This is a genomic window from Pseudomonas sp. RGM 3321 (assembly GCF_022836805.1).
GTDB lineage: Bacteria > Pseudomonadota > Gammaproteobacteria > Pseudomonadales > Pseudomonadaceae > Aquipseudomonas.
This window is the reverse complement of record NZ_JALHBH010000104.1, coordinates 1-57,671: the sequence shown is the minus strand read 5'-3', so window position 1 is coordinate 57,671 and position 57,671 is coordinate 1. Positions and strand designations below refer to the sequence as shown.

46 protein-coding genes (1 of these 46 running past the window's edge) are annotated in these 57,671 nt (G+C 58.8%); 9 read left to right on the top strand and 37 right to left on the bottom strand.

The window, feature by feature from the left end; translation table 11 throughout:
- The 6 genes from RGM3321_RS10465 to ppc all read right to left on the bottom strand — a co-directional run.
- A protein-coding gene (locus RGM3321_RS10465) for an extensin family protein (RefSeq protein ID WP_244392990.1) crosses the window boundary here: on the bottom strand, nucleotides 1-135 show its 5' end (the start). Its footprint begins 555 nt before the window's first position; 135 of the gene's 690 nt are visible here — the first part of the coding sequence; its start codon is at nucleotides 133-135; the stop codon falls past the left edge of the window.
- Nucleotides 136-268: 133 nt separating this feature from the next.
- Nucleotides 269-1,132 (bottom strand): DUF72 domain-containing protein, encoded by an 864-nt coding sequence (locus RGM3321_RS10460; RefSeq protein ID WP_244393040.1) that lies wholly within the window; start codon nucleotides 1,130-1,132, stop codon nucleotides 269-271.
- 2 nt (nucleotides 1,133-1,134) lie between these two features.
- Nucleotides 1,135-1,446: a hypothetical protein gene (locus RGM3321_RS10455; protein WP_002554750.1), complete on the bottom strand. Its 312-nt coding sequence runs from the start codon at nucleotides 1,444-1,446 to the stop codon at nucleotides 1,135-1,137.
- Nucleotides 1,447-1,683: 237 nt separating this feature from the next.
- The gene (gene tsaB, locus RGM3321_RS10450) at nucleotides 1,684-2,358 is read right to left on the bottom strand and encodes a tRNA (adenosine(37)-N6)-threonylcarbamoyltransferase complex dimerization subunit type 1 TsaB (RefSeq protein ID WP_244392989.1); all 675 of its coding nucleotides are present in this window, start codon (nucleotides 2,356-2,358) and stop codon (nucleotides 1,684-1,686) included.
- A 92-nt stretch (nucleotides 2,359-2,450) separates the two neighbouring features.
- On the bottom strand, nucleotides 2,451-3,098 hold the full coding sequence (gene adk / locus RGM3321_RS10445) for an adenylate kinase (protein WP_002554752.1): 648 nt from the start codon (nucleotides 3,096-3,098) through the stop codon (nucleotides 2,451-2,453).
- 279 nt (nucleotides 3,099-3,377) lie between these two features.
- Entirely contained in the window at nucleotides 3,378-6,014 is a 2,637-nt protein-coding gene (gene ppc / locus RGM3321_RS10440) for a phosphoenolpyruvate carboxylase (protein ID WP_244392988.1), read from the bottom strand.
- Nucleotides 6,015-6,394: 380 nt separating this feature from the next.
- Between ppc and RGM3321_RS10435 the strand changes: the two genes are divergently transcribed.
- Together RGM3321_RS10435 and RGM3321_RS10430 are read left to right on the top strand one after the other, a co-directional pair.
- Nucleotides 6,395-6,808 (top strand): DUF4398 domain-containing protein, encoded by a 414-nt coding sequence (locus RGM3321_RS10435; protein WP_004657980.1) that lies wholly within the window; start codon nucleotides 6,395-6,397, stop codon nucleotides 6,806-6,808.
- A 58-nt stretch (nucleotides 6,809-6,866) separates the two neighbouring features.
- Nucleotides 6,867-7,649 (top strand): OmpA family protein, encoded by a 783-nt coding sequence (locus RGM3321_RS10430; RefSeq protein WP_244392987.1) that lies wholly within the window; start codon nucleotides 6,867-6,869, stop codon nucleotides 7,647-7,649.
- Between the two features lie 80 nt (nucleotides 7,650-7,729).
- Here RGM3321_RS10430 and RGM3321_RS10425 read toward each other — a convergent pair whose 3' ends face one another.
- From RGM3321_RS10425 to RGM3321_RS10365, 13 genes are all read right to left on the bottom strand, one after another.
- Complete coding sequence (locus RGM3321_RS10425; RefSeq protein ID WP_244392986.1) at nucleotides 7,730-8,047, bottom strand: hypothetical protein; 318 nt, start codon at nucleotides 8,045-8,047, stop codon at nucleotides 7,730-7,732.
- The gene (locus RGM3321_RS10420; protein ID WP_058399636.1) at nucleotides 8,044-8,940 is read right to left on the bottom strand and encodes an alpha/beta hydrolase; all 897 of its coding nucleotides are present in this window, start codon (nucleotides 8,938-8,940) and stop codon (nucleotides 8,044-8,046) included. Before RGM3321_RS10420 ends, RGM3321_RS10425 begins: the two co-directional genes overlap by 4 nt.
- Before the next feature lie 203 nt (nucleotides 8,941-9,143).
- Nucleotides 9,144-10,463, bottom strand: coding sequence for a flavohemoglobin expression-modulating QEGLA motif protein (locus RGM3321_RS10415; protein WP_177342336.1), 1,320 nt, complete (start codon nucleotides 10,461-10,463; stop codon nucleotides 9,144-9,146).
- A gap of 90 nt (nucleotides 10,464-10,553) precedes the next feature.
- The gene (locus tag RGM3321_RS10410) at nucleotides 10,554-11,279 is read right to left on the bottom strand and encodes a TetR family transcriptional regulator (protein ID WP_005778392.1); all 726 of its coding nucleotides are present in this window, start codon (nucleotides 11,277-11,279) and stop codon (nucleotides 10,554-10,556) included.
- A 77-nt stretch (nucleotides 11,280-11,356) separates the two neighbouring features.
- Nucleotides 11,357-12,859, bottom strand: coding sequence for a lysine--tRNA ligase (gene lysS, locus RGM3321_RS10405; RefSeq protein ID WP_005732488.1), 1,503 nt, complete (start codon nucleotides 12,857-12,859; stop codon nucleotides 11,357-11,359).
- Between the two features lie 69 nt (nucleotides 12,860-12,928).
- Nucleotides 12,929-14,024, bottom strand: a protein-coding gene (prfB, locus tag RGM3321_RS10400; protein ID WP_099259081.1) for a peptide chain release factor 2 whose coding sequence is annotated in 2 segments (ribosomal slippage) — nucleotides 12,929-13,951 and nucleotides 13,953-14,024 — 1,095 coding nt in all. Because the reading frame shifts where the segments join, the coding sequence is not laid out codon by codon here.
- Between the two features lie 117 nt (nucleotides 14,025-14,141).
- The gene (locus RGM3321_RS10395; RefSeq protein ID WP_244392985.1) at nucleotides 14,142-15,146 is read right to left on the bottom strand and encodes a PleD family two-component system response regulator; all 1,005 of its coding nucleotides are present in this window, start codon (nucleotides 15,144-15,146) and stop codon (nucleotides 14,142-14,144) included.
- 45 nt (nucleotides 15,147-15,191) lie between these two features.
- Nucleotides 15,192-16,202 carry a chemotaxis response regulator protein-glutamate methylesterase gene (locus tag RGM3321_RS10390; protein ID WP_244392984.1) on the bottom strand — a complete coding sequence of 337 codons (1,011 nt, stop codon included), beginning with the start codon at nucleotides 16,200-16,202 and terminating at the stop codon, nucleotides 15,192-15,194.
- A complete protein-coding gene (locus RGM3321_RS10385) occupies nucleotides 16,199-18,574 on the bottom strand; it encodes a hybrid sensor histidine kinase/response regulator (protein ID WP_244392983.1) in 2,376 nt (791 codons plus the stop codon). The genes RGM3321_RS10390 and RGM3321_RS10385 overlap by 4 nt, the downstream gene beginning before the upstream one ends.
- Nucleotides 18,571-19,260 (bottom strand): chemotaxis protein CheW, encoded by a 690-nt coding sequence (locus tag RGM3321_RS10380; protein ID WP_244392982.1) that lies wholly within the window; start codon nucleotides 19,258-19,260, stop codon nucleotides 18,571-18,573. The genes RGM3321_RS10385 and RGM3321_RS10380 overlap by 4 nt, the downstream gene beginning before the upstream one ends.
- The gene (locus tag RGM3321_RS10375; protein WP_244392981.1) at nucleotides 19,260-20,540 is read right to left on the bottom strand and encodes a protein-glutamate O-methyltransferase CheR; all 1,281 of its coding nucleotides are present in this window, start codon (nucleotides 20,538-20,540) and stop codon (nucleotides 19,260-19,262) included. Before RGM3321_RS10375 ends, RGM3321_RS10380 begins: the two co-directional genes overlap by 1 nt.
- The gene (locus RGM3321_RS10370; protein WP_244392980.1) at nucleotides 20,537-21,073 is read right to left on the bottom strand and encodes a chemotaxis protein CheW; all 537 of its coding nucleotides are present in this window, start codon (nucleotides 21,071-21,073) and stop codon (nucleotides 20,537-20,539) included. Before RGM3321_RS10370 ends, RGM3321_RS10375 begins: the two co-directional genes overlap by 4 nt.
- Nucleotides 21,074-21,081: 8 nt before the next feature.
- On the bottom strand, nucleotides 21,082-22,704 hold the full coding sequence (locus RGM3321_RS10365) for a methyl-accepting chemotaxis protein (RefSeq protein ID WP_244392979.1): 1,623 nt from the start codon (nucleotides 22,702-22,704) through the stop codon (nucleotides 21,082-21,084).
- A gap of 290 nt (nucleotides 22,705-22,994) precedes the next feature.
- On the opposite strand from RGM3321_RS10365, the gene RGM3321_RS10360 reads away from it, so the two are divergent.
- Nucleotides 22,995-28,964, top strand: coding sequence for an NEL-type E3 ubiquitin ligase domain-containing protein (locus RGM3321_RS10360; RefSeq protein ID WP_244392978.1), 5,970 nt, complete (start codon nucleotides 22,995-22,997; stop codon nucleotides 28,962-28,964).
- Nucleotides 28,965-29,021: 57 nt separating this feature from the next.
- Here the strand turns inward: RGM3321_RS10360 and RGM3321_RS10355 are convergent, their stop codons facing one another.
- Complete coding sequence (locus tag RGM3321_RS10355; RefSeq protein ID WP_244392977.1) at nucleotides 29,022-29,768, bottom strand: tellurite resistance TerB family protein; 747 nt, start codon at nucleotides 29,766-29,768, stop codon at nucleotides 29,022-29,024.
- Nucleotides 29,769-30,056: 288 nt separating this feature from the next.
- Here RGM3321_RS10355 and RGM3321_RS10350 point away from each other — a divergent pair, with 288 nt between their 5' ends.
- Nucleotides 30,057-32,144, top strand: coding sequence for a PAS domain-containing sensor histidine kinase (locus RGM3321_RS10350; RefSeq protein ID WP_244392976.1), 2,088 nt, complete (start codon nucleotides 30,057-30,059; stop codon nucleotides 32,142-32,144).
- Between the two features lie 59 nt (nucleotides 32,145-32,203).
- Here RGM3321_RS10350 and RGM3321_RS10345 read toward each other — a convergent pair whose 3' ends face one another.
- From RGM3321_RS10345 to RGM3321_RS10335, 3 genes are all read right to left on the bottom strand, one after another.
- The gene (locus RGM3321_RS10345; RefSeq protein WP_244392975.1) at nucleotides 32,204-33,310 is read right to left on the bottom strand and encodes an NADH:flavin oxidoreductase/NADH oxidase; all 1,107 of its coding nucleotides are present in this window, start codon (nucleotides 33,308-33,310) and stop codon (nucleotides 32,204-32,206) included.
- A gap of 113 nt (nucleotides 33,311-33,423) precedes the next feature.
- The gene (gene recJ / locus RGM3321_RS10340; RefSeq protein WP_244392974.1) at nucleotides 33,424-35,139 is read right to left on the bottom strand and encodes a single-stranded-DNA-specific exonuclease RecJ; all 1,716 of its coding nucleotides are present in this window, start codon (nucleotides 35,137-35,139) and stop codon (nucleotides 33,424-33,426) included.
- Nucleotides 35,140-35,201: 62 nt separating this feature from the next.
- Nucleotides 35,202-35,744 carry a YaeQ family protein gene (locus tag RGM3321_RS10335; protein WP_002554774.1) on the bottom strand — a complete coding sequence of 181 codons (543 nt, stop codon included), beginning with the start codon at nucleotides 35,742-35,744 and terminating at the stop codon, nucleotides 35,202-35,204.
- Between the two features lie 333 nt (nucleotides 35,745-36,077).
- Here RGM3321_RS10335 and RGM3321_RS10330 point away from each other — a divergent pair, with 333 nt between their 5' ends.
- Nucleotides 36,078-36,917, top strand: coding sequence for a TIGR02285 family protein (locus RGM3321_RS10330; RefSeq protein WP_244393039.1), 840 nt, complete (start codon nucleotides 36,078-36,080; stop codon nucleotides 36,915-36,917).
- A gap of 181 nt (nucleotides 36,918-37,098) precedes the next feature.
- Here RGM3321_RS10330 and RGM3321_RS10325 read toward each other — a convergent pair whose 3' ends face one another.
- Entirely contained in the window at nucleotides 37,099-37,395 is a 297-nt protein-coding gene (locus tag RGM3321_RS10325) for a DUF3509 domain-containing protein (protein WP_005743386.1), read from the bottom strand.
- Between the two features lie 287 nt (nucleotides 37,396-37,682).
- Here RGM3321_RS10325 and RGM3321_RS10320 point away from each other — a divergent pair, with 287 nt between their 5' ends.
- Complete coding sequence (locus RGM3321_RS10320; protein ID WP_244392973.1) at nucleotides 37,683-38,345, top strand: response regulator transcription factor; 663 nt, start codon at nucleotides 37,683-37,685, stop codon at nucleotides 38,343-38,345.
- On the opposite strand, the gene RGM3321_RS10315 is transcribed toward RGM3321_RS10320, so the two are convergent.
- The 11 genes from RGM3321_RS10315 to ffh form a co-directional block, all read right to left on the bottom strand.
- Nucleotides 38,318-39,601 carry an EAL domain-containing response regulator gene (locus tag RGM3321_RS10315; RefSeq protein ID WP_244393038.1) on the bottom strand — a complete coding sequence of 428 codons (1,284 nt, stop codon included), beginning with the start codon at nucleotides 39,599-39,601 and terminating at the stop codon, nucleotides 38,318-38,320. The two genes, RGM3321_RS10320 and RGM3321_RS10315, sit on opposite strands and share 28 nt — an antisense overlap.
- A gap of 116 nt (nucleotides 39,602-39,717) precedes the next feature.
- Nucleotides 39,718-43,284 (bottom strand): transporter substrate-binding domain-containing protein, encoded by a 3,567-nt coding sequence (locus RGM3321_RS10310; protein WP_244393037.1) that lies wholly within the window; start codon nucleotides 43,282-43,284, stop codon nucleotides 39,718-39,720.
- A 182-nt stretch (nucleotides 43,285-43,466) separates the two neighbouring features.
- Entirely contained in the window at nucleotides 43,467-44,876 is a 1,410-nt protein-coding gene (thrC, locus tag RGM3321_RS10305) for a threonine synthase (protein WP_244392972.1), read from the bottom strand.
- A gap of 98 nt (nucleotides 44,877-44,974) precedes the next feature.
- Nucleotides 44,975-46,279, bottom strand: coding sequence for a homoserine dehydrogenase (locus RGM3321_RS10300; RefSeq protein ID WP_244392971.1), 1,305 nt, complete (start codon nucleotides 46,277-46,279; stop codon nucleotides 44,975-44,977).
- A gap of 135 nt (nucleotides 46,280-46,414) precedes the next feature.
- Entirely contained in the window at nucleotides 46,415-47,155 is a 741-nt protein-coding gene (dsbC, locus tag RGM3321_RS10295) for a bifunctional protein-disulfide isomerase/oxidoreductase DsbC (RefSeq protein WP_244392970.1), read from the bottom strand.
- Nucleotides 47,156-47,300: 145 nt separating this feature from the next.
- Nucleotides 47,301-48,197 carry a site-specific tyrosine recombinase XerD gene (gene xerD / locus RGM3321_RS10290; RefSeq protein ID WP_244392969.1) on the bottom strand — a complete coding sequence of 299 codons (897 nt, stop codon included), beginning with the start codon at nucleotides 48,195-48,197 and terminating at the stop codon, nucleotides 47,301-47,303.
- Nucleotides 48,198-48,299: 102 nt separating this feature from the next.
- A complete protein-coding gene (gene rplS, locus RGM3321_RS10285; RefSeq protein ID WP_002552524.1) occupies nucleotides 48,300-48,650 on the bottom strand; it encodes a 50S ribosomal protein L19 in 351 nt (116 codons plus the stop codon).
- A 44-nt stretch (nucleotides 48,651-48,694) separates the two neighbouring features.
- On the bottom strand, nucleotides 48,695-49,447 hold the full coding sequence (gene trmD, locus RGM3321_RS10280; RefSeq protein WP_002552523.1) for a tRNA (guanosine(37)-N1)-methyltransferase TrmD: 753 nt from the start codon (nucleotides 49,445-49,447) through the stop codon (nucleotides 48,695-48,697).
- A 5-nt stretch (nucleotides 49,448-49,452) separates the two neighbouring features.
- Complete coding sequence (gene rimM / locus RGM3321_RS10275) at nucleotides 49,453-49,992, bottom strand: ribosome maturation factor RimM (protein WP_002552522.1); 540 nt, start codon at nucleotides 49,990-49,992, stop codon at nucleotides 49,453-49,455.
- A gap of 5 nt (nucleotides 49,993-49,997) precedes the next feature.
- The gene (gene rpsP, locus RGM3321_RS10270; RefSeq protein WP_002552521.1) at nucleotides 49,998-50,255 is read right to left on the bottom strand and encodes a 30S ribosomal protein S16; all 258 of its coding nucleotides are present in this window, start codon (nucleotides 50,253-50,255) and stop codon (nucleotides 49,998-50,000) included.
- A 247-nt stretch (nucleotides 50,256-50,502) separates the two neighbouring features.
- The gene (gene ffh / locus RGM3321_RS10265; protein ID WP_005732467.1) at nucleotides 50,503-51,879 is read right to left on the bottom strand and encodes a signal recognition particle protein; all 1,377 of its coding nucleotides are present in this window, start codon (nucleotides 51,877-51,879) and stop codon (nucleotides 50,503-50,505) included.
- A 213-nt stretch (nucleotides 51,880-52,092) separates the two neighbouring features.
- Between ffh and ccsA the strand changes: the two genes are divergently transcribed.
- The 3 genes from ccsA to RGM3321_RS10250 all read left to right on the top strand — a co-directional run bounded on the left by ccsA (nucleotide 52,093) and on the right by RGM3321_RS10250 (nucleotide 55,625).
- Entirely contained in the window at nucleotides 52,093-52,905 is an 813-nt protein-coding gene (gene ccsA, locus RGM3321_RS10260; RefSeq protein WP_244392968.1) for a cytochrome c biogenesis protein CcsA, read from the top strand.
- A 12-nt stretch (nucleotides 52,906-52,917) separates the two neighbouring features.
- Nucleotides 52,918-54,165, top strand: coding sequence for a CNNM domain-containing protein (locus RGM3321_RS10255; RefSeq protein WP_244392967.1), 1,248 nt, complete (start codon nucleotides 52,918-52,920; stop codon nucleotides 54,163-54,165).
- A 149-nt stretch (nucleotides 54,166-54,314) separates the two neighbouring features.
- Nucleotides 54,315-55,625, top strand: a complete 1,311-nt coding sequence (locus RGM3321_RS10250) for an MFS transporter (protein WP_244392966.1) — start codon at nucleotides 54,315-54,317, stop codon at nucleotides 55,623-55,625.
- Nucleotides 55,626-55,674: 49 nt separating this feature from the next.
- Here RGM3321_RS10250 and purT read toward each other — a convergent pair whose 3' ends face one another.
- Together purT and RGM3321_RS10240 are read right to left on the bottom strand one after the other, a co-directional pair.
- Nucleotides 55,675-56,856 carry a formate-dependent phosphoribosylglycinamide formyltransferase gene (purT, locus tag RGM3321_RS10245; RefSeq protein WP_244392965.1) on the bottom strand — a complete coding sequence of 394 codons (1,182 nt, stop codon included), beginning with the start codon at nucleotides 56,854-56,856 and terminating at the stop codon, nucleotides 55,675-55,677.
- 103 nt (nucleotides 56,857-56,959) lie between these two features.
- Nucleotides 56,960-57,427, bottom strand: a complete 468-nt coding sequence (locus RGM3321_RS10240) for a preQ0 transporter (protein ID WP_004666056.1) — start codon at nucleotides 57,425-57,427, stop codon at nucleotides 56,960-56,962.
- Nucleotides 57,428-57,671 lie beyond the last annotated feature (244 nt).

Sequence of the window (57,671 nt, the reverse complement as noted above, 5' to 3'; positions counted from 1 at the left end):
CGTCAGGAAGTTGGGTGCGGCCCGCACATCCAGCGGCGCCCAGGGGTTCCAGCGCGCAGGCACATCGATCCAGCCGCGCCAGACTGCGAACGTCCCCATTGCACAGATCAGCAGGAATACCAGCAGCACACGCATGCTCAGCCGATGCCCCAGACAACAGGGGTGAATTTGACGAAGGGTTTGTAAATGGCAAGCAAAAAGCGCAGTTGCGAATCCATAAGCGGGCTCTCCACAAGGTCGGGCTCTGTCAGCCCACACCTGGAAGACCTCAGAGCAAGCCCAACTGTTCCACCTGAGGCCCGCGATCCAGCTCGAACAATGCCGGCAAGCCAGGCAATCGCGCCATCAGTTGCTGGTGAAAGCGCATGGCCTGCTCGGCAGCCCTGATGTTGTCAGGGGTGTGCAGGAAGACATAAGGCGTGCGCCCCTCTTCGATCCACACGGCGACCTTTTCCACCCACTGCACCAAAAACTGATCATTGGCCTCCAGGTCCGGGCCGCCGATGAAACGGACCTGGGGAAACAGCGTCAGCGCAGCCGGACGAGGCGGCACCTTGGGCTTTTTCGATTGGGCGTGCAGGACTGCGGGCTCGCTCGAGACACAGCTGAACAATGCCCGGGAGTCGAGACAGATGCGCTCGACGCCTCGATCCAGCAGCAGGCGATTGAGCATGCGCTCTTCATCACCCTTCATGAAAAACGCCATGTTGCGCACTTCTACGGCGAGCGGCACATTGAGTTCATCAAGAAAACCGGCCAGCTCGGCCAGACGCTGCGGTGTAAAGCTGGCTGGCAACTGCAGCCAGAACGGCGCAATACGCCTGCCCAGAGGCGCAAGCAGACGGATGAATTCCTCAGCGGCGCTCACCTGCTCACGGAGGTCGCCGTTATGACTGATGTCTTTATGGAATTTGGCGGTGAAACGAAAATCGTCGGGCATCGTTTCTGCCCAGCGCTGCACTGTAGTGGCGGCGGGACGGGCGTAAAATGTGGTGTTGCCTTCGACAGCGTTGAATACCTGAGTGTAGAGATTCAGGAAATCATTCGAACGGGCATCTTCGGGATACAGCGAATTGCGCCAGGCGTTTTCACTCCATGACGGACAACCGAGGTAGTAAGGCAGGCGAGACACAGTCAAACGTGAAGGTCGAGCCCCGATACTTCAAGGTCCCAATCGACAAAGCTGGCGGTGGTCAGGTAACTGGCCAGCGCGTGAGCGACACGAGAGCTCATGGAGCGCGGGAAAATGATGTCTTGCGGACGCGCAGGCACGTTGGCAGTGCTGCCAATCGGTGAATCACCCGCATCGCGACGAGCCTGCGCCGGAGGCGGCGGCAACTCGGCGTCAACTACGACTTCCTCGAAAGAGCCTTCAACGGTCGAAGGCGTTTTCTGCGGCTTTCGTTTGATGGGGTAAGAGCGTGATGAGGTTCCGTCTATGCGCATCGATTATATACTCGGCGTCGATAGTGGCAATTTAGCGTTACTGCCTTGTAGTTCGCAAATTGCTTAACGATAACTAGACCACACATATTGCAAATTGTTTTCGCCAAATGAGATTAAAGACCATTCAGACGATAAACGGTAGATGGCGAACTGATATTTTTCCAGCTATAGACGGAATAGCATGACGTGGACAGGCATGACAGCAGAACACTGTGGCGTGCCTTGAAGCCAATAACATCAACGCGCTTTGGGCGTTGCAACCTTGTCGCGCAGGTAGACCGGCTGGGCGTCGTCGGCCGGCAGGGCTTCGCCACGCGCCCAGGCGAAGGACGCCAGCGTCAGCAGGTCCTGCGCATGGGGGAGCATGCCTGCGTCATGACCGGCCAGACTGACCGAAATACGCTCGGCATAGCCCCAGCCAGTACCGGCACCAAACCATTGTCCACTGGCGTGCGCAGGAAGCGTCGCCAATTCGGGCGCCATGACCGCCTCGTTGCCGAGCAGACGCATCTCCCCGGCGGTCTCGTGATAGCAACCCCAATACACCTCATCCATGCGCGCATCAATGGCCGATGCCACCTGGGACACGCCATGCTCACGAAAGGCACGCTGGGCCAGCACGGCAAGATTGGAAACAGGCAATACCGGGCGCTCCAGCGCGAACGCCAGGCCTTGCACGACGCCAATGGCAATGCGCACGCCGGTGAAAGCGCCAGGGCCGCGTCCAAACGCGATGGCATCCAGCGCCGACATCGCAATGCCCGCCTCGGCCAGCAGGTTCTTGATCATCGGCAGCAGCCGCTGGGCATGCAGGCGCGGGATCACCTCGTAGTGGCTCAGCACTTTGCCGTCGTGCAGCAAGGCGACCGAGCAGGCTTCAGTGGCGGTATCCAGGGCCAGCAAGGTGGTCATCGGTGTTTCCGTCATGGTCAGGGTGAAAAAGTGCAGCAGTATAAATGACAAATGGCCCGCAAGCGGGCCATTTATTGTCCAGACTGAAAGTCTTACTTCAGGGCTTCCAGTACTTTTGCGGTGATCTCTTCAACCGAGCCGACGCCAGGAATATGGCTGCACTTGGGCTTGCCATCCTTCGCCTCCAGCTTGCTGTAGAACTCGACCAGCGGCTTGGTCTGGGCATGGTAGACCGACAGGCGATGGCGCACGGTCTCTTCGACGTCGTCCTTGCGCTGCAGCAGCGGCTCGCCAGTCACATCATCGATACCCTCGACTTTCGGCGGGTTGAAGATGGTGTGATAGATGCGACCAGACCCTTCGTGAACCCGGCGGCCCGACATGCGCTTGACGATTTCTTCGTCATCAACGGCGATTTCCAGCACGTGGTCGATTTCCAGACCTGCTTTCAACAGGGCTTCGGCCTGAGGAATGGTGCGCGGGAAGCCGTCGAACAGAACGCCGTTCGCACAATCCGGCTGGGCCAGACGATCCTTGATCAGACCAATGATCAGGTCATCGGAAACCAGACCACCCGAGTCCATGACGCTCTTGGCCTTCAGGCCAAGCTCGGTTTCAGCCTTGACTGCAGCGCGCAGCATGTCGCCTGTCGAAACCTGCGGGATGCCGAACTTTTCAGTGATGAATTTTGCCTGAGTACCTTTACCGGCCCCGGGAGCTCCTAGCAGAATCACGCGCATCGTCATGCTCCTCAAAATTTTTATAGTGAAATCAACGGATTCGCCTCGGGGGCCAATCTAAAAATAATCAGGCCAACAGGCCGAAAGGCTGATCAAGATACACAGCCGACCGAGGCCGCACAAGCCGCCAAAAGTCGCATTAACCGCGTGCGCACCGGCTTGCGCGCCCCGATTGTCGAGCGGCGTGATCTGTATCAACGTTTCCGGCAGGCCAGCCTGCAAACCCGGTCTTGCCAATGCCGGGCCAAAACGGCCCGGCAATTAAAGTAATGCGCCTGTTCAACCGGTGTTACGCAGACCGGCAGCGATCCCCGCTACAGACACCAGCAGCGCCAGTTCCAGAGGGCTGTCCAGACTGGCTTCACGATTACGCGAGCGCGACAGCAGCTCTGCCTGAAGCAAATGCAACGGGTCAAGGTAGGTGTTGCGCAGACTGATGAATTCCAGCGTTTCAGGACTGTGCGCCAGCAGTTGCGTCTGCCCGGTCAACCCCAGAACCACATTGCACGCCTGCGACAATAGGTCGCGTAAATGTGCGCCCAAATGTTGCAGCTCAGCACTGACCAGACGCTCGTCATAGAGTCGGGCAATGTCCGAATCGGCTTTGGCGAGGACCATTTCCAGCATGTCGATGCGGGTTCTGAAGAACGGCCACTGTTCGCGCATCTGAGCCAGCACCTCGCCTTCGCCGCGCTCCAGGGCCTTGCTCAATGCAGCTTCCCAACCCAGCCAGGCGGGCAGCATCAGACGCGTCTGCGTCCAGGCGAAGATCCACGGAATGGCACGCAGGCTTTCCACGCCACCTTCGCGGCGCTTGGCCGGGCGACTGCCGAGGGGTAAGCGCCCCAGTTCCTGCTCGGGCGTTGCCTGACGGAAATACTCGACGAACTCAGGGTTCTCGCGCACTACCGCGCGATAGGCACTGACCCCGTCAGCGGCCATCTGGTCCATCATTGTCCGCCACGCCGGTTGCGGAGGCGGTGGCGGTAGCAGGGTCGCTTCCAGCACCGCTGCCAGATAGAGATTGAGGTTCTGTTCGGCGATGTCCGGCAGGCCGAATTTGAAACGAATCATTTCCCCTTGCTCGGTGGTCCGGAAGCGCCCGGCTACCGAACCTGGCGGCTGCGACAGAATCGCCGCATGCGCGGGGCCGCCACCACGACCAACCGTACCGCCGCGACCGTGGAACAGCAGCAATTCGACCTGTTGCTCGCGACAGATCTCCACCAGCTTTTCCTGCGCGCGGTACTGGGCCCAGGCCGCCGCCGTAGTACCCGCGTCCTTGGCCGAGTCGGAATAACCGATCATGACTTCCTGCGGGCCGTGCAGACGCGAACGATAGCCTGGCAAGCCGAGCAGCGTCTCGATCACCGGCCCGGCGTTATCCAGGTCAGCCAGGGTCTCGAACAACGGCACCACACGCATCGGCCGTTGCAGCCCGGACTCCTTGAGCAGCAACTGCACGGCCAGCACGTCGGATGCCGAACCTGCCATCGAAATGACGTAAGAGCCCAGCGAAGCTGCCGGAGCTGCCGCCACTACCCTGCAGGTTGCCAGCACTTCTGCGGTGTCGGCTGCCGGTTTGAAGTAGCTTGGCAGCAACGGTCTGCGGTTGTTCAGTTCGCGCAACAGAAAGTCGATGCGGGTCTGCTCGTCCCACTCCTCGTAGCGACCCAACCCCAGATAATCGGTAATTTCAGTCATCGCCGCACAGTGGCGACTGGAGTCCTGGCGGACATCAAGGCGCACCAGAAACAGGCCGAACGTGACGGCACGGCGCAGGCAATCCAGAAGCGGCCCGTCGGCAATCACGCCCATGCCGCACTCATGCAGCGACTGGAAGCACAGCAGCAGCGGGTCCAGCAGCTCGCGGTTGTCTCGCAGCACCGCTTCAGGCGCAGGCAAGGTCTCGCTCAATGAGGCATTGGCCCAATTGCGCGTCGCGCGCAGGCGCTCGCGCAGACGCTTGAGTTCTGCCCGATAAGGCTCGGCACTGTCACCGACGCTGGCCCGCAAGGCGTCGCTGGCCTGTTGCATCGACAGCTCTGCGGCCAGGTTGTCCACATCACGCAAATACAGGTCAGCCGCCATCCAGCGCGCCAGCAACAACACTTCACGGGTAACCGCAGCCGTAACATTCGGGTTGCCGTCACGGTCTCCGCCCATCCACGAGGCAAAGCGGATCGGCGCGGCTTCCAGAGGCAAATGCAGGCCGGTCGCTGTGTGCAATGCATGGTCAGCCTTGCGCAGGTAATTCGGAATGGCGTGCCAGAGCGAGTGCTCAATGACCGCAAAACCCCATTTGGCCTCATCAACCGGCGTGGGCCGGATACGCCGGATCTCTTCGGTATGCCACGCCTCGGCGATCAGACGCTGCAAGCGCGAGGTAATCTGTGCGCGCTCAGTGCTGTTGAGGTCGCGATGATCGAGCGCGGCCAACTGCGCAGCGATGGCGTCGTATTTCTGAATGAGCGTGCGGCGTGCCACTTCGGTGGGGTGAGCCGTCAGCACCAGTTCGATTTCCAGCTTGCTCAACTGGCGCGCCAGGGCATCAGGCGTGTGACCCTCCGTTTTCAGGCGGTCAAGCAGCTCGGGCAGCACCCGCGACTCAAACGGCAGAGGCTGGGTATCGTCACGACGGTGCATGAGCTGATACTGCTCGGCAATATTGGCCAAGTTGAGAAACTGATTGAAAGCACGGGCCACCGGCAGGAGTTCATCATCGCCCAGCCCGTCGACACTGGCGCTGAGTTGCTCGGCACCTTCTGCAGAACCGCGCCTGCCCGCCTTGGCACCCTTGCGAATACGTTCGATCTTGTCGAGGAATTCAGCGCCTCGCTGCTCACGAATCGTGTTACCCAACAGCTCACCCAGCAGGTGAACGTCTTCGCGCAGACGCGCATCGATATCGGCCATCGTTCCTCTCCCGGTTTTTGTCTGGGCTCAGTTGCGTACCCGCAAAACAGCGCGGGCGTACGTGAATTCAAATCCGCATTGCCAACAGTGCACCAAAAGCCTGCAATTGGACAAATGGTTCAACAAAAAGCCGCACCTCAACGCCTGATTAATCCTGCTGCGACGTCCGCTCACATGTCGATGAACATACTAACCGCTTCCTGAAGCCCCCTGAAAATTCCTGACCACTCAGTAGATATTTATCTGAACTATTCAAAAACCGCGCAGGTCGGAGCCTTTAACCATTACAGGAAAGCCCGAAAGGCAGCAGGCGGTTGTACGACCTCATGCCCGGACTTGATGCAACAACTGTCATGGATAACCACGTTCGGAGTCAGACAATGGAGTTGATCACCATGAACACCTTAACTGCCAAAACCAAGTTCAAAGGCCTGCGCGGTCTCAAGCTGGCTGCGCTGGCGCTCGGTAGTACCTTTATCCTCGCCGGTTGCGCAGGTAACCCGCCATCCGAGCAATATGCGGTTTCGCAATCGGCCGTCAACAGTGCTGTCAGCGCTGGCGGTACCGAATTCGCAGCGGTGGAAATGAAGTCGGCTCAGGACAAGCTCAAAGAAGCTGATCTGGCCATGCAGGATCACAAGTACGACGAAGCTCGCCGTCTGGCTGAACAAGCCGAGTGGGACGCTCGTGTAGCAGAACGCAAATCTCAGGCCGCCAAGGCTGCCAAGGCTGTGCAGGATGCTCGTCAGGGCGTCAACGAACTCCGTGAAGAAGGTCTGCGTCAGGTGCAGTGATTGCCCTGAACCCTTTCTGTTTTCATGAATTCGTAACTGATTAAAGGACGACAATATTATGCGTAAACAATTGATGATCCCTGCTCTGCTGGCCATGAGTGTTGCCCTGGCAGCCTGTGCAACCAAGCCAAACCCTAATCTGGAACAGGCTCGCAGCAACTTCACCGCGCTGCAAACCAACCCGGAAGCCACTAAAGTCGCGGCGCTTGAAACCAAGGACGCCAGCGAATGGCTGGCCAAGGCAGAACAGGCTTTCCGTAACGATGATGACGTCAAGAAAGTTGACCAACTGTCTTACCTGACCAACCAGCGCGTAGAACTGGCCAAGCAGACCATTGCCCTGCGCACCTCCGAAGCTGCTTTGCAGAACGCTTCTGCCGATCGCGCCAAGGCACGCCTGGAAGCTCGTGACGCTCAGATCGCTGCGCTGAAAAACAGCCTGAACGCCAAGCAGACCGAACGCGGTACGTTGGTGACTTTCGGTGACGTGCTGTTTGACTACAACAAGGCCGATCTGAAGCCGACCGCTCAAGGCGACATCGGCAAGCTGGCGGCTTTCCTTCAGGAAAACTCTGATCGCAAAGTGATCGTTGAAGGCTACACCGACAGCACAGGTTCTGCTTCCTACAACCAGTCGCTGTCCGAGCGCCGCGCCAATTCGGTTCGCATGGCACTGGTACGCATGGGTGTAGATCCAGCGCGCGTTGTGACCATGGGCTACGGCAAGGAATATCCGGTTGCTGACAATACCAGCAACTCGGGCCGTGCCATGAACCGTCGTGTGGAAGTTACTATCTCCAACGACAACCAGCCTGTTGCACCGCGCTCGTCGATGAAATAAGCGACCGAGCCGCTGCACTGAAGCCCCGCCTGCGCATACAGGCGGGGCTTTTTAATGCCGAAAATTTTATCGCTGTTTTATTACTGTGGCGTCTGCTGGCCGACGCACCGAACCGCTTGCCTGCGGTCATCGATCAACACGCCCGACAAGCCCTTTCGCGACGTGTCGAACAGCACCAGCACGCCATCAACGCATTGCGCCACCTCGACCGCTGGCGTCGCGGCGATCTTGTAGTCCTCGCCAGGCACGGTCTTGAGCAGGGTGAACTCACTGAGCAATAGCGCATCTTCAGGCTTCGCAAAATGCAGATAGCCGTAAAACCACAGGCAGCCGACGGTGCCGATGACTGCACCGACAGCGCTGAGGATCATGCCGTTGACGTTACGCTCGCGACTCATGGCGCTGGCGGTGTAGCAGGTGTCGGATAGTTGGGCACTTGCGCAAGGCGACGCAGGCCGTTGAAATGCGTCGGGTCGTCCAGATAGCGCAGCATCACCTGACGCCAGAGAGGGTCTGCGAACGTCTGTACGTGCTCGCCACGGGTCAATTGCAATACCCGCGGTGGAGGCGCGGCCTTGTACAGCTCGATACCGTTGGCGAGCGGCACCAGTGTGTCGTCCATGCTGTGAAAGATCAGCATCGGTGTGCCGGCCAATCGTGGCAGGCCGTTGACGGCACTGTCCGCTTCCGGGATCAGCCAGGACAAGGGTGTCTTCAACGGCCAGGTCAGCCACGACTTGCTCAGCGAGTTTCGCGCGACGCTGCGGTAGCTGGCCGGCACGCTGTCCAGCACCAACGCCTTGAGCCGCGAGCGCTCCTGCGGGTGTTCTGACAGGTAATGCACCGCCAGCGCTCCACCAATGCTTTGCCCCAGAACCACAAGGGGTTTGCCTTGCACTTGCGGTGCAGTGTTCAACCAGTCGAAAGCGGCCTGAACATCCTGATAGACCGCCGGCAGGCTCGGCTCGCCCTGCGACTCGCCATAACCGCGGTAATCCACCATCAGCACCTGATAACCCTGCTCGGGCAACCACCAGACGCCGCCAAGATGCCAGGACAGGTTGCCGCCGTTGCCATGCAGATGCAGCACCGTACCCTTGACCGGTACACCTTCTTTCGCGGGCAGCCACCAGCCATGCAAGCGCGTACCATCGGCGGCGGTGAGGTTCACATCCTGATACTGCAGGCGCGCCTTGTCGGGTGTGAACGGAACACCTTGCTCGGGGTAGAACAGCATCGAACTGCAACCGGTGAGTGCGAGGAACAGGGTGAAGATGCCGAGCAGTTTCAAATGAGGGTTCCTTGTTGTTTTCATCGCCACATCACTGCCGTGCTGGCGCGAGACTCAGATTCTCGTTCCCATGTTCCGCGAGCATTGGCCGATAGGCATAATCATGAGCTTTCGGAGAATGTACCTCTCCTTCGCGAACAAGTTCGCTCCTACGGCCTTCGGCCAGAGTCAAAAACAGGCTGGCGTACAGCGACGGTCGATGCCTACAAAATATTCGAGTAGTCCGCTTCGATACGGTCCAGGCTCAGGTGGTTGAGGAAGTTGGAGAAGCACATCCAGGCCGATAGCGCGTTCATGTCACGGAACTGCTCAGGCAGGTATTTGGGTGCCACCACCAGCCCTTCATCAACCAGTTGGCGCAGGCTGCGCATGTCTTCCAGCGTGGTCTTGCCGCAGAACAGCAGCGGCACCTGTTCGAGCTTGCCCTTGCGCACGGCCAGCTGAATGTAGTTGTAGACCATGATGAAGCCTTTCAGATAGGACAGGTCTTTAGTGAACGGCAAGCCGTTGGGCACCGAGCCGCGGAATACGCGACTGGCGTTGCCGTAGCTCTCCGACATGCCGAAGCCCTGCTCGCGGTAGAACTCGAACACCTGCAGAAAATCAGCACCCTGCTCGGCCATGTGAATGGCACGGGTACGATTGGTCAGCTTGCGCAAACGGCTGGGGTAGGAGGCAAAGGCGATGACTTCCATGAGAATCGCCAGGCCTTCCTGAGTCACCGTCGATGAAGGCGGACCTTTGGACAGGAACGTACAGATCGGCTGGTTTTGTCCGTTCAACGTGGTGCCGACGTGTACCAGCCCCTCGTGAACCTCCAGTGCCCGTACATCCCGCTCGTTGAACATTGCGTCGGTACGGATCTTGATGTAGTCGGCACCGGCAGCCGCGTCGGCGACGATACCGTCGGACTCGAACACCCGGATGGTTTCCTCGGCCTCACCGAAAACACGGTTCAAACGCGATTGCAGCAGCGAAACAGCATCCTTGGCCGTGAGGGTTTTCGGCTCGTCCTTAAGATCACCACGCCCGGCGATGTTGTTCAGGTAATCCGAGAGCATCAGGCCCAGATCGGCCAGCGTCGGGTCACCGGCGTGAAAGGCATCGGACGCAGCGCCATACAGTTCCTGCGAGATCAGTCCGAAGTCAGGGGTGCCACGCGCTTCAAGCATACGCACCACCATGCGGTACTCACGGCACATGCGGCGCATGATCTGCCCGACCGGGTTGAACTGCCCCAGTTGACGCGTGACATCCCGCTCGATGTTCTGAAACTCTTGCTTCAAGGCAACCGAATCGAAGCCCAGCGGGCGGTTTTCGTAATAGGCACGGTCCACGGCAGGAAGCGCCTTGCCCTTGGCGGCCAGAAACTCCTTGCGGACTGTCTCATCCCATTTAACTGCATCCAGAATGCGAATCGGCGTCTGTGCAACGACGATCCGATCCGATAACGCACGAATAGTCTGTTGATACTCGTCCACCGGTACTCCTTGGCTGGCTGTTTCGCTACTGCTCGGCGGCATGAAAACACGCCACCGCTGGAAAATATCGAAATTGGCAGGGTCGTCAAGCCGTCTGAACCGCCGACCCAGAGCACGTCGAACGAAGTATAGTCACCCTCGAACCGGCTGCGGCGTCCCCAGAACCAGACGCATCTGCCGGGTCAGAATACAGAGCATTTCTTCGTCCGCCTGACGCTGTGGGCCATGCAGCAGGCCTTGATACTCAATGCGCCGGATAAGACCCGTCAACACCTGAGCGTCCTGATAGGGCTGCAACGAACCAATCACCTGAAAGAACTGACAACTGCCCTGTAGCAGAATTTCCTGATGGGCCATCACCAGAGGGGTCAGACGCGGGTTGATCAGCGCTTCGTGGTAGAACGCCTGTTCAGCAATCAGGTAGTCGCGCCGGGTCAGCAATTGATGCCGGATATGCTCCATCACCATACGCGCAATATCGTCAGCCAGCCGAAATCGATCGGTCGGGCTACCCGAACTACGGCTCATCATCTCACGCAGAATACCTTCGGTGTTCTGCCAAAGCCGCGCCAGATAATCGGCACTGCGCTGTACATACTGGGCGAAGGCATCGGTCAGCAGGTCATCGATGTCCTTGAAGTAATAGGTGGTTGCCGACAACGGTACGCTGGCCTCAGCGGCCACTGCGCGATGACGTACAGCGCGCACGCCGTCGCGCACCACGATACGCATGGCCGCATCGAGAATGACCTGCCTGCGTTGTTCACTGCCTTCGCGGGCCGCCTTGCGGCCTTGATACTTGACACTTTTGGCCACCGCGCTCGCTACTCCGGCGGCCCCTTCTCTGGCAATCGTCACGACAGCTTCCTTTTTACATCGTCCTGAAAAACACCTAAAAAAAAGCCGCCCATTGAAGGCGGCTGTTTTTTCATTGATTACGCTTGCGGGCGCATGTGCGGGAACAGAATGACGTCGCGGATCGAAGGCGAGTCGGTGAGCAGCATCACCAACCGGTCGATGCCGATCCCCTCGCCCGCAGTGGGCGGCATGCCGTATTCCAGCGCACGCACAAAGTCGGCGTCGTAGTGCATGGCTTCGTCGTCACCGGCATCCTTGTCGGCCACCTGAGCCTGGAAGCGTTCGGCCTGATCCTCGGCGTCGTTGAGCTCGGAATAGGCGTTGGCGATTTCACGGCCGCCGATGAACAACTCGAAACGGTCGGTTACGCTCGGGTTTTCGTCGTTGCGACGAGCCAGCGGAGACACTTCGAACGGGTACTGAGTGATGAAGTGCGGCTGTTCCAGCTTGTGCTCGACCAGCTCTTCGAAAATCATTACCTGCAATTTGCCCAGGCCTTCGAAGCCGAGCACCTTGGCACCGGCCTTTTTGGCGATGGCACGTGCCTTGTCGACGTCCTGCAGATCGGCAGCGGTCAGATCCGGGTTGTACTTGAGGATCGAGTCGAACACCGACAGGCGCACAAACGGTTCGCCGAAGTGGAACACCTTGTCGCCGTAAGGCACGTCGGTGGTGCCCAGAACCAGTTGAGCCAGTTCGCGGAACAGCTCCTCGGTCAGGTCCATGTTGTCTTCGTAATCAGCGTAGGCCTGGTAGAACTCGAGCATGGTGAACTCGGGGTTGTGCCGGGTCGAAACGCCCTCGTTACGGAAGTTGCGGTTGATCTCGAAGACTTTCTCGAAACCACCGACCACCAGACGCTTGAGGTACAGCTCCGGCGCAATGCGCAGGAACATTTCCATGTCCAGCGCGTTGTGGTGGGTTTCGAACGGCTTGGCTGCCGCACCGCCGGGAATGGTCTGCAACATCGGCGTTTCGACTTCAAGGAAGTCGCGCTTCATCAGGAAGCTGCGGATGTGCGCGATAACCTGCGAGCGCACACGGAAGGTTTCGCGCACGTCTTCGTTGACGATCAGGTCGACGTAACGCTGGCGATAGCGCTGTTCGGTGTCGGTCAGGCCATGGTGCTTGTCGGGCAGCGGACGCAGCGACTTGGTCAGCAGGCGAACGGTGGTCATCTCGACGTACAGGTCGCCCTTGCCGGAGCGTGCCAGGGTGCCTTCGGCAGCAATGATGTCGCCCAGGTCCCAGGTTTTCACTTCAGCCAGGGTTTCTTCAGGCAGGGTCTTGCGGTTGACATAGACCTGGATGCGCCCGGTCATGTCCTGGATCACCATGAACGAGCCACGGTTGAGCATGATGCGACCGGCAACCTTGACCGGAATCGCTGCCTCTGCCAGTTCTTCCTTGGTTTTGTCGACGTACTGTTTCTGCAGGTCGTTGCAGTAGCTGTCGCGGCGGAAGTCGTTGGGGAAGGCCTGACCTTTGGCACGGCCTGCAGCAAGCTTTTCCTTGCGCAGGGCGATCAGGGTGTTTTCTTCCTGTTGCAGGGCTTGCGGGTCGAGTTGTTGGTCGCTCATGTCTTTAAATATTCCATCACAGGTTCGCCCTCGTCTTGCGACGAGGGGCTTGAGGTGTCGGCTGACGGTTTACAGCCCTTGCTTGAGGCTCGCGATCAGGTATTCGTCGATATCGCCATCAAGCACCTTGTCGCAGTCGCTGCGTTCGATGTTGGTCCGCAGGTCCTTGATACGCGAGGCGTCCAGTACATAGGAACGAATCTGATGACCCCAGCCGATATCGGACTTGGTGTCTTCGAGCGCCTGGGACGCTGCGTTGCGCTTCTGCACTTCCTGCTCATACAAACGGGCCCGCAGCATTTTCATGGCGGTGTCCTTGTTCGCATGCTGGGAACGTTCGTTCTGGCAGCTGACCACGGTATTGGTCGGGACGTGGGTGATACGTACCGCCGAGTCTGTGGTGTTTACGTGCTGACCACCGGCACCGGAGGAGCGGTAGGTATCGATGCGCAGGTCCGACGGGTTGATGTCGATTTCGATGTTGTCATCGATTTCCGGCGAAACGAACACGGCCGAGAACGAGGTGTGGCGACGGTTGCCGGAGTCAAACGGGCTTTTGCGCACCAGACGGTGAACGCCGATCTCGGTACGCAGCCAACCAAAGGCGTATTCACCCTTGATGTGCACGGTAGCGCCCTTGATACCAGCGACTTCACCGGCAGACAGCTCCATGATGGTGGCGTCGAAACCGCGCTTGTCAGCCCAGCGCAGGTACATGCGCAGCAGGATGTTGGCCCAGTCCTGCGCTTCAGTGCCGCCGGAACCGGCCTGGATGTCCAGGTAAGCGTTGTTAGGGTCCATCTCGCCACTGAACATGCGGCGGAACTCGAGCTTTTCCAGCGATTCGCGCAGGCGCTCGACTTCGGCAGCGACGTCATCGACGGCGGCCTGGTCTTCTTCTTCGGCAGACATCAGCAACAGGTCTTTGGCATCGGCCAGACCCGAGGACATTTCGTCCAGGGTTTCTACGATCTGCGCCAGCAGAGAGCGCTCACGCCCCAGTTCCTGGGCGTAGGTCGGGTTGTTCCAGACGTTTGGATCTTCGAGCTCGCGGTTGACTTCGGTCAGACGATCATGTTTGTGATCGTAGTCAAAGATACCCCCGAATGGTTTCGGAGCGCTCGGACAAATCCTTGATGCTGTTTAGGATCGGGTTGATTTCCATGGTAGGCAGCACTCGCAGGCGAAATTTTCAAAGCCGACGAGTATACCCCAGGCAAGGCCACGAAAGCAGCCCGTCGAACAGGCGTTGTGAGGCCTATTTTACCGGTCACTGGCGGCGTCAGCCTGCCGCGACCTGATTGCGTCCGTTATTCTTGGCCAGATAAAGCCCCTTGTCGGCATCCAGAATCAGCTGGCGACTGTGCATCCCGACCTGCGGCGTCACGGTAGCGACACCAATACTTACGGTCAGGCTGGACCCGGGGGTTGGAGCGATATGTGGGATATTCATGCCTGACACGCTCTGACGCAGTTTTTCAGCCAGCAGACGCGCCCCGCCTGGAGAAGTATTGGGCAGGACCATGGCAAACTCCTCGCCGCCGTAGCGCGCCGGCAAGTCCGACGGGCGACTGCAACTGTTGCGGATGGCTTTCGCCACCTGACGCAGGGCCTCGTCGCCCTCCAGGTGCCCGAAATTGTCGTTGTAAGCCTTGAAGTAGTCGACATCGATCATCAGCAGCGACAACTGCGACTGATCGCGAGTGGCACGCCGCCACTCCAGCTCCAGGTACTCATCGAAATGGCGGCGGTTGGACAGTCCCGTCAGGCCATCGGAGTTCATCAGGCGTTGCAGCACCAGATTGGTGTCGAGCAACTGCTGCTGGCTGACTCGCAGGGCACGATAGGCCTCGTCACGCTGCAGCAGCGTCATGTAGGAGCGTGAGTGATAGCGAATGCGCGCCACCAGCTCGATGTTGTCCGGCAGTTTGACCAGATAATCGTTGGCCCCGGCCGAAAACGCGGCGCTCTTTATCAGCGGGTCTTCCTTGGTGGACAACACGATGATCGGGATATCGCGGGTCAACGGGTTGCTGCGGTACTCGCGAACCAGCGTCAGACCGTCCAGACCCGGCATGACCAGATCCTGAAGAATCACCGTCGGCTTGATCTGCACGGCCTGGGCAATTGCCTGATGCGGGTCGGCGCAAAAGTGGAAGTCGATCGATTCGTGGCCAGCCAGGCCACGCCGGACAGCCTCGCCAATCATGGCCTGATCATCAACCAGAAGCACCATGGCGGTGTTTTCATCCGGTGCCTTGATCTCGTCCGTCTGCAGGTCATGCATGATGTTTCTCCTGATCGCCGACCACGGGTGAATGCACCTGAACAGTCATTGAGTAAATACCTCGACCAATCGAGGGGCAATGGCGGACAGCGGACGGATCTCAACAGCAGCATCAATGGCTGCAGCCGCTTTGGGCATGCCATACACAGCAGAACTGGCCTGATCCTGGGCGATGGTCAGAAAACCTCGCTCCCGCATTGCCTTGAGTCCCTGCGCACCATCGCGTCCCATGCCGGTCAGTAGAACGCCGCATGCCTCACCACTCCAATAACGGGTTACGCTCTCGAAAAACACATCGATCGAAGGCCTGTAAACTTCATTCACCGGCTCTGCGGTATACGCCAGCGTACCGTCCTTGAGCAAACGAATATGATGATTGGTTCCGGCCAGCAGCACCACCCCAGGCTGTGGCGTTTCGCCTTCCTTTGCCAACCGTACGGGCAGGCCGGAGGCGGAACTCAACCACTCTGCCATACCGGCCGCGAATACCTGATCAACATGCTGCACAAGGACGATGGCTGCCGGAAAGCTCGCTGGAAGCCCCTTCAGGAGGATCTCCAGCGCCGCAGGCCCGCCAGCCGAGGAGCCGATGGCAACGAGCCTGTCGCGCCTCGCGGGCTCCGATCTCGGCGCAGCTACCACGCGCTCGCGGCCGACACGCTGACCGATCAGCCAGTCGATATTGAGTATCTTGCGCAGCAGCGGTGCCGCCGCCTCTTTGGGGTTCGGGCCGCCGATGGCAGGCGTGTCCACCACATCCAGTGCACCGTGCCCCATCGCTTCGAATACGCGGCGCATATTCTGCTCGCGGTCAACGGTCACGATGACGATAGCGCAAGGTGTTTCGGCCATGATCCGGCGGGTGGCCTCTACGCCATCCATCACCGGCATGATCAGGTCCATCAGGATCAGGTCCGGGGTCTGCTCGACGCAGCGCTGCACGGCGTCGGCACCATTGGACGCCACCCATATGATCTGGTGCGCGGGCTCGAAGGCCAGCGCGCGACGCAGGGCTTCGATGGCCATGGGCATGTCGTTAACGATGGCAATCTTCATCCTTGCGCGTCTCCTATCAATTCGACAACAGCGTCGAGCAAGGCATCATCGTGAAAACTCGCTTTGGCCAGGTAATAATCTGCTCCGGCGTCCAGGCCGCGGCGTCGGTCTTCTTCGCGATCCTTGTAGGAAACGACCATGACCGGTAATGACTGCAAGCGGGTATCACGGCGCAGCAGCGTCACCAGTTCTATACCATCCATACGGGGCATGTCGATGTCGGTGATGAGCAGATCGAAGTCCCCGGCACGCAGGACGTTCCAGCCGTCCATCCCGTCCACGGCAACCGATACTTCGTAACCGCGACCGGCCAGTAGCTTGCGTTCCAGTTCACGAACAGTCAAAGAGTCATCAACCACGAGAACCCGCTTGCGCGACACATGGTCGACCTGACGGTTGCGCCGGTCAATGCGTTCCAGGCGCCCGGTATTCAGAAGTTTTTCCACCGAGCGCAGCATGTCCTCTACATCAACGATCAACACCACCGAACCGTCATCGAGCAAGGCCCCTGCCGAAACGTCCTGAACCTTGCCAAGGCGCGCGTCGAGTGGCATCACTACTAGCGTACGCTCACCAATGAAGCGTTCGACGGCTACCCCATAAACTGCATCACGCTCACGAATAACCACTACCTTGAGGGCTTCGCCGGCATTCTGGGCGAGCGGCCGATTCAATAACTGACTGGCCGAAACCAGACCGACATGGCGCTCTTCATCCCAGAAGTGCTGACGCCCTTCCAGTTGCAAAATATCATCCGGCTGCAAATCGCGCATACGCTCGATATGGGCCAGAGGAAAGGCATAGGCTTCTCCGCCCACTTCCACCACCAGGCTGCGCACCACTGAAAGCGTCAGCGGCATTTCAATCCTGAAGCGACTGCCCTCGCCCGTCCATTGCTGCAGCTCGACACTGCCATGCATCTGGCGAACCATATGCTGCACAGCATCAAGACCGACACCACGACCGGAAATCTGAGTGACCTTGTCGCGCATGCTGAACCCCGGCAGAAACAGAAAACTCAGCAGTTCCTCCTCACTCAACTGCGCGGCGGTTTCTGCCGGCGAAAGCTTGCGTTCAACAATGCTCTGGCGCAAACGCTCAAGGTCTACACCGCCACCGTCATCGCTCAACTCGACCACCAGCAAACCGGCCTGATGCGAAGCCTGGAGCCGAATCAGGCCTTCAGGATCCTTGCCGGACGCGATGCGTTTCTCGGGGGATTCGATACCGTGGTCTACCGCATTGCGCAACAGATGGGTCAACGGCGCGTCAAGCTTTTCCAGTACATCGCGGTCGACCTGGGTCTTCTCCCCTTCGATCTGCAGACGCACCTGTTTACCCAGCTCACGCCCCAGATCGCGGACCATGCGCGCCTGACCGTTCAGCACATCGGCGAAGGGCCGCATGCGGCAGGCCAGTGCGGTGTCATACAGCAGCTGCGCGCGCTGCGCAGACTGCCAGCCGAACTCATCCAGCTCGGCGGTTTGGTGGACCAGCACCTGTTGCGCCTGGGACAACAGATTGCGCGCATCTTCCAGGGCTTTTTGCACATCAGCAGGGGGGCCTTCTTCGCCAAAGCTCGCACCCAACACTTCAAGCGCGCGATCGCTGCTGCTTTGCAGGCGCTTGAGGCGCTGCATACCGGCCAGCAGCGGCTTGAGTCGCTGGGTCTCGACCAGCGATTTGCTGGACATGTCCAGCAGCCCGTTCAAACGTTCGGCGGTGACCCGCAGCACACGCTCACCGCCCTCGGCCACTCGACGTTCACGCAAGGGAGTAAAAGGTGCTTCCGGTTCCGGAGCCGACGTGGCGGCGGGCCTGGATGGCGGACGCGACTCTGCTGTCAGCGGATCAGGGACAGAGTTGATTACTGGCTCAGCCCCTTGGACGGAAGACTCAAGCTGCTGCATCGCGCTGGCCAGCAATGCATCCGAGGCCGGGTCCAGCAGCGGCATGTTGACCGTGCGCGCTGCGCCTGCACCGGACGCCAGCAGCGCGTTGAGCCGTTCAACATAACTGTCGATATCGGGCTGACCGACGCTGTTACCGCCAGGCGTAGCGATACGCATCAACAGGTCAGTGCCGGACAGCAGAGCATCAATGTGCTCGGCCTGCAGCAATAGACGGCCTTCCTGGGCGCTGACCAGACAGTCTTCCATCACATGCGCGACGCTCACACCAAAATCGACGCCGACAATGCGCGCCGCGCCCTTGAGCGAATGTGCCGCCCGCATGCAGGCTTCCAGCTGATCCGCCTGGGTTGGGTTACGCTCAAGCGCCAGCAGGCCCGCACTCAATACCTGGGTCTGCGCATCGGCTTCCAGCGTAAACAGTTCAAACAGCGAGGCGTCACGCATTTGATCTGGCGTCATGTAAGGCTCCGGTGCACCGCCGACAACAACTCTTTTTCGTCCAGCCAACGCAGGCTGCGGCCTTTCCATTGCAGAACGCCGCGAGTAAAACGGGCGTTGGCATGAGTACCGGAAGCAGAAGCGGCCTCCAGCTCACGCTCGTCAATGGCGTGAATGCCGTCGACCTCGTCCACCGGCACCACGACCGGGCCGCCTTCAGCGGCAACGATCAACATGCGCGGCACCACCCGTGCCGACTGGGTACTCGCTGCATTGCTGTCGAGCCCTAGCAGCTCGACCAGCGATATGCACGCTACCAGAGCACCCCGTACGTTGGCGACACCCAGCATCGCACGCGAGCGCTGGTGCGGCAGCGAATGGATGGTCTGATTGGGGGCGACCTCCGAGAGACAGCGGGAGGCCAGCCCCAGCCATTCTTCACCAAGACGGAATACCAGAATGGAGCGGGTCTTGATGTCGCGCAGCAACACAGAGCCCTGAAACTGCTCATGCGACTCCTGGGCCAGCGCGTAGCGGTCCAGCAGACGGGTGGCCGCCGCGGAATAAACCGCGCAGTTGCGGCAGTGGATGTGCTCTTCAAGCAACGGGCAGGAACGATCACCGTGAATACCGATACGGTTCCAGCAGTCATCGATATCCAGGGCTTGGTCATGGGTAAGACTGGAAAAACCGGACACGCCCGTCATCAATGGTTTCCTTGTTTATTCGCGCCACGTGCAGCGCGGTCCTGCAAGCGCCGGGCCCCGGTACTGTCACCCTGGGCGGCCAGCAACGCCGCCAGTTGGGCCAGCGATTCGGAATGCTGCGGTTGCAGGTACAACGCCTTGCGATAGAAACCCTGAGCCTGCGCCACGTTGCCTTCTACTTCGCTGAGCAGGCCCAGCCAGTAAAATACCTGTGCAACCGGCTCATACTGTTGCAGATAGCGCTCGCAGGCAGCCCGCGCCTCGGCACTTTTGCCTTCGTTGGCCAGGCCGGCAATCCTGTCGAGCAGCGCCGAAACCTCGCCATTGCCAGTGACAGCAGCAGGCTTGACGATGGGCGCAAATGCTGCTGACGTTCGTGCGGCAGGTCGTGGCGCAGGCGTTCTGGCTGGTGCATCGAGGACCGGGCGCGGTGCAACCGGCGCGGCTAAAGGCGCCGAAATCTGAGCCGGAGCTGTCGGCTCGACTGACGCGTGCCGAAAGGCAAATGATTGCGCAATACCGATCGAACGCATGCCGATACCTGCCAGCAGGTTGCCCTCCGCCGGTCCGATGAACAGCAGGCCGTCTTCGCGGGTCAGCTGCTTGAGGACCTTGAACACATGTTGCTGGGTCTGCCGATCAAAATAGATCACCAGGTTGCGGCAGAAAACGATGTCATACGCGACCTGCGAAGCCAGTTTCGGATCGAGCAGGTTGCCAGCCTGAAAACTCACACAAGCGCGCACACTGTCGGCAATTTCAAACCCGTCAGCGACCGGGTTGAAATACCGCTCGCGAAAACTGGTGTCACTGCCCCGGAACGAGTTCTTGCCATAGATGCCGTGCTCGGCCTTGGCAATCGAGACAGGACTGATATCAATGGCACCGACCTTGAACTGCCTGGCATCCACCCCCGCATCGAATAACGCCATGGCAATCGAATAGGGTTCCTCGCCGGTCGAGCACGGCAGGCTGAGAATGCGCAACGGGCGCGCACCGGCAAGACTGGCTATACGTTCACGGGCCAGCATGCCCAGTGTGACGAACGATTCCGGGTAGCGAAAAAACCAGGTTTCGGGAACGATCACCGCCTCGATCAGCGCCTGCTGTTCTTGAGGCGACGACACCAGAAGGTGCCAATACGCATCACTGTCGGGGCAATGGGCGGCCGTCGCACGCTGACGCAAGGCACGCTCGATGATCGCCTCGCCGACCGAGGTCACATCCAGCCCGATACGCTCCTTGAGGAAGCTGAAGAAGCGTGAATCGTCGACCTTCATGGCGCGTCCTCAAGCAGTTCGAGGTCGATTGGCGGCACCGGGTACAACAACTCGCGAACCGGCTCGCTCAACAGCTCCTGAACGTGAATCCATTGCAGCAGCCCCTGCTCATCCTCCCGAACCGGCCCCAGGTAAGGTGACAGGCGATTGTCCAGCCCGTACGCCTTGAACTGTGACACCGGGCAACGCAGCGTTTCGGTGGCCTGCTCCAGAATCAGCCCGAGCAACTGCGCTGGGTGCGTGTCGTCGTGCCGATAATGCACCAGAACCATTCGCGTGCTGGTGCGCAAGCGCGCTGATTGACCGGAGTTCAGCGCACTGATGTCAATCACCGGCACGATCTCGCCGCGATGGGCAAAGATCCCCGCCACCCAGTGAGGAGCCTGGGCAATTGCCTTGAGTTTCACCCGAGGCAGGATTTCAGCGATCTCTTTCGCGTCCAGCGCATAGCGGTCTTCGCCGATGCAAAACAGCAGAAAGAGTTTACTGGTGGTCAGTGGCGTGCCGTTGCGCCTCGGCGATTGATCCGTCATTGGAGTGTTCAGACCTTGAATCGCGAAACGCCACCGCGCAGCCCGACCGCGACCTGACTCAACTCGTCGATGGCGAAACTGGCTTGACGCAGAGACTCGACGGTCTGGCTGCTGGCATCCGCCAACTGCACCAGTGCCTGATTGATCTGCTCGGCACCGGTAGCCTGAGCCTGCATACCTTCATTGACCATCAACACACGGGGCGCCAACGCCTGTACTTGCTGAATGATTTGCGACAACTGCTCGCCGACCTGAGTGACCTCGAACATGCCGCGGCGCACCTCCTCGGAAAACTTGTCCATGCCCATCACACCAGCAGACACCGCCGACTGGATTTCGCGCACCATCTGCTCGATGTCATAAGTGGCAACGGCAGTCTGGTCAGCCAGGCGACGCACCTCGGTGGCCACTACTGCGAACCCGCGACCGTACTCACCGGCCTTCTCGGCCTCGATGGCGGCATTGAGCGACAGCAGGTTGGTCTGGTCGGCGACCTTGACGATGGTGACGACGACCTGATTGATGTTGCCGGCCTTCTCGTTGAGGATCGCCAGCTTGGCGTTGACCAGATTGGCAGCGCCCATCACCTGATGCATGGTGTCTTCCATGCGTGCCAGGCCCTGCTGACCGGAGCCGGCGAGCACCGACGCCTGGTCTGCCGCCGAGGTGACTTCGGTCATGGTCCGCACCAGGTCCCGCGAAGTGGCGGCGATTTCCCGCGACGTGGCACCGATCTCGGTGGTGGTTGCCGCGGTCTCGGTGGCGGTAGCCTGCTGCTGGCGGGACGTTGCAGCGATTTCGGTGACCGAGGTCGTGACCTGTACCGAAGAGCGCTGCGCCTGCGCCACCAGCGCGGTGAGCTCGGAGACCATGTCGTTGAAGCCGGTCTCGACCGCATTGAACTCGTCCTTGCGCGACAGGTTCAGCCGGGTACTCAAATCGCCCTTGCGCATGACGTCCAGAATACTCACGATCATCTGCATCGGAGAGGTGATCGAGCGCATCAGCAGCAGCCCGCAGGCAGCCGCCGCCATGACCGCGATCAGCAGAGAGAGCACCATGCTGATCTTGGCGCCCAGCACAGCGTTGACGATATTGGTGGTGGACTGGTCAGCCAGTTGCTTGTTGGCAACGATCAGGTCTCTGAGCTGCAGGCGGCCCTCACTCCAGACCGGATTGAGCTCGTTGTAAAACTCATCGCGAGCGCCCGCATAATCACCGCGTTCGTACTTGGCGTGAACATCGGCAAGCATGCGCGAATAGACCTCGCGGCGCTTTTCGAATACCGCGAAGCTGGCCCTGTCCGTGTCATCGAAGATGGATTTCTTGTAGCCGTCCATCTGCGACTGAAGGGCGTCTTCAAACCCCTTGAACTGATCCTTTTCCTGCTTGGTCAGCGGCCGCCCCTGCCCTTCGGCAATCAGCTCCAGCGTGCGGATGTAACTCTCGCCCCAGGCACTGCGCACCAGCGTGCTGTAGTAGACACCGGGTAACGCATCAAGACGGACATCTTCCTCGCTGGACTCGATGGACAACAGTCGTGAATAAGATACAACGACCATCAGCAGCATGATTGCGATGATGACGGCGAAACTCGCCAGAATCCGTTGGCGCAAGGTCCAGTTCTTCACAGTCAGCCCTCAAGAGTTCAACGACGGCATCGGGCCGTGTTCAAGAAGCGGACCGACGAGCGGTCCAAGCGGCGTGAGTATAGCCCAGCCGTCAACGGGTACACGGGGAATGAAAAACCAAATCACGGCCCCTGCTCATTAACCCGCTTTCCTGCCTTCTTGTCGGCCCTTGTCACCACTACTTGAGCACAAGACCTCAGGAACCTGTGCAGCCGATAAATAGTTAGCACTTGCTGGCCTGACCTCAAACGTAAGCTTTGTCGCCTGCTCACTCACGACAAGGCACTTCAATGCTGGATCAAACTTCGCCGGGCAAGGCATCTGCCGCCCCGCATGTGCAACTTATAAAAGATAAATCACCCGGGTGGCTGCTTGACGCAGAATCGGCAACCCATGCGGCTCTGCGCAAAACCTCCGGACGCCCTTTGCAATGGCTGACGAGCGCGCGAACGTCCAGCCCGGAGCAAGTCGATAAACTGCAGCAGCTCTATGCCGAGCATCGCCAGAATGAAGAAAAGGTTCGTCCGACGCTTGGTCGCCTCTCGACACTGGAAGAATTTGCGACCCCTCTTCTGACGGCGGCGATCAAGGACCGCTTCGGGCTGGAGGTGGACGTCGCCCGAACCTCGCTGTTTCACGCCAGCCGGGCCAGAGTCGACCAGTCGTTCCTGGCGGCATCCCGAGACCCCGTGACTCAAGCCAACATTGCCTTGAGGACTGCCAGTCAGAGCCTGCTCAAGGCTGCGCTGCAGAATTTCGAAGCGTGGGAAACCGCGCCCGGCGCGATGGACTCGGACTCGGGCATCAAGGCTCAGGTGTTTTCCTCATTTGAAATCATCGGTCAGCAGATCACCGGCCAGTCCTTGCCGATACCTGCGACCGGGTTCGCAGCAATGTGCCGCGAGCTGGACCTGGGCGGCAAATACCAGGCCCACCTTGAGTCCGCCTTCAATACACCTTCAACAACCGAAGAGACGGCGGACATTGCGGCATCCAGGCTGCGCAAGGACTTCCTGCAACTTCAGTCATCGTCCATCCGACTTCAACTGCAGATTGCCTCCCTGCAGAAACTGGTCAGCCCGCCATTGCAGTGCGCGTTACTGGATATTCTCGACGGCAAGCAAAACGTCCGGCTTGATAACAGGCCCGTCAACTGCAGCTTACTGTGCCTGGGGGATGTCGAACTTGACGGCCTGTTTGTTATCGGCAAAGACCGCGACGTGGCAACTCAGGCAGAAAAGATTGTCGTCTACATTCCGGACGACCCGGTTGCGCCGCTGAAGGAATACGACTCGGTCGAGGTGTTTATAAACGCATTGCGCGACCGGATGTTCATCAACGGGTATCTGAATTTCTTCACGCGGTTCATACCGGCACGCCACCGAAGTGCCTTGTTTGAAAAGCTGTCCGAGCGTCTGCACCCCAAAGTCAAGAAAGGTGGTCTATTCGAGCGCCAGTGGCTGGAACGTGAAGCTGACCGAAACGCCCGGCTGGACCTGAGAGAAATCCCGCTGCAAGGCTCGTTGCCGGAGGCCCTGTACGATCGCAAACGTGCAACGTTGAAGGACGATGCGCTGTTTCATGGCGTGCCGACGGCGGCGCAGGACCAGAAAACCTTCGACGAGCGTGTGCAGTACTTCAAGGACAAAGCATTCGACGTCTTGAACATCGCCGCTTTTGTCGTTCCGGTATTGGGCGAAGTGATGATGACCGTCACCGCCATTCAGCTGACACATGAGGTCTATGAGGGCATAGAGAGCTGGGCCAAAGACGAGAGACAGCAGGCGTTCGCCTACCTTTTCGATGTGGTGGAGAACATTGCCCTGATGTCGGCCCTTGGCGCTGCGGTGACGGGAGCAGCAGGCATCCCGGCGATACAAGTGCCCGAGTTCGTAAACAGCCTGAAACCCGTGGAGTTGCCGGATGGAATGACTCGCCTCTGGAAGCCCGACCTGACACCCTTTGCTCATGACGTCGTGCTGCCTGAAGGCCTGCAGCCCGACGCCACCGGCCTGTACACATGGCAAGACAGACAGTGGTTGCCACTCGAGGGACGAACGTATTCGGTCAAGCCTGAGCCGACCGGCGATGGTTATCTGATGGAGCACCCAACCAACCCGCACGGCTATCAACCCGCCTTGCGCCACAACGGCGCGGGAGCATGGCTGCATGAGCTGGATCGCCCGCTGGAGATGGAAGGTCTGACGCTGTTTCGACGGCTGGGGTATTCCAGCGAAGCGTTTTCAGACAGCGCAGCCAGACGCATCATAAAGGTCAGCAACACACCTGAATCCGTGATGCGTCAGGCTCTGGCTGATCAGCGCCGCCCACCTGCCTTGCTCAAAGACACAGCGCACCGATTCAGGCTGGATCAGGAAATCGATCGTTTCATAGAGCAGATGGAAGCCAACGATGCAGACGCAGCAGCTCCCCTCCAACTTGAACTGCTGAGCCAGGACCCTGGCTGGCCGAACAATCGCACACTGGTGCTGGTGGATGCTAAGGGCAGCGCGCTCCAGCGGTTCGTTGCGGCGCAGCATTCTGGCGCTGCAGCCCCGCTCGACATCCATATTCGTGCCGACCAGCCAGATGCCCTGCGCCAGGTACTGGAAAAACTGAACAACATCGAAATCCGGACCCTGCTCAACGAAGAGTTCGGTGCGGGTCCGCAGGGCATTGCACCGCGGCTGATCACTCTACGCGCGCAATTGGTGGCGCGTGCCCGGGCAACCAGAGCCTGGCTGTTCGAATCACATTACCGCGCTCTGAAAGTCGCCGATACGGACGGCGCGCAAACCCTCCAGCAGGCGTTTTCGGGCTTGCCACCGCTGGTTGTCCAGGAGCTGGCCAGCCACGCCTCGCCAGCCGAGCGGGTACAGCTCACAAAAGAGCGCCGCGTACCCTTGCGAATGGCCGAAGAAGCCAGCGCCTATTTGCAGCAGGTGCGGTTGGCGCGGGCCTATGAGGGCCTTTACCTGACCTCGGTATCCAGCGCCGATACCGATTGCCTTGTCCTGCACAGCCTTGAAGCCCTTGCGCAATGGCCTTCAAAGGTGAGGCTGGAGGTGCGCAATCGCTTCTTTGGCGGCCAATTACTCGACAGTATCGGGGCCCAGGAGGCCCCCATTCGCAAGGTGCTGATAAAAGATGGCAATCGCTATGAGACCCGTGACGCTGACGACCAGCACCTGCACGGGCTGGACGATCTGTATTCCTCCGTACTTCAAGCCCTGCCCGATGCCGAGCGCAGCCAATTGGGTTTTACCCATACCGGCCAGGGGCAGTCGCTGGCGGCTCTGATCCAGGAAAACCCTCTACCTCGTCAGACTCTCGCACCGCTGCTGAAAATGCAGGCGCTCAAACCTGGTTCCAGATCCCCCATGCGCCTGGCCGATGGCCGCCTTGGATATCCCTTGAGCGGTAACGGAAGAACCGACTGGCATATGACCGATGAAAGCCTGCTGGACAAGATCCGTTTGCTGGAGCTGGAGGATGCGTTCCCCGAAGATATTCTCAGCCGCCTGCGCCACACCGGCTGGGATAATAGGGCTATCGATGAACGACTCAACAGTTTGCTAGGCGAACAAATGATGCTGCGGGCAAGTCTTGACGCCTGGACCTCTGAGATCGTGGCAATGCCGCCCATGAGTCCGGCGCATATCGATAGCCGGACGCGTATCAGTGAGGCTATCTGGAACCACTGGCGCATCAATAAACTGCCTGAAATCGGACGAACGCTTGAGCCACTTTATCTGCAGCAGGTATCCCTGACTGACTTCCCACGACATCTGCCGGATTTTGTCTATGCACGGGTGACCGGACTCCATCTGGAGAACATCTCGATCGAACCCCGAGCGCGCCCGGGCGCGGAGCTTTCAATACCGGCAGCCACGGATCTGCCGAGACAGTTGACCAACTGCTTCGAACTTGGACACTTTCTGCAACGGTTCCCCCATACGCGGTCACTCAACCTGGTCAGCGAACCCGGCACTGTTACGGATCCGGAGATATCGGCCTTCCTCAACCTGCCCCAACAAGTGTCCAGTGTGCTGCCGCAACTCACTGAACTGGGACTGATCAACCAGAGCATTTTTCTGGATCAGGCGCAGATGAACCACTTGCGCGATATGCCTGATCTCAGGTCGCTGAACCTCAGCGGCAACCGACTGGTCAGCTTGCTGCCCATGGACCTTGGCTGGCTGCATCTTGACCGGCTGATACTGGAGCGAGTCGGCATGTACCGCTGGCCTTCCTGGCTGACGGACATAATCCCGAACAATATTCGTGAGCTGTCGGTGGCTCACAACAACCTGACCGAACTGCCGGACTGGATCCTCGACAATCCTCTCAACGCTGAGCATCAGACCCTGATCGACTTACGCGGCAACAGCCTGTCCCGGCACACGGCGATGCACGCACGCATCAACGAGGCTGTACCCGACTGTTCCTTTCGCTTCCTCATGGAAACGCCGCTCGCCGTGCAAGGCGTTATAAACATGCAGCTGCGCGAAGGTGCCGAATTAGCTGCCGCCCTTGATCAGTGGACACATGCCTCAAGCTCGATGGCCACTGCGAGTGAGCAGACCATCGAAGCCCGCCGCGGAATAGGCAGAATATTGACTGATCACTGGCGAGCGTTCAGCCTGGGGCAAATCCACCGTCCACTGCGCCTGGAAAACCTTGCGCTGGTCGATTTCCCTCGCCAGTTACCGGAATTCTTCTATCGCCAGATACGCTATCTGCACTTGAGCAGAGTGACGGCCACGGTATCTGACCTGGACCAGTTGCTGCGCAGTATGACTGGTCTGAACTCACTGGAAATGAATGGGCATGTCGCACCGCTGCTGCAACTGCCTGCGGCGCTGCTTGAGCTTCCACTACTTCGTTCGCTATCGCTGATTGACCAGGGAATGGTGATCGAGCAAAAGCACATCGATTTCTTCAGCCGTATTCCGGCGCTCTCGCGGCTGGAACTGGATGGCAACCGGATAGGCGCGATCAGCGATCTGTCTGCCCTCGGCAATACCGAGCTTAACTGGCTATCACTCAATAACGTCGAGTTAACCGAATGGCCGACCTGGGTGGATGACATGATTCCAGCACATTTAAGGACGCTCCTGTTGGAAGGCAATCTGATTACTGACTTGCCGGAGCATATTCTGGCCAATCCAGGCAGCGAATTTTCGCACACGGAAATAAGCTTGCTGAACAACCCGCTTTCCGAAGACAGCATGCGCCGAGGACATTTGTCACAACGCTATGGACGCTCTTTCACCGTTGACATGGACCTGCCACCCGAACTCGACGCGATGGACTGGACGGAACACCATGACTCGGACTCATCGATATCAGACTACGAGTCAGAAGACAGTCAGGCATTTACTCCAGAGCCAGTGACTGCCGACCCCTGGCTGGACGACAGCAACCCGCTCAGCCCCGCACGGCGTACGATCTGGGCGCAACTGGAGGCAGACGACCACAACCGCAGGCTACTGGAGCTGATCGGTTCGCTGCGGCACAGTGCCGACTATCGCAATACTGCCAGCCGGGCGGCACTACAGGAGCGCGTCTGGCGAGTACTCGGCTCGGTGAGTCAGGACCCGCAACTGGGAATGACCCTGAGTGCTATTGCCGAAGAACCACTCAGGCTGTTGCGTGACAACAACACCTGCCCCGACGGCATCCTGCTGGAGTTCAACCAGATGGAGGTGATGGTGTTCATTCGTCAGTCACTGCACGATGTGGTGCCGGAGCAGCGAGGTGCACTGCTGTATCGGCTGACATTACGGCTTTATCGCCTGTCCGAACTTGATGCTGCTGCCCGCGAACAGACCGGGAGCCGCGATGAAGCTGAAGTCCGTCTGGCGTATCGCACACACTGGGCAAGCGCGCTGGACCTGCCCGTACCACCGGAAGGCATGTTGTTCCAGGCCCACGCCGCCATCAGGCCGGGTGAGTTCGAGACAGCCCTGCTTCGCGTGCAGGCCGGAGAACAAGGCGAACCATTCCTGCACTTCGCCCAGCAGCAGGATTACTGGATCAACTATCTGCGCGAAACCCATGCTGGACGGTTCGATGAACTCGAACGTATTTACAGGACTGACCTGAACCGGCTCACCGACGAATTCGAACAACGTGACATCAGCCTGGACAACCCGGAATACGAAGGACGCATTCGCGAATTCGAGGCCAGCTTCAAGGAACAGCAAACAACGCTCATAAGGGAGCTGACCAACGCCGAAGGGCTGGAGCATCTTTGATGGCATGGGCCGCCTGACGCACAGTGCGCCAGGCGGTCCGGTAGCGGACGTAGCAGTTTACTCCGCGCCCCGCACCTGCCCTTCCAGTTCGGTCTTGAGACCGGGCTCCAGTTTCAACTGGCGCGCCAGCTCATCGAGATAGGCGCGCTCCATGAAATGCTCTTCATCCACCAGCATGACACTGGCGATATACATTTCCGCTGCCATTTCAGGCGTGGTCGCAGCGCGGGCCACTTCTGCCGGGTCCAGCGGTTTGTTCAACTCGGCCTGAAGCCATTGCTGAAGCGCCTGATCGCTGTTCAATTTGCTGAACTCACCCTCGATCAGTTCACGCTCACGCTCATCCACATGACCATCGGCTTTTGCAGCAGCGACCAGTGCCCGCAGGATGGCCTGGCTGTGCTGCTCGGCTTCAGCCTCGGGCAAGCGATCGATGGTTTGCGGCTCACGCTGACCGACGAGGCCCTGACTGGACTGCCAGTTGTTGTAGGCCTTATAGGCCAGTACGCCCAATGCCGCCAGCCCCCCGTAAGTCAGCACCTTACCGCCCATACCGCGCGAGCGTTTGCCGCGCAGAAGGCTCATGGCACCTGCAGCCAGCGCACCGCCACCGGCTCCGGACAGCAGACCGCCAAGACCGCTCTGGGAAGTCCCTTGGCCTTTGCCGCCGCCGAGCAGGCTGCCCAGACCATTGATCAATGAATCGCTGCCCGAAGACTGCTTGCCGGATTTGCCGTTAGCCTTGTCCTGCAACAGGCTTTGTCCGGATTTGAGCAACTGATCGAGTAAGCCACGCGTATTCACAGAAAGCCTCCTACAAGGTTTGTCAGATGAGTCATTGACCAACAAGTTGACAGGAAGTCACTGACTTAAGATTACCGGCGTGCTTCCGAATGTTACGATTCCCGGCCAGCCCCATTCATCCAATCATTCCCGATATCAGCGAAACACGTGCAACGCGCCGCTCTGATAAGGGGTCAATAGTGGAGCAGCCGGTACGAAAAGCAGTTAAAAAGACTGCTCGTCCAGATTGATCAACCTTAAGTACACCCATATGAACGCAAGACGCATACCGTCAGGAGCTTGCCTGAAGTGATATCGCCCACTGGTTTCCCGACAGCTAACGGCACGGCTGCCGGGATTATCCGATCAAAGGACTGGAGCCAGACGCTACTCGGACCCATCGAGCATTGGCCGGTATCGCTGAAAAACACCCTGAATCTGATTCTGAACTCGCCGGAATCCATGTATCTGCTCTGGGGACCGGAGCTGGTGTTTTTCCACAATGATGCTTATACCCCCATCCTCGGCCCGCGTAAGGATAACGCCATCGGCGCGCTTATTCCGGACCTCTGGGCTGATGTGTGGGATCAGGTCGCGCCGCTGGTCATTGATGCATACGCTGGTAAGCCCTGCCATTACAAGGACATGCCGCTGAGCATGGCGCGCTTCGGTGAGGTCGAGCAGACATGGTGGTCATTCTCCTTCTCGCCGGTGATCGACGAGCAAGGGATGATCGTTGGCATGTTTTGCATCACTAACGAAACCACCGAGCATGTCCTCAGTCAGCAAGCGTTGCGGGACAGTGAGCGCAAACGCCTGAAACTGATCGACGATCTGGTAGATCTGGAACGACGACAGACCGCCAGGCTGGCACAGCGGACCCTGGAGCTGGATACATTCTGGGAGATTTCCCCGGATCCGCTGGCTATACTCGATTTCAACGGCATTTTCCTGCGGGTGAACCCGGCCTGGACGGTGCTGTTGGGCCGCACTGAACAAGAGCTGCTGGGCAGCTCGATCATGAGCCTGCTGCATCCAGATGATGTCCGCAATACCGAGGATGCCCTGCAACACACCATCAATAATGTTTTGCCGCTGTTTGAGAATCGCTACCTGCATGTGGACGGGACCTATCACTGGTTCGGCTGGACCGCTGCGCCTGGCAATGGAATCATTTTTGCGCTGGGCAAGCACCTGACCCATGAGAAAGATCGCATCGAAGCATTGCGTATTGCCGAAGAAGCACTGATTCAGGCCCAGAAAATGGAAGCGGTCGGACAGTTGACCGGCGGTTTGGCACATGACTTCAACAACCTGCTGATGGGCGTCACCGGCAACATGGAGTTGCTCCTGTCGAGGATCAGACAGGAGCGCTTCACGGAGCTGGATCGCTACATCAATGCAGCACTGGAGGGCTCGAGACGCGCGGCCTCTCTGACGCACCGCCTGCTGGCATTTTCGCGCCGTCAGACTCTGGCCCCCAAGGCGACGGATATCGACCTTCTGGTGGCAGGCATGGATGAACTGATCCGGCGTACCGTGGGCCCTGCCATCGATATGCAGGTCATTGCTTCACGAGGGCTGTGGTCGACGCTGGTGGACCCGCATCAGTTGGAAAACTCGCTGCTCAATTTATGTATCAACGCCAAGGACGCCATGCCCGACGGCGGACAGCTGCTGATTCAGACTTGCAACCGTCATTTGAATGCAGCAGCAGCGACGAGGTATCAGTTGCCCGCAGGTCGTTACGTGGAGTTATGCGTCAGCGATACAGGCACGGGCATGGACAAAGATGTCATGGCACGGGCCTTCGATCCATTTTTCACCACCAAACCGTTAGGCATGGGGACGGGCCTCGGGCTGTCGATGATTTACGGCTTTGCACGGCAGTCCGGAGGCGGCGTCACCATCACCTCAAACGTCGGAGAGGGCTCGAAAGTCTGCATCCTGCTGCCGATGCATGAAGGTGAGCCTGAAGCGGTGGCACTTGAAGACAACCCTCTACAAGTACCCGCGCCTGGCATTAGCGATGAAACCATTCTGGTCGTTGATGACGAGCCCGCTGTGCGTCTGCTGATTGCCGAGTTGCTTGAAGACCTTGGCTATACCATTTTGCAGGCCGAGCGAGGTGCCGATGCTCTGACCATTCTGCAGTCCAAAGCGGCCATTGACCTGTTGATTACCGATGTCGGTCTGCCAGGCGGCATGAACGGTCGTCAGGTCGCAGACGCCGCCCGGGATGTTCGGCCCGACCTGAAAATACTGTTTGTGACGGGCTACGCTGAAAACGCGGCGCTGGCCCACGATACGCTGGAACCTGGCATGCATGTACTGCCCAAGCCTTTTGCCATTGCCGAACTGATCGGACGCGTCACCGAACTTCTGGAAAGCGAATAAAAATGAGCGCCCTGCGGCGCTCACTCGTTTGCTGCTTACCTCTGTAAACCGAACGGGCATCAATCCCGCAGATCAGACTCATGAATCGGCTGATCCCTATGTGTGGCGCGTTGATACTGTGCAGGCCAGGTCGCCAAGCGTCCGCCCAGGTCTTCATCGGCACGCAGCGGCCAGTAAGGATCACGCAGCAGCTCACGCGCAAGCAGGATGATATCGGCCTGCCCGGTGCGCAGAATATGCTCTGCCTGAGCCGGATCAGTAATCATGCCTACCGTGCCTGTAGCGATTTCGGACTCTTTGCGAACCCGTTCGGCAAAACGCGTCTGATAGCCGGGGCCAACCGGAATTTCCGCGTTAGCTGAGGTGCCGCCCGACGACACATCGATCAGGTCGGTACCCAGCGCCTTCAGACGGCGCGCCAACTCTACCGTTTCATCGGCGTTCCAGCCGTCTTCCACCCAGTCGGTGGCGGACACGCGAACGAACAACGGCAGCTCTTCAGGCCACACTGCGCGCACCGCTTCGGTGACTTGCAGCGTCAGACGGATGCGGTTCTCGAATGAACCACCATATTGGTCGGTGCGCTGGTTGCTCAATGGCGACAGGAACTGGTGCAGCAGATAACCGTGGGCAGCGTGAACTTCTACTACCTTGAAGCCTGCGGTCAGGGCGCGCCTTGCGGAATCGACAAACGCTTTGATCAGCTCCTGAATCTGCGTTTCGCTCAGTTGCAGAGGCGCCGTATGCTGCGGATCAAAAGCAATTGCCGAAGGCCCGACCGAAGTCCAGCCACCTTCATTGCGGGAAATGCTGCCGTGCTTGCCAAGCCACGGGCGCCAAGTGCTGGCCTTGCGACCGGCGTGCGCCAGCTGGATGCCAGCCACCGCCCCCTGAGCATTGATAAAGCGGGTAATGCGTTGCAGCGGCTCGATCTGTTCGTCGTTCCACAACCCCAGGTCTTCGGGGGTTATGCGGCCGTCCGGCGTCACCGCCATCGCTTCAGTAATGACCAGGCCGGCGCCGCCAACCGCTCGGCTTCCCAGATGAACCAGATGCCAGTCGTTGGCCAGGCCGTCGACACTGGAGTACTGGCACATCGGCGAGACTGCAATACGGTTGCGAAGGGTAAGTTGGCGCAGGGTGTAGGGTTCAAGCAGCAGGCTCATGGCAACCTCTCGTAATGAAAATTCCGGTGTCCAGGCTCCGTTCATTCAATGAACAGGTTTTGCAGACAGTCTGTTGTCGACAACCCGGTAGCGAGAGGGGTTCCTGCTGATTGTCAGCGTGGCGCGATGTGCACCACCATCAACTGCACGGTTTCGTTGCCACGAAACTCGTTAAGGTCAAGTTTGTAGGCCAGTTCGACCCAGCGAATGTTGGGGTTGGGCCAGATGTCACGGTCGACGCTGAACGCAATGCCATCGAGCTTGACGCTGCCGCACTCGGTCTTGAGCACCATCTTCAAATGGCGCTCGCCCACCACCCGTTGTTCAACCAGTTGAAACACCCCATGGAACAACGGCTCGGGGAAGTGCTGCCCCCAGGGACCGGCATTGCGCAGTGCGCGGGCCAGTTCCAGATGAAACTCCTCGACGGCCAGCGAACCGTCAGACAGCAGACGCCCGGTCAGGTCCTGCTCGTCGAGCTGACGACGCACTTCCAGGTCGAACGCTTCGGCAAACGCCGGGAAGTTCTCTTCGGGCAGCGAGAGACCTGCCGCCATTGCGTGCCCGCCAAATTTACTGATCAGTTGCGGATGACCGGCGGCCACAGCGTCCAGCGCATCGCGAATGTGAAACCCCGGCACCGAGCGAGCCGAGCCTTTGAGCACGCCCTCCCCGGCACTGGCGAACGCGATGGTGGGTCGGTGGTAGCGCTCCTTGAGGCGCGAGGCCAGGATACCGATGACACCCTGATGCCATTCGGCATCGAACAGGCACAGGCCGAACGGCATGGACTCCAGCGGCAGGTCCTTGAGCTGCGCGAGCGCTTCGCGCTGCATGCCTTGCTCGATGGATTTGCGATCCTGGTTCAATTCGTCCAGTTGCACGGCCATTTCTCGCGCCAGTGTCGGGTCGTCGCAGAGCAGGCATTCAATGCCCAGACTCATGTCGTCCAGACGCCCCGCCGCGTTCAGGCGTGGTCCGAGAATGAACCCCAGGTCAGTGGAGGTGATGCGCGAAGGCTCACGTCGTGCGACTTCCAGAATGGCGCGCAGCCCCGGGCGGGCACGCCCGGCACGGATACGCATCAGGCCCTGATGCACCAGAATGCGGTTGTTGGCGTCCAGAGGCACTACGTCGGCCACGCTGCCCAGCGCGACCAGGTCCAGAAGCTCACCCAGATTGGGCTGGGCACGCTGGTTGCTCTCGAACCAGCCGGTGTCACGCAAACGCGCACGCAAGGCCATCAACACATAGAAAATAACCCCGACACCGGCCAGCGATTTGCTGGGAAAGGTACAGCCTGGCTGGTTGGGGTTGACGATGGCGTCTGCCGCCGGAAGTTCGTGCCCCGGCAAATGGTGATCGGTGACCAGTACCTGCAAGCCTGCCGCCTTGGCAGCGGCCACACCCTCGACGCTCGAAATGCCGTTATCCACGGTGATCAATAGCTGAGGTTCGCGCTGCAACGCCACTTCGACGATTTCCGGCGTCAGGCCATAACCGTACTCAAAACGGTTAGGCACCAGATAATCGACGTGTGCCGCGCCCAGCAGACGTAGCCCCAGAACACCCACGGTGCTGGCAGTCGCGCCGTCGGCATCGAAATCACCGACAATCAGCATGCGCTGGCCTTCGCGCAGCGCCGTTACCAGCAGGTCTACCGCAGCATCGATACCCTTGAGTTGCTGGTAAGGGATCAACCGCGCCAGGCTTTTGTCCAGCTCGGCCTCGCAGGCCACGCCCCTTGCGGCATAAAGACGAGTGAGCAAGGGCGGCAGGTCGCCGAGAAACGGCAAGGTATCGGGCAATAGACGAGGTTCGATGCGCATGCGGGTCAGCTGATTCTCTTTGCAGTGTCGATGAATGTTTTTTCGATCGGAACCGGTGGCTGTCAGCCGCGTTCGCCCGCAAGCCATTGCAGCTGGACTTCATGCTGGCCGCGGTCGTCGGTGACGAACACCGTTCCTTCACTGATCATCACATCCCACTTGATGACCCGCGGCATATCCTTGGCCAGCACTTCCAGCACGTCCTGCGGGACGGCGGCGATGTTGACGTTTTTCAGGTTCTTGATCGCCGGGATGACCTTGCCTTCCCAAACGCGCAAGCTGCCGTAGGCCAGCAGGCTGGTGCGTTCGGTGCGACGCGAGCACCAGGTCAGGCGGTCGGCATCCGGCTGCCCGACTTCAATCCAGTGCAAAACCCGATCATCCAGGCTTTTTTCCCACAGTGCGGGTTCGTCCACATCAGACAGGCCGCGACCGAACGACAATTGTTCGTTGTACCAGAAGGCATAGGCCAGCAGACGCACAGTCATGCGCTCTTCGGTTTCAGAAGGATGGCGGGCAATGGTCTGTTTGACGCTCTCATACACTCCGCGATCAAGGTCGGTGAGGTTGAGTTCGAATTTGTAGGTCGTGGACGGCTGGGCCATGAACGGGCTTCTAGAGTCTGGAGGTAAGACGGCAAGTCTAACCGATGCCGGGCCTGTGAACGAACTTGCTCGCACAGGGGATGTAATTGCCCCGACTTGCGGGCTATATAAAAATCGATAGCCTGAAACAAAATTCTGATACAGATTGGCCTTGTAGACGATCTGCTCCGAGTACCTGGATCCCGGCAAGGGACTGCCGAAGCACTCGAATGTGACGCCATAGGCGCAGCGCCACTCAAAGAGCTGCCACCCTACTCCAGTTTGCTGAATCTTTTTCGAGGATGAAACCAGCGAATGTCCCTTCCTGCCTCGTACTGCACAACGGCTCGATTGATGCTCGCCCTGTCGCTGGCGGCCCTGTCATGCACCAGCCAGGCAAGGGAGACACTGACCTGGCTGATGCGCGACATACCGCCTTCGACGATCTTTTCCGGGGTCATGCGCGGGCAAGGTGCCATTGATCAGCTCATGCCTTTGTTAACTGCACGAATGCCCGAATACGATCACGTGCTGATGCGCGTCAATCGTGCCAGGGGCCTGCAGATGCTTAACGACGGCACGTCTCTGAATTGTGATCCCACCATGCTGTGGACTGAGGAGCGAGCCAGAAACCTGCTTTTCTCCATACCGATCGGCGCCATATTCAGCAGCGGCCTGATTGTACGCAAGGAAGAGATGTCGATGTTCGAGCCGTATGTGAAGGATGGAAAAATCGACTTCGCGGCGCTGATGGCCAGCCGGACGATCAAATTGGGTATGGTTGCCGAACGCAGCTATGGAGAGCTGATCGATCATACGCTGCAAGGTGTCGACGAAGAGGCGCTGGTGCTCCATTACGGTAACGATGCAACCGGCAGCCTGCTGCAAATGGAACGTCTGGGACGCCTGCAAGCCTTTATCAGTTTCTGGCCGGAAGCGCGCTATCAGGCCATGCAACAAGGCATAAGGCCGGATGAACTGGCCTTCTTGCCGATCAAAGGCAACCCTGCCTACCAATTCGTCTATATCAGCTGCAGCGACTCACCTGAAGGCAAAAAAGCCCTCGCACAGATCAACCGGGAGATGCGTGTATTGCGCGAAAGCAGCTTGATGGGCTTTTACGCGAAGTGGCTGGAACCCGAGCAACGGGCAAGCTACCTGGAAGACGTCAAGGCGCTGTTCGAGAAGAACTGACAACCTAAAAGAAACCCCGGACAGAGGGGGCCTGCCCGGGGTAAACATGACCATGATGGTCAGTACGCCAACCTTTGATCACCGGAGCACAATGATCAAACCTGACGTAATGGATAGGAGTGCAACGAGCGCGTCAGGTTCCGACATGGTTGACGCGAGTCAGGCAACTGTTAAGCAACTGTTAAGCAAAAGACGGAGTGCCGACAAACGTTCGGCTGATTGCAGCATTGCGCATCGCGGCAATGACGCAGGGTTCGATTCGACCTTCGGCGACCATCAAATCCCGGCGCAGGCCGTCTACCACGTCGGTGAGCTGACGCTTGTCGCTCAGTTGATCAGCGCCGAATGTACGCTCGATCACACAGACGCCCGCTTTATCCTTAAGCGTCACCAGACGTTCGCCCCGAGTACCCGCCGGGCCAATACTGGCCTGATAAGGAGCCAGCGCTTCGCTTAGCAGTAAGCTGATATTTTCCATCCGGATCACCACTCAACAGTTTGAATGCAAAGGTGCTAACCAATGACCGTCGGCGACAGCAGAAAGTTCTTTCTATCGCCTGATCACAGCACCGGTCTGTCATTTCGAGCATGCCTGTTGAATGTGACAAGGAAAAAACCGGAGGCCGATGGCGACAGGAAGTGTGCTTGTAGGAAAACTCAGCATAATTCCGCCACGCGTCCTACAAGGCGCCTATGCTATTGATCACTGCGTTAAACAATCCCGTCATCTGTAATACCAATCAGCCTTTTTGATGGAGCCACATCTTGAGCGATTCCACTGATCGCCCGTTGCGCGTCATCGTGGCTGACGACCACCCTATTTTTCTCATCGGCCTGCGTGTCGTACTGGAACAGGATGATCTGGCTACCGTCGTCGCCGAAGCCTGTAATCCGGACGAACTGTTACAGGTACTCGCGCGCCACACCTGCGATGTGCTGGTGACTGATTTCATGATGCCGGTCGAGCTGCAGAACGACGGCCTGCGCCTGTTGCAGCGTATCCACCGGGATTTTCCGGCATTGCCAGTGATCGTTGTAACGACACTGAGCAATGCCGGACTTTTTCAGTCCATGCTGGACCTTAACGTGCGCGGCCTTTTGAGCAAGGCCAGCCTTGCCGGAGAACTGCCTGCGGCCATCAGGAGCGTGCAGCGAGGTGAGTTTTTTGTCGCTGATTCCGTGCGCAGGGTGCTAAGGGAAGCCCGTCAGTACGGCCCTGATGCGCTGTTGCCGACAGAAAAACTGTCGCCAAGAGAGCTGGAAGTGTTACGCCTGCTCTCGGCCGGCCATACCGTCGGCCAGATCGCTGCGCAGCTCAATCGCAGCAAACAGACTGTCAGCGCACAGAAAATCGCGGCCATGCGCAAGCTCGGCCTGGCCAACGACGCCGCACTGTTCATTTACTTGCAGGAAAGCGGCATGTCCTGAGGCTGGCCTTCTGTCAGCATGGCCTGCAGATGAGACTCGCGCTCGACGGCCCAGCGCAGGAACTCTGATGCGGGCATCGGACGCGCAATGAAATACCCCTGAATAGCCGGGTTGCCCAATGCCAGCAGGCTGTGAAAGTCGTCAATCGTTTCGACCCCCTCCACCACTACCGACATCGACAGCCGCTGCGCCATGAGCATGGCTCCAGCCACCACTGCGGACTTGCGCGCATCGTCGGCCATGCCACGCACAAACTCGGTCGGTATCTTCAACTCGCTGAAGGGTAACTGAAGGAGCCTGTCGATATTCGAAGCACCCATGCCAAAGTCATCGATAGACAATTTGCAGCCCTGCATGCACAGCCTCAACAGGCCCTCCATCTGCCAGGTTTCCGGGCGGGCGGCGTCCTGTTCGAGAATCTCCAGGGTCAGCGCAGTTGCCGGCACGCCATGACGGGCCAGCGCCTGCATGATCTGCCCGGCGAAATCCGCCTGTTGCAGCACTTGTGGGTCGATATTGACCGCAATCGACAGCACTTCGCCCTGCTCGCGCATGAACTGCGCAGAGAACTGCAAGGCCTGATCCAGCACACGCCAGGTCAACGCAACGGTCAGTTCCTCAGCTTCGATGGCGTCCATGAAGCGTCCGGGAGCCAGCAAGCCATGCGCGGGGTGCTGCCAGCGAACCAGCGCCTCGACACCCAGCAACTCGCCTTGCAGACTCACCTTGGGTTGAAAATAGGCAACCCACTGTTCGGCAACAGACGCAACGTCTATGGGCATAGTGTCTTTCGGATCAAACAACTCCACCGCAGACAGCGCCCCGAACGCACGCTTTACCGGTGAGTGTGGCGTACTCCCGGCACGGCCTGGCCCGTACGCCTCAAGCAGGTCATGGAGTACAGCGGCCGAAGCAGGTTTTTGCACATACCCCAACACTTCCAACCCCTGACTGAGCGCCAGTTGCGCAACACCTTCCAGCACGTAAGCGGCAGAGCTGCTGACAATGATAAGCGCCCTCGCCAAACCGTTTTCGGCCATAAAGCGGATCAGCTCAAGGCCGTCGGGGCCGTCCATCTGCAAGTCACAGATAGCAATGTCGACAGGACCACGGCTTTGCAGGGAAAGCCTGGCAACCTCAACGCTCTCGGCAGCCAGCACATCGAAGACCTGATTGGCGTTGAGCATCTGGTGCAGAGCCATCAGCTGGAACGGATGGTCTTCGAGAATCAGAACCTTGAGTGAGTGCACGGTCACGCCTACGGTAGTCAGAGCCAACGGCTCAGGGGAACACTTACTGTAGCTCCTCCCGCACGCATGCCCCATAGGACATGTCCTAAACCTGATGGCGATTACGGTTTTTCATGCAAGCTTCAATCGCGGGCCGGTGCAATGTCGGGCACTGCCACCAATTGCAACTCGATATCAGCGCGCAGGCCGGTCATCGCAGTCTCCAGCGCCAGCCAGCGCTCAGGCACACTGGCCACACACTCAAGCCGCACACTGTTATCAAGCGCTGCGCACGCCCTGGCCAACGGCACTGCGTCAACCAGACTCGCCGCGCCCTTGAGCCTATGCAGACAAGCGCTCAAGGCTTTCCAGTCATTTGCCAGCACCGCAGGCTCCAGCAAGGCGTGCTCATGCCTGAGGTTCTTCCACAACTCGCCCAACAAACGTTGCATCTGTTGCGGATTGGCCTGGGTCATGTTTTGCAGCGTACTGATGTCGAACGTCGGCTCACGTACCCGATCCGCCAGTTCGTGGGCCAGACGCGTCAGCGAAAGCGGCTTGATCAGCAGACCGTCCATCCCCGCCTGCTCACAACGTGCAGCCTCGTCGCTCATTGCGTTAGCGGTACAACCAATGACCGGACAGTGCCGGAGCTGCTCTTTCTCTTCAATCTGTCGAATGGCTTCGGTCAATGCATAGCCGCTGATACCCGGCATGTTGCAGTCGGTAATGACAGCATCGAAAGGCAGTTCGCACCAGGTCGACAGTGCAGCCTTGCCGTCTTCGACAGCCACCACCTGATGGCCGAGAAACTCCAGTTGCCGGGTCAACACCAGCCGATTGGCCGACATATCATCGACCACCAGCAGACGAAGGCTACGCGTATCCGCAGGTGCATCCTGGGCATCGTCGGAGGGCGAAACCGGCTCGCTCACTCTGATCAGCGGCAAATCGATGTTGACCAGCGTGCCCTTGCCCGGCTCGCTGTGCAGGCTGATATCGCCCTTCATCAACTCCACAAGTTGCCGCGTGATACTCAGTCCCAGCCCGCTCCCCCCGTAATGTGCAGCGGTGTCGCCGCTTGCTTGAGTGAAGGGCTGGAATATCTGCTGTTGACGCCCAGGCTCGATACCGTCGCCACTGTCCTGGACAGCGATGCGTACATCCGACGAGTCGGGTGAGTCATCCAGCACCTCCACCCTCACAACGACCGCCCCTTGCCGGGTGAATTTCAGGGCGTTGCCCAAAACATTATGCAGCACCTGACGCAACCTTAGAGGGTCAAGCCAGTAATAGCCCTGAGCCTGCTCGGAGAACTCCAGCCGCAGTTCCAGGCCCTTTTCCTGAGCCTGCGCTGAAAAAAGCTCGATGACACCCTCGAAAAGAGCCTGCAAGGATGTGACGGTTAATGACAATTGCATGCCGCCCGCTTCGATTCTGGCCAGATCAAGACTTTCGCCAATCAGTGCGACCAGTTCCGTAGCCGAGCGGTGGGCGACCTGCAAGCCTTGCGACGGTATCTGCCCCTGGCGTAAAGCGTGTGCGCATTCCAGCTCCAGCAAACCGATGATTGCGCCCATTGGCGTGCGAATTTCATGGCTCATGCTGGCCAGGAAGATACTTTTCGCCTCGTTGGCTTGAGCGGCCAGACGCATTGCTTCCTGGAGCTGCTGCTCGAGCTGCTTGCGCTCGGTGATATCGACCCAGCCGCCCAGCAACCCCTGCAACTGTCCGTCGGCGGCGAAGAAAGGGACCGTCCATTGCCAGACGTCCATGCGTCTTCCGGACAGTTCGATGGTGCGATCGGAAAAGACCGGCTGGTGATTTTCCAGCAAATTCAGGTAATCGGTATGCATCTGTTCGGCTAATGCATGCGGTATCAGATTGACATCGGTAAGGCGTCGGCCATTCATCTGCTCGAAACTGATGCCCAGGCTCTGCTCGTAGCTACGGTTGCAGGAAATCAGTCGTCCCTTGAGATCGCGAACATAAATCGGATTGGGGATACCATCGAACAAGGCGTGCTTGAAGGCCAGTTGGTCATTGAGCTGCCTTTCGGCCTTGAGACGCTGGCGAATCTGCACCTTGAGGCGACTGCTCCAGACCAGCGAGACCAGCCCGGTGAGTAACGCCAGGGCCAGTACCCAGAATACCCACTGCGGTATCCGCCCCCAGAGCGAAGGCTGAGGCAGTGCCGAGCCAAGCCACTTCAAACGGATCGAGCGCAACTCGGCCACCGGGAATTCCTCCAGCGCCTTATTCAGAATGCCCAGCAGTTCGGGCTGGGTCTTGATCACCGAAAACCTGTCGGGTGACCATTGTCCATCGACACTGCGGGCGACCTTCAGTTGCCCGGCCGGGAACAGGTAGGCACCCACTTCATTCTGAATGGTTGCGTCGGCAACACCGCTTTCCACCAGGGCGCGGGCCTGGTCGTAGGTTTCCACCAGCCGCAGCTGGATCAAGGGGTGCTCGCGCCTGATCAGGTCCTCGAGCGCATGCCGGGCAGGCAGTGCCAGCACTTTCCCGGCAAGACTGTCGAGCGATACTCGGGATGAGCGCTCGGAGCGCACCACGAACATCCAGCTGTTGCCTCCGAACGAATAGGTAAAGTCCAGAAACCGCCGGCGCTCGGCATTTTCTGCAAGCGAGGTGTTCATCTCGGCAAGACCGGCACGCAGCATTTCAATGCTCTGCTGCGTGGAAGGCACTTCCTGATGAACGAACTGTAACCCGGTCATGCGTGAGATACGGGACAGCACATCTGCGTTCAGCCCCACCCATTGGCCATTCTTGTCTTTGTAGATGTACGGCGGATGCTGTGTGGTGGCGATGGTCACGCTCGGGTGCTTGAGCAGCCAGCGCCGCTCGGCACCGGTAAGGCGAATGCGTTGTCCCTCCACGTCAGCACCCAGCCCCATGGTCCAGCGGCCGAGCACTTCACGACTGATCGACGGTTCAATACTGTCCAGCGCACGATTGATGAAGGTCAGCAAGCGCTGCTCATCGTCACGCACTGCAAAAGAAAACCCTACCGGGGGCAATCGGCTTTCGAACTTGATCTGCAATCCGAGATAAGGGCGCAGGGCGGTGTAGGCCCGGACAATGACTTCGTTGCCGATGAAAGCGTCGACTTCGCCCTGACTCAAGGCCTCCAGAGCACTGTAAAGGTTAGGCGCGACAATGAGCTCGCTGTCAGGATAAACGCGGTGAGCTACGTCCGAGTCGGCATAGCCATCAAGCAGCACAACCTTCTTGCCGGCCAGGCTTGGCGGCGGGCTCAGATCGTTGCCACGACCGACGACCACAGATCGGTCAGACATGTATTCGGTCGAGAACGACAGCCCTTTCACACCCCGCTCAAAACCATTGGCGCTGGTCAGCAGGTCTATCTTGCCGTCACGCAGCGCCTCGATGGCCTCGTCACGCATGGCAAAACCCGTGACCTGCACAGGAATGTTCAACTGGTCGCTGACCAGCCCAAGATAGTCGGCACTGATGCCCTGATAACGGTTGCGGTCACTGGTGATGTCAATCGGCTCGTAGTCAGCAATCGCAATGCCGACCCGAAGCACTTTGCGCTGGTCGAGCCACACACGATCCTGATCTGCCAGGGCCAGATCCGCTGAAGCCACGAAAGGGGCTGTCAGTGTAAACGGCAAGCTTTGCGCCGCATCGGCTGCCTCGGCAAAAACCAGCACCAACAACATGCATGCCATGCGCCACGCGCGGCCTCTCGATGTGCTGTCTGTCTCCCTGACTACGCTCTGCATGCTTGCCTGCTTCACTACAAATGACCCAACTCTATGGTTCGAAAACCAGCGAAGTTTGGCACGTAGAAACAGAAAGGCCCGCCAAGTGGCGGGCCTAAAGTTGTTACACGACGCTTCTGTCAGAGCGGTTTGCCGCGATTGCCGTGCTGGCTGACAAACGCCTGTATGGCTTTCAGGTCATTTGGCAGTACAGTGCAGCGCTCGTCCCGCTCGAACAAATCAGACAAATGTGCAGGTAGCTCAAGCGCTTTTCCTACACCGGCCTTCTCCACCGCTTCCGGAAACTTGACCGGATGCGCCGTACCCAGAATCACCATTGGCGTGTCCAGGCTGCGACGGCATTCACGAGCAGCCTTCACTCCGATAGCGGTATGCGGATCAAGCAGTTCGCCGGTGCTGGCGAACACTTCGGCAATGGTCGTGCAAGTGTCCTCGTCGCTGACCGCCAGCGAATCGAACAGCTTGCGGGTTTCGGTCCAGCGCTCTTCTTCGACACTGAAACCGCCGCCCAGCCTGAACGTGCTCATCAACTCGGCAATCGCAGAACCGTTGCGACCGTGCATATCGAACAACAGGCGTTCAAAGTTGGACGACACCATGATGTCCATGGAAGGCGACAACGTCGCGTGCAGGGTTTCCTTGACGTACTGATTGCCGCTCATGAAGCGGTGCAGAATGTCGTTGCGGTTGGTGGCGACGATCAGTTGATTGACCGGCAGCCCCATGTTGCGCGCCAGATAACCGGCAAAGATGTCGCCGAAGTTGCCGGTCGGAACCGAGAACGATACCGAGCGCGCTGGCCCGCCCAACTGCAACGATGCATGGAAGTAGTAGACGATCTGGGCCATGATTCGCGCCCAGTTGATCGAATTGACGGCGACCAGACGCGTGCCCTTCAGGAAACCCTGATCGGCGAAGCTGGCCTTGACCATTTCCTGGCAGTCGTCGAAGTTGCCTTCTACTGCAATGTTGTGGATGTTGTCGCCAAAGATGGTGGTCATTTGCCGGCGCTGAACATCCGATACCCGATTGTTAGGGTGCAGAATGAAGATGTCGACGTTGTCACAGCGGCGGCAGCCTTCGATGGCCGCGGAGCCGGTGTCACCCGAGGTAGCGCCGATGATCACCACACGCTCGCCACGCTTGGCCAGCACATAGTCCAGCAAGCGGCCGAGCAATTGCAGCGCGAAGTCCTTGAACGCCAGGGTAGGACCGTGGAACAGCTCAAGTACCCACTCGTTGCCATTCAACTGACGCAACGGTGCTACCGCACTGTGGGCGAAGACACCGTAGGTCTCTTCAAGAATTTTCTTGAAATCGGCATCCGGGATGCTGCCAGCCACAAAGGGGCGCATCACCCGGAAGGCAAGTTCGTGATACGGCAGACCGGCCCAGGAGGCGATCTCTTCCTGAGTGAAGCGTGGCAGGTTTTCCGGCACATACAGACCGCCGTCGCTGGCCAGACCAGTCAACAGCACGTCTTCGAAGTTCAGGGCCGGCGCCTGGCCGCGAGTACTGATATAGCGCATGGGATCAAACCTTTGGTTTGAGCCGAAAGCTTCAAGCCTCAAGCTCAAAACGACTGGCGTCTGACTTTAAGCTTGCAGCTGACGGCTCGCAGCTGATGTTAATTAAGATGTTCTACGCGAATACGAACCACCGGACCAACCACGTCCTGAAGAGCTTCCAGGGCCTGAATGGCGTCATTGATGCGCTGCTCCACAACACGGTGCGTCAACAGGATCATCGGCACCAGGCCATCGTGTTCTTCGACTTCCTTTTGCATGATCGACTCTATGTTGATACCGCGCTCGGACAAGATACTCGCCACCTGGGCCAACACGCCCGGGTGATCCTTGGCCTGGATGCGCAGGTAGTAGGCGCTTTCACAGGCTTCGATCGGCAGAATCGGGTGCGCGGACAGCGAATCAGGCTGGAAGGCCAGATGCGGCACACGGTTTTCCGGGTCGGAGGTCATCGCCCGCACCACGTCCACCAGATCGGCCACCACGGAGGAAGCCGTAGGCTCCATACCGGCACCGGCACCGTAGAACAGCGTCGAGCCGGACGCATCGCCATTGACCATCACCGCGTTCATCACGCCGTTGACGTTGGCAATCAGGCGATCGGCCGGGATCAGCGTCGGGTGTACGCGCAGTTCGATGCCCTGGGCCGTACTGCGTGCAACGCCCAGGTGCTTGATGCGATAGCCCAGCGCCTCGGCGTAATTCACGTCGGCGGTGGTCAGTTTGGTGATGCCTTCGGTGTAGGCCTTGTCGAACTGCAGCGGGATGCCAAAGGCAATGGAGGCCAGAATGGTCAGCTTGTGCGCTGCATCGATACCCTCAACGTCGAAGGTCGGATCAGCCTCGGCATAACCCAGCGCCTGGGCTTCGGCCAGAACGTCCGGAAAGGTACGGCCCTTCTCGCGCATTTCGGTGAGGATGAAGTTGCCAGTACCGTTGATAATGCCTGCAACCCAATTGATACGGTTTGCCGACAGCCCCTCACGGATGGCCTTGATGACCGGGATGCCGCCAGCGACAGCTGCTTCAAAAGCAACGATTACGCCCTTTTCACGCGCCTTGGCGAAAATCTCGTTGCCGTGAACTGCGATCAGCGCCTTGTTGGCGGTCACTACGTGCTTGCCGTGCTCGATGGCCTTGAGGACCAGTTCACGGGCGATGGTGTAGCCACCGATCAGTTCAACGACGATATCGATTTCAGGGTTGGTCGCAACGGCAAACACATCACTGGTAGTAGGCGTACCGGCAATCTGGCAGTTGGGGTTTGGTGTACGAACCGCAATTTGCGCAACTTCGATTCCTCGCCCGGCACGGCGGGCGATCTCCTCGGCGTTACGCTGAAGTACGTTGAAAGTACCGCCACCGACAGTACCCAGCCCACATATGCCTACTTTGACCGGTTTCACTGATGAACTCCCCGAAAAACAGTCGAACCTGAATCGACTGTGGAAAACCGCCGCATGTCGCCATGCGACTACACATTTGACGAAACGCCGAAAGCTGGCACCCTGCACACGCAAGGCAAGCCCGAACGCGCCGGCTTATTTGGCGCTCAGCGCCAGCTTGGCAACCTGAGCAGCAGGTTGATAGCCCGGAATGACCTGACCGTCGGCGAGGACAATTGCAGGTGTGCCATTGACGCCGATCGACTGACCTATTTCATATTGCCTGCTCACCGGATTGTCGCATTTGGCGGCCTTGATATCCTTGCCGTCGACCATGCGGTCCATGGCGCTTTTGCGGTCCTTGGAGCACCAGACGGCCTGCAACTGCTCGTCACCCGGAGACCCCAGGCCCTGACGCGGGAATGCCATGTAACGGACTTCTACACCCATTTTGTTCAACTGCCCGACTTCCTCGTGCAGCTTGTGGCAATACGGGCAGGTGGTGTCGGTGAATACCGTGATGTGCGACTTGGTCTCGCCCACAGCCGGGTAAATCACCATCTCGGAAGTCGGAATGGCATTGATGGTCTTGGCAATGGCCAGACGCTCGGTCTTCTCGGTCAGGTTGACCGGCTTGCCGTTCTGCACCTGAAACAGATAGCCCTGAACCACGAACTGACCGTCGGCACTGGCGTACAGAACACGGCCGCCCTTGAGTTTCACTTCGTAAAGGCCGTTGAGCGGGCTCGGCGAGATGCTCTCGACCGGCAATTGCAGCTCCAGCGAATCGAGCGTCTTGCGAATAGCCTGATCGGGGGCAGTATCAGCGAAGGCAGAGAGGCTGAATGTGCCAGCCAGCATCAAAGCGGCGGCAGCGAAAAACTGGGGCAAACGCATGAAAACTCCTATGACGACGGACAGACCGGCAGCGGTCAGAAAAAGACGCGCCAGCCTTGATATGCGAAACCGGCAAAGCCTACCACAGAAGGCTCACGGGGCCGACTCAGACCGACGTAAGACTCTTCGTAAATTACATCCGATATCAACCACGCGGATGATGCTTCGCATGAATCTCCTGCAATCGCGCACGCGCCACATGGGTATAGATCTGGGTAGTCGACAGATCGCTATGCCCCAGCAACATCTGCACGACCCTCAGGTCTGCGCCATGATTGAGCAAATGTGTGGCGAAGGCATGACGCAGTGTGTGCGGTGACAGGGATTTGCCGATACCGGCAACCGTCGCCTGATGCTTGATACGGTGCCAGAAAGTCTGCCGGGTCATCTGATCGCCGCGGGTGCTGGGGAACAGGACGTCGCTGGGCTTGCCGCCCAACAACTCGTCGCGGGCACCACGCATGTAGCGTTCGACCCAAACGATGGCCTCTTCGCCCATCGGCACCAACCGCTCCTTGCTGCCCTTGCCCATGACCCGCAGCACGCCCTGGCGCAGGTTGACCTGCTCCAGTGTCAGGCTGATCAGTTCGGTCACACGCAGGCCGCAGGCATACAGCACTTCGAGCATGGCGCGGTCACGTTCGCCGATGGGCTCACTCAGGTCGGGTGCTGCCAGCAGCGCTTCGACATCGTCTTCGGAGAGTGACTTGGGCAATGGCTTGCCCAACTGAGGCATATCGATCTGCAGAGTTGGATCGAGCGTAATGAGCTTTTCACGCAGCAGGTAGCGATAGAAGCCTCGGGCACCGGATAAAAAGCGCGCTGTAGAGCGCGGTTTGTAGGCATTTTCAACGCGCCACGCAAGATGATCGAGGATGACCTCGCGTCCGGCACTGGGTAGATCAACGTTGCGTTCCTGCAGCCAGCCGTTGAACAGCGCCAGGTCGCTGCGGTAGGAATCGCGGGTGTTATCGGACAGCCCCTTTTCAAGCCAGAGCGCATCCAGAAACCGGTCAATCAGCGGGTGGTCGATGGCAGACATTTCAACTCAGTATGTGCGTGATACGCCGAAAACGAATTTTCAAACATCAGATAGCAAAAAGGCAGCCCGAAGGCTGCCTTTTTTATGCATCGAAAAACTGTATCAGGACAGTTTTTCCTTGATGCGCGCTGCTTTACCGGACAGGTCACGCAGGTAGTACAGTTTGGCCTTGCGAACGTCACCGCGACGTTTCACAGCCATGCTGTCGATTTGCGGGCTGTAAGTCTGGAAAGTACGCTCAACGCCAACACCGTTGGAGATTTTGCGAACAGTGAAAGCACTGTTCACGCCACGGTTACGCTTGGCAATTACAACGCCTTCGAACGCTTGCAGACGAGCGCGGTCGCCTTCCTTCACTTTAACCTGAACGACGATGGTGTCGCCTGGTGCAAAGGTAGGGATCTCTTTGGTCATCTGCTCTGCTTCGAGGGCAAGAATGATTTTGTTAGTCATGCTGGTGCTCCTAAGGTAATCCGTATGGATCGACCATCGATACGTTAACTATCGTCCCGCTCGCGGATGTATTCCGCCAGCAGCTTCTTCTCTTCTCCAGAAAGCGAGCGGCTTTCCAGAAGATCAGCGCGTCGTTCATAGGTCCGCCCAAGGGACTGCTGTAAACGCCAACGCCGGATGTGCGCGTGATTGCCACTTAGCAACACGTCGGGAACACGCTGATCCGCATACACCTCAGGTCGGGTGTAGTGCGGGCAATCCAGCAGACCGTCCGTGAAGGAATCTTCCTCCGCGGAGTCCACATGCCCTAAAGCTCCAGGCAGCAGCCGCGTAACCGCGTCAATCAGGACCATAGCCGGCAGCTCGCCACCGGAAAGAACATAGTCACCAATCGACCACTCTTCATCGACATGAGCATCAATAAAACGCTCGTCAATGCCTTCATAACGACCGGCGATGAGGATAATCGCTTCCTCCTGCGCCAGTTCGCGTACCGCAGACTGATTCAGCTGACGGCCTTGTGGCGACAGGTAAATAACCTTCGCCGCATCCCCTGCTGCTTGCCTGGCCTGAACCAGAGCATCTTCGAGGGGCTTGATCTTCATCACCATGCCCGGACCACCGCCAAATGGGCGATCATCCACAGTGTGATGGCGATCAGTGGTGTAATCCCGCGGATTCCAACAAGTCAGCTGCAATAGCCCTTGTTTCACCGCACGGCTGGTAATGCCGTATTCGCTGATGGCGGAAAACATCTCGGGAAACAGACTGATAACTTCTATGCGCAGGCTGGCCATGGCATTCAGAAGTCCGCGTCCCAATCCACCTTCATCTCGCCAGCAGCCATATCGATTGCCAACACACATTGCTCCGTATAGGGCAACAGGCGTTCACGATCATCCAGGCTACCCGCGCAGGGCTTTACAACCATTACATCGTTCGAACCGGTTTCGAGCAGGTGATCGATTTTCCCGAGCAGTTGCCCGAGTTGGTCGATGACCTTGAGGCCTTCAAGCTGGTACCAGTAGTACTCGCCATCGTCCAGATCAGGGAACAGGTTACGCGGCACGCAGATTTCGTAACCGGAGAGAAGACGAGCTTCTTCACGATCATCGAGACCTTTGAGCTTTGCGACCAGAAACTTGCTTTGCAAGCGCCCGCTGACCAGCTCCACCTGTTTCTCAACGCTGCCTTCGCGCCGAAGCGTCCAGGTTTTGTAGTCCAACAGGTTTCCAATCGGATCAGTAAAGGAAAAAACCTTCACTTCGCCGCGAACGCCATGAACCGAGTAAATCTTGCCAATGACGATCAGATCGTCGGCAGATGCAGGCGTCGCGTTCATAAGACTCAGGCCGCGGCCTTGGTCTTGTTGTGCTCTTTGAGCAGCTGGGCAACGCGCTCGGAAGTTTGTGCACCAACGCTCAACCAGTAGTTGACGCGTTCTTCGTTAACGGACAGACGGATTTCCTGACCACGGGCAACCGGGTTGAAGAAACCAACCTGTTCCTTGTGGGAACCGTCACGAGCGTTGCGGCTGTCGGTTACGGTCAAGTGGTAAAACGGGCGCTTTTTGGAGCCGCCAAGGGCAAGACGGATGGTTAGCATTGAACATCGTTCCTGTAGTCGGTGCTGCAAATCTAAGATGCACAGCGGGCATAGGTGCCCGAAAGGCCGCATATTCTAAGGAATATCCCGACTTTTGCAAATGTCTTTTTCCGGCGCCTATCGGCATGCCTTCCAGATTTGCGAGGGAGCTGTCGGTATGACAGCAGGTAAAAGCCCGCATAACGCGAGCTGACCGGGGGTCACCCCCCGTGTGGGACGCGTGCAAAGAAACTTGCACGCGACGCAATTACATTTTTGGCATGCCGCCGCCAGGGAGCATTCCGCCCATGCCGCGCATCATTTTTGCCATTCCGCCCTTGGCGGAGAACTTCTTCATCATCTTCTGCATCTGTTTGTGCTGCTTGATCAGACGCCCGATGTCCTGCACCTGGGTACCCGAGCCCATTGCGATACGGCGCTTGCGCGAGCCGCTGATCAGGTCCGGGTCACGGCGTTCGCCAGGTGTCATCGAGTTTATGATGGCTTCCATCTGCTTGAACTGCTTCTCGGCCGCGCCCTGGGCATTGCCCATCTGTGCCAGATTGACGCCGCCGATGCTTGGCAGCTTGTCCATGAGGCCGCCAAGGCCGCCCATGTTCTTCATCTGCTGCAGCTGATCGCGGAAGTCTTCGAGATCGAAGCCTTTGCCTTTCTTGAGCTTTTTCGCCAGCTTGTCGGCTTTATCCTTGTCGAGAGTCTGTTCAGCCTGCTCGATAAGGCTGAGCACATCGCCCATGCCAAGGATTCGCGACGCGATACGGTCAGGATGGAAAGGCTCCAGCGCCTCGCTCTTCTCGCCCATACCGATGAACTTGATCGGCTTGCCGGTAATTGCACGCACCGACAGGGCCGCACCACCGCGAGCATCACCGTCGACCTTGGTGAGGATCACACCGGTCAGCGGCAGTGCATCACCGAAGGCCTTGGCGGTGTTGGCCGCATCCTGACCGGTCATGGCATCGACCACGAACAGCGTTTCAGCTGGCTTGGTCGCAGCATGCAGCGCCTGGATCTCGCCCATCATCTCGACATCGACGTGCAGACGACCGGCGGTATCGACGATGACCACGTCAATGAACTTGAGCCTGGCTTCTTTAATGGCCGCCAGGGCGATGTCGACCGGCTTCTGGCTGATATCGGAGGCGAAGAACGTCACACCGATGTCGTTGGCCAGGGTTTCAAGCTGCTTGATGGCGGCAGGACGGTAGACGTCGACCGACACCACCATCACGGTCTTCTTCTTGCGCTCTTTAAGGAAGCGCGCGAGCTTGCCGGCGGTAGTGGTCTTGCCCGCACCCTGCAGGCCCGCCATGAGAATGACGGCAGGCGGCGTGACATTGAGCACCAGATCTTCGTTGGCAGCGCCCATCAGGCTTTCGAGTTCGGCCTGGACGATCTTCACGAATGCCTGGCCTGGCGTCAGGCTGCGCGACACCTCGGTGCCGACGGCGCGCTCCTTGACGTTGTTGACGAAGTCTTTGACCACCGGCAAGGCGACGTCGGCTTCAAGCAACGCCATACGCACTTCGCGCAAGGTATCTTTGATATTGTCCTCGTTCAGCTTGGCCTTGCCAGTAACATGGCGCAGCGTCTGCGAGAGGCGGTCAGTCAGGTTTTCAAACATGCGCGATCCTTTCAGGCTCTCGTCGAACCCCGGTTGATGCGGCCCGGCCCGTAATGCAGAAATGGCGCTCGGCGAGCCTGCGGCTTGAGCAGGTCGCGGATTATAGCGAAGACTCCGCCGCACGGACACCACGCAGTCTGCTTCTGTGGTCTTTCGTGATTTGCCGGTTCTATGCCAAACTCAACGTCTTTTCAGGCCCGTCCATCAGGATCTATGTCCCCTTTGCCACCCAGCCTGCTTCCCAGCCTCGCCGCCGCCGTTCTTTACGCCGCTGCGACCGTCTATCAGAGCCTGCGTCTGAGCCAGGCTGTCAAGCCCGACAAGCGGCTGCTTTGCCTGCTTGGTACGCTGGCGGTGGTCGCACACGCCATCGGTCTGTTTTCCCAACTGACGCATTCCGTCGGCCTGGGCCTGGACTTTTTCAACTCGGCCAGCCTTATCGCCGCGTCAGTGATCGTTGTGACCCTGATCGCCACGTCACGCATTCCGGTGGAAAACCTGCTGGTGCTGCTGTTCCCATTGGGGATGGTGACCGTCCTGCTCGCCCAGTTCGCCCCCAGCGGCACCGTACAGCCGATCATGGAAGAACCCGGCATCCTGAGCCATATCCTGCTGTCGCTGCTGGCTTACGGGATGTTCACCATTGCCGTATTCCAGGCGTTGCTGTTGCTGTTGCAGGACTACCGGCTCAAGCACAAGCACCCTTCCGGACTGATCAAGAACTTCCCGCCGCTGCAAACCATGGAAAGCCTTCTGTTTGGCTTCCTCTGGGCTGGCTGGACACTGCTTTCACTGTCGCTGATTTCCGGCTGGCTATTCGTTGAAAACCTGTTTGCCCAGCACCTGGTGCACAAGACCCTGCTGGCTTGCCTGGCCTGGGTCGTGTTCAGCGTGCTGCTGTGGGGGCGCAACCGCCTTGGATGGCGAGGCCACAAAGCCATTCGCTGGACCCTGGGCGGCTTCTGCCTGCTGATGCTCGCCTACTTCGGCAGCAAGCTGGTACGCGAATTCATCCTGCACATCTGACGGGCCCTGATCATGGATAATCTGCCCCTTGGCCCACTGCTTGGCGTCCTCGCCCTCCTTATGCTCTGGGCTGGTCTGCTGACGTCCGTCGAAGCCGCGCACCATCAACTCAAGGCAATGCGCGCCGCCAGCCGCTCGGACAAGGCCGCGCCGCTTCCCGAGCTGGCCTTCAACCTGAACAGCCTGATCCTGGGCAATACGCTGATCAGGGTGTTGATCACCGTAATCGCGACACTGATTGCTGCCAATTACTGGTTCTACAACGGCCCGACCGTGGCATGGCTGGGTACCGTGAGCGTCATGCTGGTGTTCGCCGAATACATACCGCGCCGCCTGGCGAACCGTCACCCTGTCTCGACACTGCTACTGGGCAATGGCGTACTGCGCATTCCAATGAAGATCGTCTGGCCGCTGGCCTACGTGTTCAACGTGCTCGCCAAGACGCTGCTGCGCCCGTTTCTGTCACGCCACGTGCAGCAACAGGAGCAGAACTTCGAAGACGATGTGCAGAAAACCAACCGCCACGACATTGTTCACGAGCATTATCCGCGCGCCAGCGTGCTCTCGGGCATACGCGCACTGGACAGCATAACGGTCAATGACATCCTGATACCGCGCAACGAGGTGGATGGCGTCAACCTTGATGATCCGATGGAGCTGATCATCGAGCGCCTGATCATTTCACGTCACACGCGCCTGCCGGTCTATCACAACGACATAAATCAGGTTCAGGGCGTCATCAATACCCGCGACATCAGTCACCTGCTGCCCAAGAGCACACTGACCAAAGAGCAGTTGCTGGCAGTCTGCTACGAGCCTTATTTCGTTCCGGAAAGCACTCCGTTGCAGTTGCAGCTGCTGAATTTCCACAAACAGCAGCGCCGCCTCGGCGTGGTGGTTGATGAGTACGGGGAAGTGCTGGGTATCGTCACCCTTGAAGACATTCTTGAAGAAATCGTCGGCGAGTTCGAAAGCGAGCAGCGGCTGGACAATCCCCACGTCAAGCAACAGGAAGACGGCCGCCTTGAGGTGGAAGGTGCTGCGTCCATTCGCGAACTCAATAAAAGCCTTGGCTGGCACCTGCCTTCAGATGGCCCGAAAACCGTTAACGGGTTGGTTACCGAAGCACTGGAGACCATTCCAGAGGCTCCGGTCTGCTTGAAAATAGGGCCTTACCGGCTGGAAATTCTCGAAACCGAAGACAATCGCGTCAAGCGCGTGGCCATGTGGCAGAACACCCTCGTTCGCACCTTCAAATAGATTTTTGCCTTCAAATAGATCCCGGCGACACCCTTGCCTCTCGACCCATTCGGGTTACTCTGCTCGACGCTTTACCCACAATCACAATAATGAAAGCTTGTCGGGGCACGGTCCTTGCCGCCCGGCGAGTCGACAGTCAGGGAATCCGCATGACCAGCACCCCGCCCTCTCGCGAAAATAATGCCGCGCCCGTAAAGCCGGCGAATTCGGCGACCCGCGTCGCCACAGCCAGCTTCATCGGCACGGCTATCGAGTTCTACGACTTTTACGTTTACGCCACTGCCGCCGCCCTGGTGATAGGTCCGGTGTTTTTCCCGCAGACCTCAGGCACGGCACAAATGCTGTCGTCATTTCTGACCTTCGGTATCGCCTTTCTCGCACGCCCGCTCGGGTCGGCGCTGTTCGGTCATTTTGGCGACCGGATCGGGCGTAAATCGACCCTAGTGGCGTCGCTGTTGTTGATGGGGATCTGCACCACGTTGATCGGCGTATTGCCCGGTTATGCGACTATCGGCGCGTGGGCACCGATTCTGCTGTGTGTACTGCGCTTTGGTCAGGGGCTTGGCCTGGGCGGGGAATGGGGTGGCGCTGCGCTACTGGCGACCGAAAACGCCCCGCAAGGCAAACGAGCCTGGTTCGGCATGTTTCCGCAGCTGGGGCCTTCAATCGGTTTTCTGACCGCCAATGGCCTGTTTCTAGCACTGGCCATGACCCTCACCGATGAGCAGTTCCGCTCGTGGGGCTGGCGAATCCCGTTTCTGCTCAGCGCCGTGCTGGTCATGGTCGGGCTGTATGTACGCCTGAAGCTGGAGGAAACCCCTGTCTTCGCCAAGGCCATGGCCCATCACCAACGTGTCAGCCTGCCGATCGTGGAAACCTTCAGCCAGCACTGGCGGCCAATGCTGCTTGGTGCAGCGTCGATGGTCGTCTGTTATGCGCTGTTTTATATCTCGACGGTGTTTTCATTGAGTTACGGCGTGGCCACGCTGGGCTATACCCGTGAAACGTTTCTGGGGCTGTTGTGCTTTGCGGTGCTGTTCATGGCGGCTGCCACCCCATTGGCTGCACTGGCAAGCGACCGCTTCGGGCGCAAGCCGGTACTGATTGTCGGTGGTGTGCTGGCGATTTTGTCAGGTTTCACCATGGAACCACTATTGACTCACGGCAGCACCTGGGCCGTGGCGTTGTTTCTGTGCATCGAGCTGTTTCTGATGGGCATCACGTTTGCCCCCATGGGCGCACTGCTGCCAGAGCTGTTCCCGACACAGGTTCGCTACACAGGCGCATCGGCGGCATACAACCTGGGCGGGATCGTCGGCGCCTCGGTTGCACCCTTCTTCGCCCAGAAACTGGTGGCGATGGGCGGCTTGAGCTGGGTGGGCGGGTATGTATCTGCAGCTGCGCTGATCAGCGTGCTGGCGGTGTTGAGCCTGAAAGAAACTCGGGATAGGGAGCTATAAGCCTCAAGCTGCAAGCAAGAGCACCACACTCCTGCTTGCAGCTGCGCCCTTACAACTTTACGTCTACCGCTTGCGATGCTCGGGTCGCTTTGGCCCGCGCGGCTTCGATGGACTCGTCGCGAGCCAGGGCGACGCCCATGCGGCGTTGACCGTTGACTTCCGGTTTGCCGAACAGCCGCAACGCGGTGTCAGGCTCGGCCAGCGCCGCGCCGAGGTTGGCGAAAGCGGTCTGAGTGGACTGGCCTTCGACCAGAATCACTGCGGAAGCAGATGGCCCGAACTGACGGATCAACGGGATCGGCAGGCCGAGAATCGCGCGAGCGTGCAGGGCAAACTGCGACAGGTCCTGAGAAATCAGGGTGACCAGACCGGTGTCGTGCGGGCGCGGCGAGACTTCGCTGAACCACACTTGATCGCCCTTGATGAACAGCTCGACGCCGAACATGCCACGGCCACCCAGTGCCTCGGTCACAGCCCTTGCAACACGCTCCGACTCTGCCAACGCTACCGGGCTCATCGCCTGAGGCTGCCAGGATTCCTGATAGTCGCCCTTCTCCTGGCGATGACCAACCGGCGCGCAGAACGTGGTGCCACCGATGTGACGCACGGTCAGCAATGTGATTTCGTAATCGAAGTCGATGAAACCTTCGACAATGACGCGGCCCTTGCCAGCGCGACCGCCTTCCTGCGCGTAATCCCAGGCTTTCTGCACGTCATCGACGCTCTTGAGCAGGCTCTGCCCTTTGCCCGACGAACTCATGACCGGCTTGACCACGCACGGGAAACCGAGGTCTTCGACCGCCTTGCTGTACGCCTCGAAGGTGTCGGCAAAGTGGTAAGGCGAAGTCGGCAGTTTCAGCTCTTCGGCCGCCAGACGACGAATGCCTTCACGGTTCATGGTCAACTGTGCCGCGCGCGCGGTCGGGATCACGGTGAAGCCTTCGGCCTCAAGCTCAACCAGAGTTGCAGTGGCGATGGCTTCGATTTCCGGAACGATGAAATCCGGCTTCTCGGCCTCGATGACGGCACGCAACGCGGCCCCGTCGAGCATGTTGATCACATGGCTGCGATGAGCAACCTGCATCGCGGGCGCGTTCTCATAACGGTCAACAGCGATCACTTCAACGCCCAGGCGCTGCAGCTCGATCACGACTTCCTTGCCCAGTTCGCCGCTGCCGCAGAACAGTACGCGAGTCGCGGTGGGCGACAGTGGAGTTCCGATTTGAGTCATCTCAGGTCCTCGTGAAGCAGATATCGAGGGCTGCCTGCCTTATGCAAGCAACCGCTATGGAGAAAGGCGCGCAATTTACCACGAAGCCCCGGCAAATGGGCGCTCAGCCCGGACAAGCATTGTTGCGCGCTCGCCAGGCCATGATCATCCAGACCAGGGTCACGCCGGCGAACTTCGATGCCAGTGCAGTGAGCACAACTGGTGCAGTCAGGGCGTCGATCATGCCGAAGAAGATAAAGGTATCCAGCGGAATACTGAGTGCAGAGCTGATCCATAACCGGTCACGCAACGGGCGCCTGGTAATGCTGAAAACCAGCCAGTCGATACACTCGGAGACCGCGAACGCAGTGGCGCTGGCCAGGGCAATGGTCGGATCGCTGGTGACATACGAAAGCACCAGCGCCACCAGCATGGCGATGATCGCGCCATGACCAAAGCGAATTTGCACCATATCGCGCAACACAAACACCAGCCCGCCCCAAGCAGACCAGATGATGTCCAGATGCGGCGCACTGGAGAAGGCGAAGTTGATCAGCACGACACTGCCGATGTAAGCGATCAGGAAAAGCATGGTGGGTTTGGGCCTGTGCAAGCGAGCGGCAATGATAGTAAACGCGGACAAGAGCCGCGCCCAAGCGAAAACGAAAGCACTATTTCTGACGCAGGAAATGCATCGACTGTACCGCCCTCTTCGCGAACAAGTTCGCTTGTATGGTAAGACTTGAAGGGAGGAGGAGGGACTTAGTTCGCTTCTGACTGTTCGCGCAGTACAGACCCGTAGGAGATTTCACCCCTCCTCCTTTCACCCAAGCGCC

Coding starts and splice junctions, on each gene's coding strand:
- RGM3321_RS10455 (WP_002554750.1), bottom strand. CDS start 1,446: ATGCGCATAGACGGAACCTCATCACGCTCTTACCCCATCAAACGAAAG.
- tsaB (WP_244392989.1), bottom strand. CDS start 2,358: ATGACCACCTTGCTGGCCCTGGATACCGCCACTGAAGCCTGCTCGGTC.
- adk (WP_002554752.1), bottom strand. CDS start 3,098: ATGCGCGTGATTCTGCTAGGAGCTCCCGGGGCCGGTAAAGGTACTCAG.
- ppc (WP_244392988.1), bottom strand. CDS start 6,014: ATGGCCGATATCGATGCGCGTCTGCGCGAAGACGTTCACCTGCTGGGT.
- RGM3321_RS10435 (WP_004657980.1), top strand. CDS start 6,395: ATGGAGTTGATCACCATGAACACCTTAACTGCCAAAACCAAGTTCAAA.
- RGM3321_RS10430 (WP_244392987.1), top strand. CDS start 6,867: ATGCGTAAACAATTGATGATCCCTGCTCTGCTGGCCATGAGTGTTGCC.
- RGM3321_RS10425 (WP_244392986.1), bottom strand. CDS start 8,047: ATGAGTCGCGAGCGTAACGTCAACGGCATGATCCTCAGCGCTGTCGGT.
- RGM3321_RS10415 (WP_177342336.1), bottom strand. CDS start 10,463: ATGCCGCCGAGCAGTAGCGAAACAGCCAGCCAAGGAGTACCGGTGGAC.
- lysS (WP_005732488.1), bottom strand. CDS start 12,859: ATGAGCGACCAACAACTCGACCCGCAAGCCCTGCAACAGGAAGAAAAC.
- RGM3321_RS10395 (WP_244392985.1), bottom strand. CDS start 15,146: ATGCATGACCTGCAGACGGACGAGATCAAGGCACCGGATGAAAACACC.
- RGM3321_RS10390 (WP_244392984.1), bottom strand. CDS start 16,202: ATGAAGATTGCCATCGTTAACGACATGCCCATGGCCATCGAAGCCCTG.
- RGM3321_RS10385 (WP_244392983.1), bottom strand. CDS start 18,574: ATGACGCCAGATCAAATGCGTGACGCCTCGCTGTTTGAACTGTTTACG.
- RGM3321_RS10380 (WP_244392982.1), bottom strand. CDS start 19,260: ATGACGGGCGTGTCCGGTTTTTCCAGTCTTACCCATGACCAAGCCCTG.
- RGM3321_RS10375 (WP_244392981.1), bottom strand. CDS start 20,540: ATGAAGGTCGACGATTCACGCTTCTTCAGCTTCCTCAAGGAGCGTATC.
- RGM3321_RS10370 (WP_244392980.1), bottom strand. CDS start 21,073: ATGACGGATCAATCGCCGAGGCGCAACGGCACGCCACTGACCACCAGT.
- RGM3321_RS10360 (WP_244392978.1), top strand. CDS start 22,995: ATGCTGGATCAAACTTCGCCGGGCAAGGCATCTGCCGCCCCGCATGTG.
- RGM3321_RS10345 (WP_244392975.1), bottom strand. CDS start 33,310: ATGAGCCTGCTGCTTGAACCCTACACCCTGCGCCAACTTACCCTTCGC.
- recJ (WP_244392974.1), bottom strand. CDS start 35,139: ATGCGCATCGAACCTCGTCTATTGCCCGATACCTTGCCGTTTCTCGGC.
- RGM3321_RS10335 (WP_002554774.1), bottom strand. CDS start 35,744: ATGGCCCAGCCGTCCACGACCTACAAATTCGAACTCAACCTCACCGAC.
- RGM3321_RS10330 (WP_244393039.1), top strand. CDS start 36,078: ATGCTCGCCCTGTCGCTGGCGGCCCTGTCATGCACCAGCCAGGCAAGG.
- RGM3321_RS10325 (WP_005743386.1), bottom strand. CDS start 37,395: ATGGAAAATATCAGCTTACTGCTAAGCGAAGCGCTGGCTCCTTATCAG.
- RGM3321_RS10310 (WP_244393037.1), bottom strand. CDS start 43,284: ATGTTGTTGGTGCTGGTTTTTGCCGAGGCAGCCGATGCGGCGCAAAGC.
- thrC (WP_244392972.1), bottom strand. CDS start 44,876: ATGCGCTATATCAGTACTCGCGGCCAGGCGCCGGCCCTGAACTTCGAA.
- dsbC (WP_244392970.1), bottom strand. CDS start 47,155: ATGCGTTTGCCCCAGTTTTTCGCTGCCGCCGCTTTGATGCTGGCTGGC.
- xerD (WP_244392969.1), bottom strand. CDS start 48,197: ATGTCTGCCATCGACCACCCGCTGATTGACCGGTTTCTGGATGCGCTC.
- rplS (WP_002552524.1), bottom strand. CDS start 48,650: ATGACTAACAAAATCATTCTTGCCCTCGAAGCAGAGCAGATGACCAAA.
- trmD (WP_002552523.1), bottom strand. CDS start 49,447: ATGGCCAGCCTGCGCATAGAAGTTATCAGTCTGTTTCCCGAGATGTTT.
- rimM (WP_002552522.1), bottom strand. CDS start 49,992: ATGAACGCGACGCCTGCATCTGCCGACGATCTGATCGTCATTGGCAAG.
- rpsP (WP_002552521.1), bottom strand. CDS start 50,255: ATGCTAACCATCCGTCTTGCCCTTGGCGGCTCCAAAAAGCGCCCGTTT.
- ffh (WP_005732467.1), bottom strand. CDS start 51,879: ATGTTTGAAAACCTGACTGACCGCCTCTCGCAGACGCTGCGCCATGTT.
- ccsA (WP_244392968.1), top strand. CDS start 52,093: ATGTCCCCTTTGCCACCCAGCCTGCTTCCCAGCCTCGCCGCCGCCGTT.
- RGM3321_RS10255 (WP_244392967.1), top strand. CDS start 52,918: ATGGATAATCTGCCCCTTGGCCCACTGCTTGGCGTCCTCGCCCTCCTT.
- RGM3321_RS10250 (WP_244392966.1), top strand. CDS start 54,315: ATGACCAGCACCCCGCCCTCTCGCGAAAATAATGCCGCGCCCGTAAAG.
- purT (WP_244392965.1), bottom strand. CDS start 56,856: ATGACTCAAATCGGAACTCCACTGTCGCCCACCGCGACTCGCGTACTG.
- RGM3321_RS10240 (WP_004666056.1), bottom strand. CDS start 57,427: ATGCTTTTCCTGATCGCTTACATCGGCAGTGTCGTGCTGATCAACTTC.